We start from the raw sequence: 55,642 nt of genomic DNA, 5'->3' as shown, positions 1-55,642 counted from the left end.
CGACTCTATCAGATCTTTTTCCGATCCGATTTCCTCGGTGCTTTCCAGGTCTTCGCTTTCGCGCTTTCCTTTCCGGCGGTTCCGACTCTATCAGAAGCTTTCGGCCGGTCTTACCGGCTTCATTTTCCGATTTATCGGGAGGTGCTTCCCGGAAGTCGCATTCAGCGATGTCCCGAAGAAGCCAGATAAAGCTTAATGGTTAGCCTTGAACTTGTCCAGCTCCAGGCAACTGTTCGACTCTACCTCCCCGCTCCACCCGTGTCAACAGGTTTTGTGGGGCGATGAGGAGACTAGCAGCTCGGCGGGGTCCCACGCACATCAGGCGGCGGTGGGGACGGTGGAGCTGCGTTCGGCTTCCTGGAGATCGCCTGTCTCCCCCTGACGTACCGCCCGGCCGCCGAGGACGTAGACGTAGGTGAGGAAGGCCAGCTCGGCCAGGACGCCGATGGCGACGCGGGCCCAGGTGGGCAGGCCGGACGGGGTCACGAAGCCTTCGATGGCGCCGGAGACGAGCAGCACCAGGGCGAGGCCGATGGCCATGCCCACGGCGGCGCGGCCTTCTTCGGCGAGCGCGGTGCGGCGGGTGCGGGGCCCGGGGTCGATCACGGTCCACCCGAGGCGCATCCCCGTGCCGGCGGCCACGAAGACCGCGGTGAGTTCGAGCAGGCCGTGCGGGAGGACGAGGCCGAGGAAGGTGTCGAGGCGCCCTGCGGAGGCCATGAGCCCGAAGCCGACGCCCAGGTTCAGCATGTTCTGGAACAGAATCCAGAGGACCGGGAGGCCCAGGAAGACGCCCAGGACCAGGCAGAGGGCGGCCGCCTGGGCGTTGTTCGTCCACACCTGCGCCGCGAAGGACGCGGCGGGATGGCTGGAGTAGTAGGTCTCGTAGCCACCGCCTGGGCGGGTCAGCTCGCGGAGGTGGCCGGGGGCGGCGATGGACGCCTGTACCTCGGGGTGGGTGCCGATCCACCAGCCGAGGAGGATCGCCACGGCGGTGGAGACGAGGGCGGTCGGTACCCACCAGTGGCGGGCGCGGTAGACGGCGGCGGGGAAGCCGCGGCCCAGGAAGCGGGTCACGTCCCGCCAGGAGGCGCGGCGGGTTCCGGTGACGGCGCTGCGGGCGCGGGCCACGAGCTGGCTGAGCCGGCCGGTGAGCTGGGGGTCCGGGGCGCTGGAGCGGATGAGGGAGAGGTGCGTCGCGGTGCGCTGGTAGAGGGTGACGAGTTCGTCGGCCTCCGCGCCGGTGAGGCGGCGCCGGCGGCGGATCAGGGCGTCGAGGCGGTCCCACTCGGCCCGGTGTGCGGCGACGAAGACGTCCAGGTCCATCGGGTCTGCCTGCTCCTCGACTCGTCGTGGCCAGCCGCCACCGGTAACGGGACACTGTCAGCTTGTCCTACCGGGGTGCGATGCGCCCTCAGCTTGGCAGACTGGCGGCACAGGGGTGGGCGAGGGAAGGACGGCGGGCGTGAGTGAGCTGGTGACCGGTGAGGCGGTGGCGCTGGAGCTGCGTCCCGCGAAGCTGCCGAGCAGGGCGTTGGCCGTGCTGATCGATCTGATCGTGGCCGTGCTCGTCTACCTCGCCGTGGTGATCGGGCTCGTGGCGGCCACCTCTTCGCTGGACGATGCCGCGCGGGCCGCGTTGTCGGTGGCGGCCTTTCTGCTGGTGCTGGTCGGCGGGCCGATCGCGGTGGAGACGCTGAGCCATGGGCGTTCGCTGGGGAAGCTGGCGTTCGGGCTGCGGGTGGTGCGGGACGACGGCGGGCCGGTGCGGTTCCGGCACGCGCTGGTGCGCGGTGGCGTCGGGATGATCGAGATCCTGATGACGTTCGGGGTGGTGGCGTGCATCGCCTCGCTGGTCTCGGAGCGGGGGCGGCGGCTCGGGGACGTGTTCGCGGGGACGCTGGTGGTGCGGGAGCGCATTCCGGTGGGCAGGGCCGGTGTGGCGCCCCCACCACCGCAGGAGCTGGCGGGGCGGTTCGCGGAACTGGATCTCTCGGCGGTGCCCGACGGGCTCTGGCTGGCCGTGCGGCAGTACCTGACGCGGATGCACCAGCTTCAGCCGCAGATCTCCTGGTCCATGGCGTCGCGGCTGGCCGCCGATGTGGCCGCGCGGACGGGGGCCGCCGTCCCGCCGGATCTCCAGGCGCAGCCGGCCGCCTTTCTCGCGGCCGTGGTGCATGAGCGGCAGAGCCGGCAGGCGCGGCAGCAGCCTCGGTACGAGGGCGGTGGGGAGCAGGCGGTGGCTCCGGTGTCTCCCCCGGCCGTCGCGCCGGCGAGCGAGAAGGCGCCGGAGCACCCGCGGAGCCGGTCGACGGGGTTCGCACCGCCCGCGTAGCCGCCCGGCCCGGTCAGGGGAAGGTCGACGGTGGGGTCTGGAGGTCCTCCAGTTCGATGCCGGGGGCCGAGAGGACGACGTCGCCGGCGATGTGCACGGAGTGTCTCTCCCCCGTGTCCAGGGCTGTGACCTGGTATTCGTCCACGAGCAGGGGGCCGTTGTCAGTGGCGTGTGCTTCTCTGTCGATCAGTGCCCAGGACTGGTCCACGGTGCGGGGGGCGAGGACCGGGTCGGTGAGGGCGACGAGGCGTACGCGGGTCGCGGCAGAGGAGGGGGTGAGGCGCAGGAGACGTGCGGTGGCGACGAGGAACGCCGGGGAGGTGCCGGTGAAGGCGTGGGCGGGCACATTGCCCTCCGTCGCCTCCAGTCCGGCCGGGTCGGTGCGGACCCAGGTGACGCCGTCGAGGGCGGCGCCGCGCACCTGCCAGCCGCCGGCGTGGAGTTCGAGGCGGAGGGGGCGGCCGAGGTCGTCCAGGGTGAGGTCGACCGAGCCCTGGTGCGCGCCGTCGGGAGCGGTGAGCTGGGATACGTAGCGCCAGCCGGAGGGGCCGGGGGCGCACTGGAAGTGTTCTTCGGCGAGGGGGGTGTGATCGTGCGGATCGTGGAGCGAATATCGGCCGCGCGGCATGAGGGGTCCTGGGGTCTGGCGGGCTGACGGTCCGGGGCCGCTGGTCCGGCGCCAAAGGGGCAGGCCCCCGGCACGGGGGTGCGGGGGGCCTGCCTGGATGGTGCGGGGAGCGGCGGCTCAGTAGCGGTAGTGGTCCGACTTGAAGGGACCGTCGACCTCGACACCGATGTACGCGGCCTGCTCCGGGCGGAGCTGGGTGAGCTTGACGCCCAGCGAGTCCAGGTGGAGGCGGGCGACCTTCTCGTCCAGGTGCTTGGGGAGCACGTAGACGCCGGTCGGGTACTCGTCGGGCTTGGTGAACAGCTCGATCTGGGCCAGGGTCTGGTCCGCGAAGGAGTTGGACATCACGAACGAGGGGTGGCCGGTGGCGTTGCCCAGGTTCAGCAGGCGGCCCTCGGACAGGACGATGATCTTCTTGCCGTCGGGGAAGGTCCAGGTGTGGACCTGGGGCTTGACCTCGTCCTTGACGATGCCGGGGATCTTGGCGAGGCCGGCCATGTCGATCTCGTTGTCGAAGTGGCCGATGTTGCCGACGATGGCCTGGTGCTTCATCTTGGCCATGTCGTCGGCCATGATGATGTCCTTGTTGCCGGTCGTGGTGACGAAGATGTCGGCCTTGTCGACGACCTCGTCCAGCGTGGTGACCTGGTAGCCGTCCATGGCTGCCTGGAGCGCGCAGATCGGGTCGATCTCGGTGACGATCACGCGGGCGCCCTGGCCGCGGAGGGACTCGGCGCAGCCCTTGCCGACGTCGCCGTAGCCGCAGACGACGGCGGTCTTGCCGCCGATGAGGACGTCGGTGGCGCGGTTGATGCCGTCGACCAGGGAGTGGCGGCAGCCGTACTTGTTGTCGAACTTCGACTTGGTGACGGCGTCGTTCACGTTGATCGCCGGGAAGAGCAGGACGCCGTCGCGCTGCATCTCGTACAGGCGGTGGACGCCGGTGGTGGTCTCCTCGGTGACACCGCGGATCTCGGAGGCGAGCTGGGTCCACTTCTGGGAGCCGTCGGTGATGGTGCGGTTGAGCAGCTCGAGGATGACGCGGTGCTCGTCGGACTCGGCGGTGTCGGGCGAGGGGACCTTGCCGTCCTTCTCGTACTCGACGCCCTTGTGGACGAGGAGGGTGGCGTCGCCGCCGTCGTCCAGGATCATGTTCGGGCCGCCGGTGGGGCTGTTCGGCCAGGTCAGCGCCTGCTCGGTGCACCACCAGTACTCGTCCAGGGTCTCGCCCTTCCAGGCGAAGACGGGGACGCCCTGCGGGTTGTCCGGGGTGCCGTTCGGGCCGACGGCGATGGCGGCGGCCGCGTGGTCCTGGGTGGAGAAGATGTTGCAGGAGGCCCAGCGGACGTCGGCGCCGAGGGCGACGAGGGTCTCGATGAGGACGGCGGTCTGCACGGTCATGTGCAGGGAGCCGGTGATGCGGGCGCCGGCCAGGGGCTGCGCCTCGGCGTACTCCTTGCGGATCGACATCAGGCCGGGCATCTCGTGCTCGGCGAGGGTGATCTCCTTGCGGCCGAACTCGGCCAGGGAGAGGTCGGCGACCTTGAAGTCCTGTCGGTTGTCGACAGTGGTCATGGCGGGCTGCTCCTCGAAGTCGGGGCGAGGTGGGTACGGCTGGTCTGCACGGCGACGGACACAGGGGTGCCCCGAGAAGAGGACACAGGCATGCCCGCGTGCGCGCAGCGCAGTCCGTCGGAGGCCCTCTCTCCCTCGGCCGGTCCGATGGGGGACCGCCCGACCGCCATCAGCAGCGACGTCTGGCTCCGTCCCAAGCTACACCGGAGGGAGGGGCGCGCCCCAGTCCGCGTTCGGACACCGCGTGCCGTCCAGGTGACGGATGTGGCGCGAACGGGTGGGTGCGGGGGTCCGGTGTCCGGGTGTGCCGAGGCCCCCGGCGCGGCCGGCGTGGACCGGAGTGCGGCGGGGGCCTCGGTGCGGGGGCCTGGGGCTCAGTGGTCGGTGGCGCGGGGGTTGGGGCCGCCCGGCGTGGCGAGCGGGTCGGGGCCCTTGGCGGCCTCGGCGGCGCTGTAGATGTCCGGCTCCAGGTAGATGACGCGGGCGATCGGGACGGCCTCGCGGATACGGGACTCGGCGGCGTTGATCGCGTTGGCGACCTGGGCGGCCGTGTCGTCGTGCTGGACGGCGATCTTGGCGGCGACGAGGAGTTCCTCGGGGCCGAGGTGGAGGGTGCGCATGTGGATGACGCCGGTGACGGTGTCGCCGTCGACGATGGCGGCCTCGATCTTCTTGACCTCCTCCAGGCCGGCGGATTCGCCGAGCAGCAGGGACTTGGTCTCGGAGGCGAGGACGAGGGCGATCAGGACGAGCAGGACACCGATGCAGACGGTGCCGATGCCGTCCCAGACGCCGTTGCCGGTGAGCAGGGCGATGCCGACGCCGCCGAGGGCGAGGATGAGGCCGATGAGGGCGCCGAAGTCCTCCAGCAGGACGACGGGCAGCTCGGGCGCCTTGGCGCGGCGGACGAACTGGGTCCAGGAGAGCTTGCCGCGCAGCTCGTTGGACTCCTTGATGGCCGTACGGAAGGAGAAGCCCTCCGCGATGATGGCGAAGACGAGGACGCCGACCGGCCAGTACCAGTGCTCCACCGGGTGGGGGTGGCTGATCTTCTCGTAGCCCTCGTAGATGGCGAACATGCCGCCGAGGGAGAAGAGGACGATGGAGACGAGGAAGGCGTAGATGTACCGCTCGCGGCCGTAGCCGAAGGGGTGCTGCGGGGTCGCTTCGCGCTGGGCCTTCTTGCCGCCGATGAGCAGCAGGAACTGGTTGCCGGAGTCGGCGACCGAGTGGACGCCCTCGGCGAGCATCGACGAGGAGCCGCTGAACGCGAACGCCACGAACTTCGATGCCGCGATCGCCAGATTGGCGGCGAGTGCCGCCACGATCGCCTTGTTACCGCCTGACGCGCTCATGAGTTCGCGTTTTCCCTTCGCCCTTGTCGCCTTCTCGGCACTCCCGCACGGCTCTTGTGCCCCCACGGGTCGCTTCTTTGCACGTGCTTTGCCGGTGGGCCATTGTTGCAGTCCCTCCGGCATGCGGCGCGTCAGGTGTCCACAGTGGCGGTCATACGATCACAGTGGCGCGGAACAGCGTGCCCTCGCCGGACGCCTCGGTCTTCTCCCCCGCCGGGACGAAGACGGACCGGCCGGGCAGCAGGCCGTGCTCGCCGACGCGGACCGAACCGGCCGTGCACAGCAGGATCTGCGGGGTCGGGAGGGTCAGGTCGCGGGCGGTCTCGCCGGGCAGGACCCAGCGGGAGAGCCGGAATTCGTCGATGGGGGTCTCGTAGACCTCCTCGCCGTCCGGGGACGCCTCGGGGCGCAGGACGCCGGGGTCGCTCGCCTCGAAGCGGACCACGCGCAGGAGTTCGGGGACGTCGATGTGCTTGGGGGTCAGGCCGCAGCGCAGGACGTTGTCGGAGTTGGCCATGATCTCGACGCCGAGGCCGTCGAGGTAGGCGTGCGGGATGCCGGCGCCGAGGAACAGGGCCTCGCCGGGCTGGAGCCGGACGTGGTTGAGCAGCATGGCCGCGATCACGCCGGGGTCGCCGGGGTAGTCGCGGGCCATCTCAGCGTACGGGGTGTACGGGCCGCCGAGGCGGGCGCACGCGGCGGTGGCCTCGGTGACGGTGTCGGCCATCTCCTGGGGGTCCGCGGTGAGGATCGCGGTGAGGACCTCGCGCAGGGCGGCGTCCTCGGGCTGGGCGCGCAGCAGGTCGACGTACGGCTTGAGGGAGTCGACGCCCAGGCCGTCGAGCAGGGCGGCCGCCCCGGCGGGGGCGCGGAAGCCGCACAGGCCGTCGAACTCGGTGAGGGCGCAGATGAGTTCGGGCTTGTGGTTGGCGTCCTTGTAGTTGCGGTCGGGGGCGTCGACGGGGACGCCCCGGCGCTCCTCCTCGGCGTAGCCCTCCTGCGCCTGGGCGAGGTCCGGGTGGACCTGGAGGGAGAGCGGGGCGCCCGCGGCGAGGATCTTGAGCAGGAAGGGCAGGCGGGGGCCGAACTTCGCCACCGCCTCGGCGCCCAGTTCGCGCTCCGGGTCGGCGTCGATGACCTCCGCCAGCGTGCCGCGCGGGGTGCGCGAGGGGGCGCCGGGGTGGGCGCCCATCCACATCTCGGCCTGCGGCTCGCCGGTGGGCTCGGTGCCCAGCAGTCCCGGAATGGCGGTGGTCGAGCCCCAGGCGTAGGGGCGGACGGTGTTGTCGAGGCGGTCCATGTCTTCTCTGTCTCCGTACGTGCGCTGCGGGCGGGTGCCTGGGGTCAGCTCAGGCGCCGGCGGCGAGCGCCAGGTAAACGGCGGCGAAATCGGTGACGGCGATCAGGTCGGCGAGGGTCTCCAGTTCGCCGCCCTCCTCCGGTTCGAGTTCGCTGATCGGAGTGTCGTGGCCGAGGGCCAGGTCACGGGCGGCAGGGGCCGCGGTGAGTCCGCCCAGGGGATGGTCCCGGAGCAGCACCACGCGCGCGTGCAGCGCGGGGGCCTCCTCGACGCGGTCGCGGAAGAAGTCGTCCGGGTCGGCGCGGGCGGCCAGCGGGCCGGAGAGGAGGGCCTCGTGCGCGGCGAGCGCCTCGGGGAGTTCGGCCACCAGGGCGGGGCGGCCCGCGAGTTCGGCCAGGGCGGCGGCGAAGCGGCGGCCCGCCGGGCCCGCGGAGGTGCCCTCCGTCCAGACGACGGGGAGGGCGTCGGCGAGTTCCGCGGCGAGCGTCTTGGCCGCGTTGCCGTACGTGGCGATCGCCGGGCCGCAGCGCTCGGCGACGTGGTCGAGGCGGTCGGCCACCTTCTCCAGCGCGTCGGGGCCGGCGGTCAGCAGGCCGACGCGGTCCAGGAGGGCCAGCAACGGGGTGAGCAGGGCCCAGAAGACGCCGGAGGAGGACGCGGCGACCGGCTCGCCCTGGTCGTACGGGGCGGTCGCCATCGGGAGGAACATGCCGTGCGCGCCCGCGACCGCCTCCGCGAGGGGGGTGCCCGCGGGGGCCACGGCCACCACGGAGCAGCCCCTGCGGTACGCCTGTTCCGCGAGGAGGCCGAGGCTCGGTTCGGTGCCGTCGGGGGTGGCGATGAGCAGCAGGTCCACGGAGCCCGCCCAGCCGGGCAGTTCCCAGCGCAGGGCGCCGGGGGCGGGGGCGACGCCGGTGGCCTCCAGGCGGATCACCGGGCTGCCGGGGCCGGCCAGGGTGCCGAGGAGGTCGGCGGTGTGGGTGGCGGCGGCGCCGGGGCCCGCGATCAGTACGGCGCGGGGGCGGCCGTCGGGCTGCAGCGCGCCCACCCCGGCCTCGGCGGCCAGCCGGGCGGCGGTCCGGACCCGCGCGCCGGCCTCGGCCGCGCCGCGCAGCAGCCCTCGGCGGTCGGCCTCGGCGAGGCCCTCCGGGGTGTCCAGGAGCGATTCGTCGAGCATGGGCGGGGTGCCTCCGATCGCCGGGGTCCTACTGCGCGATGTGTTTCGGCGGTGCGTTACGCCGGGCGGCGGGCCTCGTCGACCAGGAGAACGGGGATGCCGTCGCGGACGGGGTACGCCAGGCCGCAGTCCTGACCGGTGCAGATCAGCTCCGCGTCCTGCTCCTTGAGGGGGGCGTGGCAGGCCGGGCAGGCCAGGATCTCCAGGAGACCGGCTTCGAGCGGCATGGGGGGTCCCTTCGGGCGGAAACGGGTGCTACGGATGTGCTGGTCAGGGTACCGCGAGTCGCTCCACGGGTTTCAGGGATCTTTCCTGCCCGGCCACCCGTCCCGGTTGGCTGGGAGAGTGCCGACCGCCTACGCGCGGATGATCGCCAGGACCTCGTCCCTGATCTTCGTCATCGTCACCTCGTCCTTCGCCTCCGCGTTCAGGCGGAGCAACGGCTCCGTGTTGGAGGGGCGGACGTTGAACCACCAGGTGGGGGTGGAGACGGTGAGCCCGTCGAGGTCGTCCAGGGTCGTGTCGGGGGCCGGGGTGTAGGCGGCGCGGAGGGCGGCCAGGCGGGACTGCTGGTCGGTGACGGTGGAGTTGATCTCGCCGGAGCCCGCGTACCGGTCGTACTGGGCGGTGAGGGTGGACAGCGGCGTCGGGTGGGCGCCCAGGGCGGCCAGGACGTGGAGGGCGGCCAGCATGCCGGTGTCCGCGTTCCAGAAGTCCTTGAAGTAGTAGTGGGCGGAGTGCTCGCCGCCGAAGATCGCGCCGGTACGGGCCATCTCCGCCTTGATGAAGGAGTGGCCGACGCGGGTGCGGACCGGCGTGCCGCCGTGCTCGCGGACCACCTCGGCGACCGTGCGGGAGGTGATCAGGTTGTGGATGACCGTGCCCGTACCGCCGTTGCGCGCGAGTTCGCGGGCGGCGACCAGGGCGGTGACGGCGGACGGGGAGACCGGGTCGCCGTTCTCGTCCACGACGAAGCAGCGGTCGGCGTCGCCGTCGAAGGCGAGGCCGATGTCCGCGCCCTCCTGCACGACCCGCTTGCGCAGGTCCACGATGTTGGCCGGGTCCAGCGGGTTGGCCTCGTGGTTGGGGAAGGTGCCGTCCAGCTCGAAGTACATCGGGACGACGGTCAGCGGCAGCCCCGCGAGGACCGTCGGAACGGTGTGGCCGCCCATGCCGTTGCCCGCGTCGACGACGACCTTCAGCGGGCGGATCGCGGTGAGGTCGACCAGCGAGCGCAGGTACGCGGCGTAGTCGTCGAGGGTGTCGCGCGCGGTGAGGGTGCCCGGTGCGGCGGCCGGGGCCGGGGCGCCCGTCTCCAGCCGGCGCTCGACCAGGGCGCGGATGTCGGCGAGCCCGGTGTCCTGGCCGACGGGGGCGGCGCCCGCGCGGCACATCTTGATGCCGTTGTACCGGGCCGGGTTGTGCGAGGCGGTGAACATCGCGCCGGGCAGGTCCAGCGCGCCCGAGGCGTAGTAGAGCTGGTCCGTGGAGCACAGGCCGATCTCGGTGACGTCCACGCCCCGGTTCAGCGCGCCGCGCGCGAAGGCGCGGGAGAGGCCGGGCGAGGAGGGACGCATGTCGTGGCCGACGACGATCGCGGTGGCGTCCGTGACCTCGGCGAAGGCGGCGCCGAAGAGTTCGGCCAGGGCCTCGTCCCACTGGTCCGGAACGACTCCGCGCACGTCGTACGCCTTCACGATCTGCGACAGATCTGCCACGGCCGGCCCTCCTGAAAGTCCATTGGGGGCCCAAAACTACCCGTTGGGGTGCGCGGGTGCGGGGAGGGTCGCCTCAGTTGTCGGGCGAGCGGAGGATGCGCAGGTGGCCGCGCCGGGCGACTTCCATCGGGTCGGCGGTGCGGGCGCCGCCGCCCGTTCCGGCCGCGCGCTCCTGCGGACGGGCCGCCTCACGGACCGCGTTGGCGAGCGCCTCCAGGTCGTCGCCGCTGGGGCGGGCCGGGGCGGAGCCGTCGAGCAGGCGGACGACTTCCCAGCCGCGCGGGGCGGTGAGGCGCTCGGAGTGCTCGGCGCACAGGTCGTAGCAGTGGGGCTCGGCGTAGGTGGCGAGGGGGCCGAGGACCGCGGTCGAGTCGGCGTAGACGTACGTCAGCGTCGCAACGGCGGGTCGGCCGCAGGCGGTGCGCGAACAGCGACGTACAAGGCTCACGATGTTGGACGGTACCGCACTCTTGAGCGGGCCGCGACGACTCTCCACCAGGTCACCCGCCCGTGTCGTGGTCCGCGGGGTTCCGTGAGCCGCTTCGGGCAAGCCCCGTGGGGCGCGCCGCGCTGGGGTGCATCCGGTGATGATCCGGGACAAAGTCCGGCGGTCGAGGTCGGTTCTCGGCCACCCGGCTCCTGCGGCCGTGGCCGGAATCGTCATGCGCGAGCCGGGAGACGACTGAGCGAACACCGGGAGAAAAGTGCGCGAAGAGTCCGGGGACGCACTGCGAAGGCGCGGTCGGGCGGGCAGGGAACGGCGGGGAACGGGCGGGGCTCGCGTGGAACCGGGCGTCGGGGACGGGCGAGGACTACGCTTCTGCGGTGATGGACAACCGTGTACCGCCCCGTGCCGCAGGTCCCCGACCCCGTCGCCGTGATCGTCACGGGCGGGGCATGCGGGGTCCCATCGCACCGCCGCAGGTGCCGCTGGCCGCCAGCCGCGCCGAGGTGTTCGCGGACCTCGTGCGCGACTCCGTGGAACGGCTGGAGCGGCGCTGGCAGCAGCTCGCCGAGGTGGAGTTCCTGGTGATGGAGGTGCCCCGGCTGGAGGGCACCGGCGACGGGCCGTGGAGCGACGAGGGCGTGCCGCTGGGCGGGATCGTCCCGGCGCGGGACGGCCGGCGGGCGCGGGTCGTGGTGTACCGGCGGCCGATCGAGATCCGCACCAAGGGGCGCGACGAGCGCGCCGAGCTGGTGCACGAGGTGGTCGTGGAGCAGGTCGCCGAGCTGCTGGGACTGACCCCGGAGACGGTGGACCCCCGGTACGGCGAGGAGTAGCGGGCGGCCGCCCCCCGGCGGGGGACGGCCGCCCCCTTTCTACTGCTGGAGGACCGAAAGGTCCTGCTCCGCGCGGGGCACCGCCACCAGACCCCGGTCGCTGGGGAGGGTCTGGATCGTGAAGCCGGAGACGCCGTCGGACGAGCCCGTGAGGGTGCGGGCGGCGTAGACGGGGCCGCCGGAGACGGATTCTACGGTCAGCGCGTACGTGCCCTTGCCGCCCGTGGGGGCGCTGATGTCCTGGCTGGTGCCGGACTTGACCGTGTACGTCTTCGTCGCGGGGCTCCCGCCGTCGCTGCCCGCCGAGGCGGTGACCTTGACGGTCGCCGTGGCCGTGGGCGCGGTCAGGGACAGGGTGCTGCCCTTGGCGCTGTTGTCGGCGGCGGTGGCGCGGCGGCCGACGGGGGCGGTCGCGGGGATGTACGCCGTCTCCTGCGAGCTTCCCTTGCCGCGCACCACGCGCAGCGCCGCGACCACCGGGACCGCCTTGTCGGTGGGCGTGAGGATCAGTGAGCCCGGCTCGCCGCGGGTGACCGGGCCGAGGTCGACGGCGCTGGTCATGCCCGCCTTGACATGCACGGTCTCGTTGCCGGCCGGGGTGATCGAGCCGTTCGGTGAGGCCAGCCGGACCTTGAGGTCGGCGTCGTCGTCGCCCGGCGTGAAGGCGACCAGGCGGACGTCGGTGGCGTCCTTGGGGATGCCGGGCAGGACCAGGCTGCCGGCCGGGTCGGCGGCCGCGGGCAGCCAGTCGCCGCCGCCCGCGTCGTCCTGGGCCTGCACCGTGGCGCCGACCCGGCCGCTGCGCACGCCGACGTGCACGGTCAGGTCGGTCTGCGGGTCGTCGGTGAGCGTGGAGAGCAGCACCGGCTCGCTGGAGTGCGGGGGGACGGTGATGCCGTCGGCCACCGTGGTCTTCACGGCGCCGTTCCTGCCGTACAGCTTGATGTCGACGACGGCCGCCCCGTCGTCGGGGTTGGTCAGGTGGACGTAGTCGGTGCGGCCCTCGGCGGTGCTGGCGCCGGGGAACCAGAAGTCGGTGTCGGCGGGGGTGCAGGTGACGCCCTGGAGGCCGCGTCCGGTGCCCGCGGCGATCCGGGTGGTCTGCTGGACGGTCCAGCCGGGCGCGTACTTGCCGTCGGCGGTGCCGATCAGGGCGGGCGTGTCGCTGCCGGAGGTGTCGCCCACGGCCGGGGTGCCCGGCGGCTTGGGGGTGAGCACCGCCGTGTCCTTCTTGCCGCCGCCCTTGCCGTCCTTGCCGCCCTTGCCGTCGGCGGACTGCTCGGCGGCCGCCTCCAGCGCGGCCTTGCCGCCGCTCGCGGTGCCCTGGGTGACGGGCGTGAACGAGGTGTAGGCGGTGTCGGCGATGTCGGAGAAGCTCGGCGCCGGGCACAGCAGGCCGGTGCGCTCCACGGGCCGCTCGGTGGCACCGCCGGCCGTGCTCGTACCGGAGGCGGCGGGCGGGTCGAAGGCGGCGAACCCGGTGACGGCGGCCAGGGCGACGGTGCAGGCGATCAGGGACAGGGTCGTGCGGTTCACTGCTGGCTCCCGTCGTGGCGCTCACTGCCGTGGCCGTAGGGCGGCTGCTGGGCGGGGTCGTAGCCCTGCGGGTGGGCCGCCGGGTCGTACGGCTGCTCCTGTTGCGCCCCGTACCCGTAGGGGTCGTAGGGCTGCTGGCCGTAGGGGTCGGGGTGGTAGGCGCCCTGGTCGTACCCGGTGTGCTGGTACGGGGCCTGGTAGGGGTCGGCGGGATAGGCCGCGTACTCGGGGTCGGCGTAGGTGTTGGTGCCGGTGTCCCAGTCGGCGTAGGGCTGCTGGTGCGGGATGACCGGCTGCTCCTGCTGTTCGTACGACGGGGCTTCCTCGGCGCCCTCCATCGCCTCTGCCGCCTCCGCGGCCTCTTCGGTTTCCTCGGCCTCGGCCTGGGCGCGCAGGCGGCGGGCGCGGCGGCCCTCGCCCTCCATGGCCTGGGCCGGGACCGGCTCCTCCTCGGGGAGGTCGTCGTCGACGTCGCGGCGGCGGCCGGGCAGCGCGAGGACGACCAGGAGGACGGCGAGCGCGCCCTGGACCCACAGCCAGACGGTGTGGGTGAAGGGGGCGTCGTAGGTGACGTCCAGCTTGCCGCCGCCCGCCGGGAGTTCGAAGCCCTGGGCCCAGCCGTCGACGGTCTTCGGGGTGAGGGGCTTGCCGTCCAGGGTGGCGGTCCAGCCGTCGGAGACGGCGTCGGCCAGGCGCAGCACGCGACCGCCGGAACCGGCCGGGACGGTGGTGTGGATCTCCACCGGGCCCGCGGCGACGGACTGCGGGGTGCCGGAGCCGCCCGCGCCGATCAGGGTGGCGCGGGAGACCTGCCGGTCGACGCGCCACAGGGCGTTGCCGTTCTGCTGGCTGAGCCGGTTCAGGCCGGGCGTGGCGTCCAGGACGCGGGTGATCTGGCGCGGGGTGCCCTGGTGGACGAGGACGTAGCGGACGGCGAAGCCGCCGAGCTGGCCGGTCTGGTCGGCGCCGGACCCGGCGACCAGGTTGGCGACGACCTTGTCGAGCCCGGTGTCGGAGCCGTCGGCCGCGGCGATCTCGCCGTCGCCCATGCGGGCACCGGCGCCCCGGACCAGGGTGTAGCGGACCCGCGCGGTGGAGTCGCTGTCGAGGACCAGGGTGCGGGCCTGGTCGCGGGTGCCGGCGTCCTCGGCGACGAACGCGGGCACCTGGGCGGGGTCACGGCGCTCCAGGGGGCCGTCGGCACCCCGGATCATCCAGCCGGCGGCGGCGACCAGCGGGCCGACGGCGCAGGCCAGCGCGATCAGCGCGGCGACCGGCTGGCGCCAGCCGAAGCTCTGCTCGGCCACCCGCGCGCGTGCCCCGTCCGCGCCGAGCGCGGCGGCGGCCAGCAGGGCGATGCCGTAGACCAGGGTGGCCGGGCCGGCCCAGGCGGAACGGTTGGCCAGCACGGCGAGCAGCAGCCCGGTCAGCGCGACGGTCCACGCGGCGCGGATGCCCAACTGGCGCTCGGAGCGCAGCAGGGCGGCCAGCGCGGCGAGCACGATGCCGATGAACAGCAGGCCGGTCAGGGTGCCGGGGCCGCCGGGGCTGGTGCCCAGCAGGTCGGAGGCGGAGGCCGCCGAGGCGCCGAAGTCCAGCCCGGCCTCGGTGAAGAAGCCGGTCGGCAGCAGGGTCAGCGACCAGGGCGCGAGGACCAGCAGCGGGGTGCCGAGCTGAGCCAGGAAGCGCAGGAGATGGGCGACCGGGTCGGAGCGGCGCAGCACCAGCACGCCGATCCCGAGGACCAGGGCCGCGGGCCAGACCACGGGGGTGAACGCGGTGGTGATCGTCAGCAGCAGCGCGTAGGCCCAGGTGGCGCGCCAACTGCCGCGGCCGCCGGACGGGTTCGCGAGGCCGCTGGCGGCGACGCCCGCGCGGGCGATCAGCGGGAGCAGTACGGCGAGTACGGCGGTGCCGATGCGGCCCTGCGCCAGCGCGCCGGTGGTGGCGGGCAGGAAGGCGTACGCGACGGCCGTCCAGGCGCGCAGCAGCCGGGAGCTGACCAGCGGCCGGGAGGCGAAGTAGGCGGTGAAGCCGGCCAGCGGCACCGAGCAGACCAGCAGGACGGTGACCGCGAGCCCGGTGGAGCCGAGGAAGAGCGAGGCGAGCGTCGCCACCACGGCGAGGTAGGGCGGCGCGGAGGCGGTGCTGCCGGCGCCGACCGGGTGCCAGGCGTCGGCGAAGCCGGCCCACAGGTCGCTCGCGCCGGGCGGGACGGGCAGCAGCGCGCCCCCCGCGAGGGCGCCGCCGCCCAGCAGGGCGCGGCAGGCGGCCAGGGAGATCAGCAGCAGGGCGAGGAAGAGCACCGGGCCGGGTCTGCGGGCGATGCGCTTGAGCCGGGCGAACTGCTCGATCTCCAGGAAGTCCGCGTCGTCGCCGCCGGGTCCGGACTCGACCGCGCTGCCGTGGCGGCCTGCGGAGGTGTCGATGTCGGAGTTGCTGGAGAAGTTGGCGGCGATCTGCTCGGCCGTGGCGCGGATGGTGGCGCCGGGCGGCGGGAACAGTTGCCGCAGCTCGTCCTTGTCGAGCTGGGAGGGGCCCCGGCTGCGGCGGGCGGCGAGGATGCGCTCCGGGCGCAGCAGGACGCCCAGCAGGCCCCGGATCTCGTCGAGGGCCTGGCCGGGCACCTTGCCGACCAGGTAGGCGAGGGTGCGCAGCAGGGTGCCGACGACCAGCCGGAGCAGCACCCAGGGCAGCGCGGCGGCGCGGGTGTTGGCGAGCAGGGTGTGGACGGCACCGGCCTTGTCGACCTTGTGCGGGGAGGCGGTGGTGCGGCCCGCGCAGTCGACGGTGCGGCGCTCGCGGGAGGCGGCCTCCGCGTGCCGGACGACGGCGTCGGGGGCGATGAGGACGCGGTAGCCCTCGGTGTGGGCGCGCCAGCACAGGTCGACGTCGTCGCGCATCAGGGGCAGCCGGCGGTCGAACCCGCCGAGCCGCTCGAAGACGTCACGGCGGATCAGCATGCCCGCGGTGGAGACGGAGAGCACGGTGCGGACGTGGTCGTGCTGGCCCTGGTCCTGCTCGCGGCGGTCCAGACCGGTCCAGCGACGGCCGGAGTTGGCGATGGAGACGCCGACCTCCAGCAGTTGCCTGCGGTCGTACCAGCCGCGGAGCTTGGGGCCGACCACGGCCACGTCGTCGCGGCCGAGTTCGAGTTCGTTGTCCACGACCCGGAGCATCTGGGCGAGCGCGTCGGGCTCGGGGGCGCAGTCGTCGTGCAGCAGCCAGAGCCACTGGATGGGCTCGCCGTACGGCAGTTCGGGCAGGTCGTAGGCGTCGTCGCGCCAGGTGCGGGTGGCCGGGTCCCAACTGTTCGGGCGCCTGAGGTAGGGCAGGTCGTCCGGGGTGAGGACGGGCGCGAGACGGATGGCCTCGTCCACGGCCTGACCGAAGCCGGTGCGCCGGGCCAGGTGGACGACGGCCTCGTCTCCCAGGGTCTCGGTGACCAGTCGGGCGGAGTCGTCCGCGCTGCCGGTGTCGGCCGCCACCGCGTACTGCGCGGGGCGCTCCTGACTCAGCAGCCCGGCGAGCGCGTCGGGCAGCCAGCGGGCGCCGTCATGGGTGACGAGGACCGCCGTCACCACATGGCGCGGGAACTCAGGGGTGGCAGCGTCGTGTTGGGCTGCCGTATGGCTGTGCACGGACATCGAGGTACGGGCCCCGGTTCGATGGACTGCGGTGGACGCCTGTGCCCGTCAAGGACAGCGGGGCGTCTCGGACGAGCGCCCACACTATCGGTCGGTCATGACGACGGCCCGCCGCCTGTGGACAACCCACGTGCGACGGGCCGTTCGCCCCGTATGTGCGTGTGCCCGGCGGCCGTTCGCGGGCCGGCGGCGCGAGCCCCGGTCAGACGGCGGCCTTCTTCAGCCGGCGGCGCTCCCGCTCGGACAGGCCGCCCCAGATGCCGAAGCGCTCGTCGTTGGCGAGGGCGTACTCGAGGCACTCGGAACGGACCTCGCAGGCGAGGCAGACCTTCTTCGCCTCTCTCGTGGAGCCGCCCTTCTCGGGGAAGAAGGACTCGGGATCGGTCTGGGCGCACAAAGCGCGCTCCTGCCAGCCGAGTTCCTCGTCCGCGTCGTCGACCAGCAGTTGCTCCACCAGCTCGGTCATGTGCGCCCCTCGTCTGTTCTTCACGTCCCCGTGCCTGGCCGGTCCCGGCCGAACGACACGAGTGAAATTACAAGTGTGCTGCTCCGAGCGAGTCAAGCCGAGATCTGCTATTGAGCCCGTTATTCACTCTGCGGAACCAAGGCCCTGCGTTAAGTGTTCATATCGGCCTAAACCTTGACACACGGCTGAGGGCACCGAGGGGCACCGCCCGGATGTGCGCCATGTGTCCCCAGTACCGGGTGCACAAACCTTTCACCTGAGAGATGCACCGGATGAGGTGAACGATGTCCCTCGAACCGGGTCCCGAGTTGACACCGCAGGTATGAACCGCTGTCCTAGGGGGCATGCTCGCCGACCTCGCAGCCACGACGACCCGCACCGCCGGGTCCCTCGGTGCTGTCGGCATGCGCTTTTGCTGTTGTTGCTGTCACTGCTGTTGAGCCGACCGCGCTCCAGCGGACCCCGGGCCCACTCCGGCCCCGCGTGTCCCGCCGTTCCCGTATCCCCCTGGGGACACCCGCCCGTACGCCCGTGATCCGGGCCGGGGCCCAGCGACACCCAGCCACCGCCCCTTCGCCGAGGAACCCCACACCCCCATGAACAGCGACAACGACCTCCAGATCGCCGGTGACCTCCTCGAAGTCCCCCACCTGCTCCAGCCGCCCCGCGAGCACCCGGTGACCGTCGCCGAGTTCGCCGGGCTGGCCCGCGCGGTCGCCGCCGACCGCGACCGGTGGGCCCACCTGGTCCGCTACGACGCCACCACCCGCTGGTACCACCGGCTGCGCACCGGCCCCGGCTACGAGGTGTGGCTGCTGTCCTGGGTGCCCGGCCAGGGCAGCGGGCCGCACGACCACGGCCGCTCCTCCGGCATCCTCACCGTGCTGGAGGGCACCCTGACCGAGCGCACCCACCGGGGCACCCGCACCCTCACCGCCGGCGCCCAGCGGGTCTTCGCGCCCGGCTATGTGCACGACGTGGTCAACGACGCGCTGGAGCCCGCCGTCAGCCTGCACGTCTACTACCCGGGTCTCACCGAGATGCCCATGCACACGGCACAGCACTGCGAGGCCCGTACGGAGCCGAGCGCGGCCGGAGTGTGATCACCCCCGCACCGGCTGTCGGCGGCTGCTGACACACTGATCCCATGCGCATTGTGGTTCTGGCAGGCGGCATCGGCGGTGCCCGGTTCCTGCGCGGTCTGAAGCAGGCCGCCCCGGACGCGGACATCACGGTCATCGGCAACACCGGCGACGACATCCATCTCTTCGGGCTGAAGGTCTGTCCCGACCTCGACACCGTGATGTACACGCTCGGCGGCGGCATCAACGAGGAGCAGGGCTGGGGGCGGCAGGACGAGACCTTCCACCTCAAGGAGGAGCTCGCGGCCTACGGCGCCGGGCCGGGCTGGTTCGGGCTGGGCGACCGGGACTTCGCCACCCACATCGTGCGGACCCAGATGCTGGGCGCCGGGTATCCGCTGAGCGCGGTCACCGAGGCGCTGTGCGACCGCTGGAAGCCGGGCGTGAAGCTGATCCCGATGACCGACGACCGGGTGGAGACCCACGTCGCCGTCGACCTGGACGGCGAGCGCAAGGCGGTCCACTTCCAGGAGTACTGGGTGCGGCTGCGGGCCTCGGTGCCCGCCGAGGCGGTCGTGCCGGTCGGGGCCGAGCAGGCCAAGCCCGCGCCCGGTGTGCTGGAGGCCATCGCGGAGGCCGACGTCATCCTCTTCCCGCCGTCCAACCCGGTGGTGTCCGTGGGCACGATCCTCGCGGTGCCCGGCATCCGGGAGGCCATCGCGGAGGCGGGCGTCCCGGTGGTCGGGCTCTCCCCCATCGTCGGTGACGCGCCGGTGCGCGGGATGGCCGACAAGGTGCTCGCCGCCGTCGGCGTGGAGTCCACCGCCGCCGCGGTCGCCGCGCACTACGGCTCGGGGCTGCTGGACGGCTGGCTCGTCGACACCGTGGACGCCGGTTCCGTCGAGACGGTGGAGGCGGCCGGCATCCGCTGCCGTGCCGTCCCGCTGATGATGAGCGACCTGGACGCGACCGCCGCGATGGCGCGCGAGGCGCTGGAGCTGGCCGGGGAGGTGCGGACCGCGTGAGTGGGTACCGGGTCTGGGCGCCCTCCGGCCTGCCCGAGGTGGCTCCGGGCGACGACCTGGCCAAGCTGATCGCCGCGGCCGAGCCGGGCCTTGCCGACGGGGACGTGGTGCTGGTCACCTCCAAGGTCGTGTCCAAGGCCGAGGGCCGGATCGTGCGGGCCGCCGACCGGGAGGCCGCGATCGACGCCGAGACGGTGCGCGTGGTGGCCCGGCGCGGGCCCCTGCGCATCGTGGAGAACCGGCAGGGCCTGGTCATGGCCGCCGCCGGGGTCGACGCGTCCAACACCGCCGAGGGCACCGTGCTGCTGCTGCCCGAGGACCCGGACGCGTCCGCGCGGGCCATCCGCGAGGGCCTGCGGGAGGCGCTCGGCGTCACCGTGGGCGTGATCGTCACCGACACCTTCGGCCGCCCCTGGCGCGCCGGGCTGACCGACGTGGCGATCGGCGCGGCCGGAGTGCGGGTCCTGGACGACCTGCGCGGCGGCACCGACGCGCACGGCAACCCGCTCTCCGCGACCGTCGTCGCCACCGCCGACGAACTCGCCTCGGCCGGCGACCTGATCAAGGGCAAGGCGTCGGGCCTGCCGGTGGCCGTCGTCCGCGGCCTGCCCCACGTGGTCACCGACGCGGCCGAGCAGGGCGAGGGCGCGCGGGCGATGGTGCGCTCCGCGCGGGACGACATGTTCCGGCTCGGCACCTCCGAGGCGGTACGGGAGGCGCTGAGCCTGCGCCGTACCGTGCGGGCCTTCACCGACGAGCCGGTCGACCCCGGCTCGGTGCGCCGGGCGGTGGCCGCCGCCGTGACCGCGCCCGCCCCGCACCACACCACGCCGTGGCGGTTCGTGCTGCTGGAGTCGGCGGAGTCGCGGCTGGCGCTGCTGGACGCGATGCGGGACGCCTGGGTCGCCGATCTGCGCCGGGACGGCAAGAGCGAGGAGTCCATCGCCAAGCGTGTCCGGCGCGGTGACGTGCTGCGTAACGCGCCGTACCTGGCCGTGCCCTGCCTCGTCATGGACGGCTCGCACACCTACGGCGACGCGCGGCGGGACGCGGCCGAGCGGGAGATGTTCGTGGTCGCCACGGGCGCGGGTGTGCAGAACTTCCTGGTCGCGCTAGCCGGGGAGCGGCTGGGCTCGGCCTGGGTGTCGTCCACGATGTTCTGCCGTGACGTGGTCCGCGAGGTGCTGGACCTGCCCGCCGAGTGGGACCCGATGGGCGCGGTGGCGATCGGTCACCCGGCCCAGGAGCCTGCGGCCCGCCCGGCACGGGAGGCGGGGGCCTTCATCGAGGTGCGGTGAGGCGCGGTCCGCCGACGACGCCCTAGTCTCATAGGGCACCCCCGACCCACCCGTACCCCTAGGACCTCTCCCCGTGGCAGGACGTTTCGCCCCCCGGCCCCCGTCGCACGCGACCGTGCGCGAGGCGGTTCCGGTGCCCAGGTCCGCGTCCGCGCCCCGGCAGGCGGCCGGGCCCCGGACGCGGACGTGGGTGCCCGAGGGGCCGTACGACCTGGGTCTGGTGCTGGGGCCGCTGCGGCGCGGGGGCGGCGACCCCACGTTTCGCGCGACGCGCGACGGCTCGGTGTGGCGGGCCACCCGTACCCCTGCGGGGCCCGGCACGCTGCGGGTGTACGCGTACGGGGGCGAGGTGCGCGGCGAGGCGTGGGGGCCCGGCGCCGACTGGCTGCTGGACCGGCTGCCCGAGTTGCTGGGCGCCGCCGACGAGCCCGACGTCTTCGAGCCCCGGCACCGGCTGGTCGCCCTGGCCCGGCACCGGCGCCCCGGACTGCGGCTGACCCGGACCGGGCTGGTGCTGGAGTCGCTGATCCCCTCGGTGCTGGAGCAGAAGGTCACCGCCGACGAGGCGTACCGGGCCTGGCGGCGGCTGGTGAGCTGGTTCGGGGAGCCCGCGCCGGGCCCCGCCGGTACGGGCGAGCGCCCGATGTGGGTGATGCCCGCGCCCCGGACCTGGGCGCTGATCCCGTCCTGGGAGTGGCACCGGGCGGGCGTGGACGACAAGCGGGCCTCCACCATCCTGCGGGCCGTCCGGCTGGCCGCGCGGCTGGAGCAGACGGCGGGGATGCCCCCGGCCGAGGCGCGGGCCCGCCTTGAGGTCGTGCCCGGCATCGGCCCGTGGACCTCGGCCGAGGTGGTGCAGCGCAGCCATGGCGCGCCGGACGCGGTGACCACGGGTGACCTGCACCTGCCCCGCATCGTCGGCTGGGCGCTGGCCGGGAACCGGGACGCGGACGACGCGGAGATGCTGCGCCTGCTGGAGCCGTACGCCCCCGAGGGGCAGCGTCACCGGGCCGCCCGCTATGTCCTGCTCAGCGGCAACACCCCGCCGCGCCGGCACCCGAAGATGCGGAAGACGGACATCGGCAAGTGGTGAGCGCCGGGCTCACTGGTCGGAGGAGAACCTGACCGCCCCGGCCGGGATGCGCGCGTCGCACCACACCCGGACCCCGTCCCGCAGCTCGTTGTCGGCGCCGACCACGGCGCCGTCCCCGACCACCGCGCCGGTGAGGACGGACCGTTCGCCCACGCGGGCCCGGCTGCCGATGAGGGAGTCGGTGACGACCGCGTCGGGCTCGATGACCGCCCCCGGCAGGATCGTGGAGCCGCACACCCGCGCCCCCTCGGCGACGAACGCGCCCTCGCCCACCACCGTGCCCCCGGTCAGCTTGGCGTCGGGCGCGACCCGGGCCGTCGGCAGGATCAGCCGGTCCCCGCGGCGGCCGGGCACGGCCGGTGAGGGCGCGCGGCCCATGACGAGGTCGGCGGAGCCGCGGACGAAGGCGGCCGGGGTGCCGAGGTCGAGCCAGTAGGTGGAGTCGACCATGCCCTGGAGGTGGGCCCCGGCGGCCAGCAGGCCGGGGAAGGTCTCGCGCTCCACGGAGACCGGGCGCCCGGCGGGGACGGTGTCGATGACGGAGCGGCGGAAGACGTAGGCGCCCGCGTTGATCTGGTCGGTGACGATCTCCTCGGGCGTCTGCGGCTTCTCCAGGAAGGCCAGTACGCGCCCGGTGTCGTCGGTGGGGACCAGACCGTAGGCGCGGGGGTCGGTGACCTTGGTCAGGTGCAGGGAGACGTCGGCGCCGGTGGACTCGTGGGTGTCGACCAGGGCGCGGATGTCGAGGCCGGTGAGGATGTCGCCGTTGAAGATCAGTACGGGCTCGTCCGGGCCGGAGTGGAGCCGTTCGGCCACGTTGCGGATGGCGCCGCCGGTGCCGAGCGGCTCCTTCTCGGTGACGTACTCCAGGTGGAGCCCGAGCGCGGAGCCGTCGCCGAAGTGGGGTTCGAAGACCTCGGCGAGATAGCTGGTGGCGAGGACGATGTGGTCCACGCCCGCGGCTCTGGCTCTGGCCAGTTGGTGCGTGAGGAACGGCACCCCGGCCGCCGGGACCATGGGCTTGGGCGTGTGCACCGTGAGCGGCCGCAGCCGCGTGCCCTTGCCGCCGACCAGGAGGATCGCTTCTGTCACCTGTCGTCTCCGCTTCCTGCCGGGACCGGCGGAACGTCTCGTTTTCGGCCGGCCAGTGTAGGCAGACGGTGCGGCGCCGGCCCGCGACGGCCGCGCGGTGTCGGGCGGATCGGCGGGCGCCGTCCCCCGGCCGTACGCGTCCGCACGGGCGAGTGGGCGCCGGACACCGGGCGCGGGCACCGGTCCTGAGCGGCCGTCGGACGCGGCCCCGCCCGCGTACCCTTGCGCGGATGAACGCCACCGATCGCACCCCAGCCGGCCTGCTGCGTTCCGCGCTCGCCGCGGACGCCGGACGCCCCCTGGTGACCTTCTACGACGACGCCACGGGCGAACGCGTCGAGCTGTCCGTCGCCACCTTCGCCAACTGGGTGGCCAAGACCGCCAATCTGCTCCAGGGCGAGCTGTCCGTGGCCCCCGGCGACCGGGTGGCGCTGCTGCTGCCCGCGCACTGGCAGACGGCCGTGTGGCTGCTGGCGTGCTCGTCGGTGGGCGCGGTCGCCGACGTCTCCGGGAACCCGGCCGCGGCCGACGTGGTGGTGAGCGGGCCGGACACCCTTGAGGAGGCGCGGGCCTGCCGGGGCGAGCGGGTCGCGCTGGCGCTGCGCCCGCTGGGTGGCCGGTTCCCGCAGGTGCCGGAGGGCTTCATGGACTACGCCGCCGAAGTGCCGGGCCAGGGTGACCAGTTCGCCCCCTTCGCGCCGGTGGACCCGGAGGAGCCCGCGCTGATCGTGGCCGGGGCCGAGTTCAGCGCGGCCGAGGTGGTGGAGCGGGCGCTCGCCGACGCGCCGGACCTCGACCTGACCGGGCCGGGCTCCCGCCTGCTGTCGGGGCTGCCGTACGACACCTGGGCCGGGCTGAGCGCGGGGCTGTACGCGCCGCTGGCGGCCGGGGGCTCGGTGGTGCTGTGCCGCAACCTCGACAAGCTGCCCGCCGACGCGCTGGCGCAGCGCATCGACACCGAGCGGGTGACCGCCTCCCGGCACTGAGACCGCCCGTTCGGCCCAGCAAAGGGCGGCCCGGAGCCGCCCGCGCCGCCATGGTCGTAGGAGCAGGGCGTACGTCCGACGACCGCGAGGGGTGGTGCCGCCGTGCCCGACTCCGCAATTCCCGGCGCCTCTGCCACCGGGGACGGGCTCGCGCGGCGGCGTCGGCGGCGGTGGCTGAAGGGCGGCGCGCTGGGGGCGGCCGTACTGCTCCTGGCGGCGGGCGGGGCAGGGTGGGCGCTGTACGCCCGGCTCAGCGACAACATCACCCCCGACGAGGCGGCCGCGCGCGAGCTGGCCCGCTACGACGAGGAGCGGCCCACCGCGCTGGTGTCGGGCGCCCAGAACATCCTGCTGATCGGCACCGACACCCGCGCCGGGGACGGCAACGGGCGGTACGGGCGGGACTCGGGCACGGAGCGCTCGGACACCACGATCCTGCTCCACCTGGCGGCCGACCGGCGCAGCGCCACCGCCGTCTCGCTCCCCCGCGACCTGATGGTGCGCGTCCCGGCCTGCCCGCGCACCGGCGGCGGGCAGACCGCGCCGTCGTTCGCCATGCTCAACACCGCCTTCCAGGTCGGCGGTTCGGCCTGCACGATCCGTACCGTCGAGAAGCTGACCGGTATCCGGGTCGACCACCACATGGTCGTGGACTTCAGCGGGTTCAAGCAGATGGTGGACGCCGTCGACGGGGTGCCGGTCTGCGTGCGGGAGCCCATCGACGACAAGGCGGCCAGGCTGAAGCTGCCCGCCGGCCGGGTCACGCTCGACGGCGAGCAGGCGCTCGGCTACGTACGCGCCCGCAAGACCCTGGGGGACGGCAGCGACACCGACCGGATGGACCGCCAGCAGCGGTTCCTCGGCGCGCTGGTGGAGAAGGTGCGCGGTGACGACGTCCTGCTGAACCCGGTGAAGCTGTACCCGGTGCTGGACGCGGCGACCTCGGCGCTCACCACCGACCCCGAACTGGCCAGTCTGCGCGGCTTGTACCGGTTGGTCCGGGGCGTGCGCGACATCCCCACCGAACATGTGCGGTTCCTTACCGCTCCGCGCGAGGCGTATGTGTATGACTCCGACCGTGACCAACTGGGGCAGCCCGACGCCGGGGAACTGTTCGCCCGGCTGCGCGCGGACCGGCCCGTCGAAGTGGCGGACACTTCACCGGAAAACGGCGGTAAATCCCCCGGCGACAACGCGGGGAACTCCCCTTCGGCCACCCCCACCTACCGGGGCAGCACGGCCGCCGCGCACACGTGTGAGTAATCCCCACACCAAATCGGCGAACTTTTGTTCAGAGGAATGAGCGGGATTGCCCAGTTCTAAGCACGTGGAATTCGTCACCGGCGTCGCTCGACGCTGAACAGGGCGGATAGTGTGAGCGACCCGGTGCACCCCGGCCCGTGAGGTCCGTCCTCCGACCGCGCACCGTTTCACCGAGACCCGAGCGCCTACGAGGGGGAAGGCGCCGCGTGGCCCCGACGGAGGATTCGGACAACCGTGGACGCGCAAAGCCGTGGGCGGGCGGAGAACATCGACCCCGCAGACCAGTGGGTACTCAATCCGAACACCGGCGAATACGAACTGCGACTGGGCAATTCCGCACCGCAGTCACCGGTCCCCGGACCACGGGCCTCCCGGCGCGGCCGTCCCGCCGATCCCGGGGCCGAGCGCGGCCGGGGTGGCGCGGCGGTACGTGAGGCTCCGGAGCGCGGCGCGGAGGTGCCGCAGCCGCGCCGCCGCAGGGGGGCCGAGCCGGAGCCGCCGCCGGGGCGGCGCAACCGGCGCCCGGTGAAGAAGAAGTCGAAGGCCAAGAAGGTCGTCGCCTGGACCGGTGGCGGCATGGCGCTCGTCCTGGTCGCCGTGGGCTCGGCGGGCTACCTCTACCTCAAGCACCTTGAGGGCAACGTCTCCGCGACCGACGTCGGCAGCGCGGCGAAGCAGGGCTTCAGCAAGGACGACGCCTTCAACATCCTGATCATCGGCACCGACAAGCGCACCGGCGCGGGCAACGAGGGGTACGGCGACAAGAACAGCGTCGGCCACGCGGACACCAACATCCTGCTGCACGTCGCCAAGGACCGGACCAACGCGACGGCGCTGAGCATCCCCCGCGACATGATCGTGGACGTGCCGGACTGCGAGACCCTCCAGCCCGACGGCAGCAAGAAGGTCATCCCCGGCTCCAGCCAGGTCCGCTTCAACACCAGCCTCGGCCAGGAGGGCCGGGACGCGGGCTGCACCATGCGCACGGTGAAGGCGGTCACCGGCATCACGCCGGACCACTTCATGATGGTCGACTTCAACGCGGTCAAGACGCTGACCTCGGCGGTCGGCGGCGTCAAGGTCTGCCTGAAGCACGCGGTGAACGACAAGGACTCCCACCTGAAGCTGCCCGCCGGCGAGTCCAAGATCGAGGGCGAGCAGGCGCTGGCGTTCGTCCGTACCCGGCACGCCTGGGGCAACCAGGGCGACCTGGACCGGATCAAGGTGCAGCAGCAGTTCATGGGTTCGCTGATGCGGGACATGTCCTCCAGTGACACCCTGACCAACCCCCGCAAGCTGCTGGACCTCGCCGAGGCGGCGACCAACGCGCTGACCGTCGACAAGGGCATCAAGACCGTGAGCACGCTCAAGGACATCGCGCTGGAGATGAAGAAGGTGCCGCCGAAGAACATCACCTTCCTCACGGTGCCGGTGATAGACAATCCGGCCGAGAAGGTGCACGCGACGGTCGTGGTCAACCAGACCACGGGCCCTGAGATCTTCGACGCCATCAACAACGATGTCTCCTTCACCGACGTCAAGAAGAAGGAGAAGGCCGCCAAGGACGCCCAGGCCGCCCGGCTCAAGGGCACCAGGTCGGCCCCCTCCGACGTGCGGGTGCGCATCATGAACGGCGGCGCGGCCGCCGGGAGCGCGCAGGACACGCTCACCTGGATGCAGACGGAGAAGAGCATCCTCAAGTCGGAGAACGCGGGCAACGCGCCGGCGGAGCTGAGCAGGACGACGCTGGAGTACGCGCCCGACCAGGCAGCGCAGGCGCGCGAACTGGCCGCCCTCATGGGCCTGCCGGGCTCGGCGCTGAAGCCGGGCAAGAGTGTAGAGAACGCGCAGGGCCTGCCCGCGATGAGCCTGACGCTGGGCAAGGACTTCAAGGGTGCGGGCGTCTCGCTCACGGCCCCGGCGAAGGCACCGGACGTCAGTAACAAGTCGACCGCCGACAAGGTGGAATGCGCCTCCTAGGTAACCCAACGGGCCCGTCGTGCGTCTAACTCGGCGCGGGACGGGCCCGTTTGCTGCGTGTGGGGTGGAAGGACGGGGAGTTGTCGCAAAGTCGGGTTCGGGGGAGGGGTTCGGTGGCGCAGGACACCAGAGAGCGCGCGCCGAGGGCCGGGGGCCCGCGCGACGGAGGTCCGGGGCGGGGTGGCCGCCGTCGGGGCGGACGGGCGGGCGGCGGGCGGCGCGCGCTGCGCTGGTCGGCGAGCGTGCTGGCGCTGCTGATACTCGGCACGGCCGGCGCCGGATCCCTGTACTACGAGCACCTCAACGGCAACATCCAGAAGGGGGCGCGCAGCGGCAGCGACGACTCCCGGGCCCAGCGCACCCGGCCCAACGCGAACGGCCAGACCCCGCTGAACATCCTGCTGATCGGCTCCGACAGCCGGGCCTCCGCGGAGAACGTCAAGCTCGGCGGCAGCAAGGACAACCGCGGCAACCCGCCCCTCGGTGACGTGCAGATGCTGATCCACGTCTCCGCGGACCGGAAGAGCGCCGCCATGGTGAGCATCCCCCGCGACACCCGCGTGGACATCCCCGAGTGCAAGGACGCCAGGACCGGCAAGGTCTACCCGGCGACCAACGACATCATCAACACCACGCTCGCCCGGGGCGGCGCCGGCTGCACGCTGTCGACCTGGGAGAACCTCACCGGCGTCTACATCGACCACTGGATGACGATCGACTTCTCCGGTGTGGTGCGGATGGCGGACGCGATCCGCGGGGTCGACGTGTGCGTCAACCAGAACGTCTGGGACCGCTCCACCGCCGCCCAGCGCGGCGGCTCCGGCCTGAAGATGACCGCGGGGACGCACAAGGTCAAGGGCGAGCAGGCCCTCCAGTGGCTGCGCACCCGGCACGCCTGGGGCAGCGACGTGATGCGCGCCCGCGCCCAGCACATGTACCTGAACTCGATGATCCGCACCCTCAAGGGCCAGAACGTCTTCACCGACAGCGGCCGGCTGATGGACCTCGCCGAGGCGGCCACCAAGTCCCTGAAGGTGTCCGACGAGATCAGCAGCGTCAAGAAGCTGTACGACCTCGGCATGGAGCTGAAGGCGGTGCCGACCAACCGGATCACCTCGGTGACGATGCCGAACATCGAGGACCCGCAGAACATCTCCCACGTGCTCCCCGCCCAGGGCAGCGCCGACAAGCTGTGGCAGATGCTCCGTGAGGACATCCCCCTCGACAAGAACGGCAAGCCGGCCAAGAAGGCGGTCGCGGACGCCGAGCCCGCCAAGGCGCCCTCCGCCGCTGTCGACCGGCTCGGGGTGCAGGTGCAGAACGGCACCCGGAGCGACACCCTCGCCCCGGTCGCCGGCCGCGCCCGCGCGGTGGCGAGCGCCCTGGGTGCCAAGGGGTACGGCCGGGCCCAGGCGGACACCTCGGCGGCGCCGTCCGCCGACGAGACGGTGGTGCGCTACCCGAGCGCCGACCTGGAGGGCGACGCCCAGGCGGTGGCCAAGGCGCTGGGCATCCCGGTGAAGCAGGTGGAACGTTCCACCGACGTCTCCGGCGTGACCGTCGTGGTCGGCGCGGACTGGCGCACCGGCGACGCCTACCCGAAGAAGGCCGCCCCGAAGGCCGGCGACCTGCCCACGGGTACGGACGCCATCAACGGCTCGGACGACAAGTCCTGCATGGACGTGTACAAGCCGTACCGCTGGTAGGCGGACAGGCGGGGCGCGATGACGCGCTCCGCCAGGTACTCGGGGCTCTGGCGTACCAGGGGCTCTCCCGTTACCGCGAACGGGGGACACCGTTGCGCGCCGCCGCGGCCGCGACGCGGGCTGGAGATCGTATCGACCTACGGTGATCACATTCCCACGTACGGCCGCATCCCGGAGGTGTCCCTTGCCCAGACCGCCTCGGCCCCCCTCCCCCTCCGTCCGGGGTGCGGGGGGCGCTCCCCGGCCGCCGCGCAGGCCGCGTCCCGCAGGCAGGGTGCGACGGGGTCCGCTCGCCCGCAGGCGGCGGCCGCGCTGGGCGGTGCGGGCGGTGACCGCGCTGTCGGTGGCGGTGCTCGCCTCGGCCGGGATCGGCCACGCGGTCGTCACCGGCCTGGACTCCGGCATCGCCCGCGTCGACGCCTTCAAGGACATGAAGAACCGGCCCCGCGCGGGCCACGGCATGAACGTGCTGCTGGTCGGCACCGACGGCCGGGACAAGATCACCGAGGCGGAGCGGCGCGCGTACCGGCTGGGCGGCGCGCCCTGCCACTGCACCGACACGGTGATGATCGTGCACATCTCGGCGGACCGGGAGCGGGCCAGTGTGGTGAGCCTGCCGCGCGACTCGTACACGGAGGTGCCCGAGCACGTCGACCAGACCACCGGGGAGCGGCACCACGCGCACCCGATGAAGCTGAACGCCGCGTACGCCGAGGGCGGGCCGCAGCTCACCGTGCGCACGGTGGAGGCGATGACGCATGTGAAGGTCGACCACTATCTGGAGGTCGACTTCGCCAGCTTCATGAAGACGGTGGACGTGCTCGGCGGGGTGAAGATCTGCACCCCGACCCCGCTGAAGGACTCGTACACCGGGCTGGACCTCGCGCCCGGCCCGCACACCCTGGGCGGCGGACAGGCGCTCCAGTACGTCCGCGCCCGGCATGTGGACGGGGCGAGCGATCTGGGGCGGATGCAGCGCCAGCAGCGGTTCATGGCGGCGCTGATCGAGCGGGCCACGTCCTCGGGGGTGCTGTTCAACCCGATGCGGTTCCGGGACGTGACGCGGGCGGTGCTCGGATCGGTGCGGGCGGACAACGGCTTCGGCACCGACGAGCTGCTCGACCTCGGGCGGGCCATGCGGAACTTCTCGCCCTCCTCCTCGGAGTTCACCACCGTGCCGATCGGGCAGATGGGGTTCGCCGTGAAGGGCATCGGGTCGACGCTGAAGTGGGACCCGGTCAAGTCCGAGCGGCTCTTCGCCAGCCTGCGCGAGGACAAGCCGCTCGGCGCGCAGCCGGCGCAGAAAGCCCCGGCGGCGACGACCGTCGAGATCGACCCCCACTCCGTGCGGGTCCGGGTGGAGAACGGCACCGGCACGGCGGGGCTCGGCCGCAAGGTGGACGCGGCCCTCGCCGCGACCGGCTTCGCCACCACCCGCCGGCCCGTGACCGCCGCGCACCCGGTCGAACGCACGGTGATCTCCTACGACCCCCGCTGGGACCGCTCCGCCCGCTCCCTGGCCACGGCCCTGCCGGGCAGCGAACTCCGCCCGACCCCCGGCCTCGGCCCCGTCCTCCGCGTGACAGCGGGCGCCGACTGGAAGTCCGTCCACCCGGTCAGGGCCCCCCGAATCGCCGCCCCGGACGCACCGGTGGTGAGGGGGGACGAAGTGGTGTGCTCGGGGGAGGCGTAGCGCTGCGCGGCTTGGACGGGGAAAGGCAGCGCGGCACTGCTGCCGGCCCGGTCCCGGCGCGGACGGGACGCGGGCCCTGGCAGGACGGCGGTCGGGGACGGCCGCGGCGCACGTGTCCGGCCGGGGGCGGCGGCCCGGTTCAGGTGCGGTCGCCGCGCCTCGTCGGAGCCGTTCCCTGCGGCGCGCACCCGCTGGGGCGTCTTCCGTCGACGCCCAGCGCGAGCGTTCAGTCGGTGATGCCCTCCGCCGCCCGGCGTTCGCGGAGTTCGCGGATGGCTCGGCGGCGGGCGAGGCGGTGGGTGCGGCGGATCTGGGCTTCCTGGTGGCGGCGGCGGTCGCGTTCGGTCTCGGGGAGGACCGGGGGGACCTGGCGGGGCTTGCCGTCGGCGTCGACGCCGGTGAAGACGAGGTAGGCGGAGCCGACCTGGGTGGGCGGCGCGGACTCGTTCCAGCGCTCGGCGAGGACCCGTACGCCGATCTCCATGGAGGTGCGGCCGGTCCAGTTGACCTGGGCCTTGACGTGCACGAGGTCGCCGACGCGGACCGGCTCCAGGAAGACCATCTCGTCCATGGACGCGGTGACGGCGGGACCGCCGGAGTGCCGGCCCGCCACGGCGCCCGCGGCGTCGTCGACGAGCTTCATGATCACACCACCGTGCACCGTCCCCAGCAGGTTGGTGTCGTTGTGGGTCATGATGTGGCTGAGGGTGGTGCGGGAAGCGGAAGTGGGCTTGCCCGGAATCTCCGGAGAAGCGGCGGGCGCCTGGTCTGTCATGTCCCCCACCTTATGCCGAAGCGGCTTTCGCGGAATTTATGTCGGGTTCGCAACAGAGGCGCTCCGATTTTCCGACAACCCTTGTAAGGCATCAGTCGGCACCCTGCACACTGGGGCGCATGAATGACTGGCCCGAGGGATGGTCCGACGACGAACGCGGCCCCCGCTACGGACGCGGCAGCGCCGGTGCGCAGCCGGAAGGCCCGCGCGTGATGCGGCAGGTACGACGCCCGGCCGCGCCGCCGCCCGGCGCGCCCGCCCCGCAGTACGGCGGCGGTGTGCCCAGGCAGCCGTCGTACGTCGACGGCCAGGGCCATGACGCCTACGACAGCGGTTACAACACCGGCCAGGTCTACGGCGGTGGCGGCCCGGGCGGCCCCGGCGCCCCGGCCGGCACCCGCGCACCCCGTCCGGCGCCCAACTGGGGCCGCCGGATCAAGGTGGGCGCGATCACGCTGGCCGCTGTGCTGGTCGTCACCTCGGTGGCCACCTACTTCTGGGCCGACTCCAAGCTCAACCGGGACGTCGACCTGTCCCAGGTGATCGACCGGCCTTCGGAGGGCGAGGGCACCAACTACCTGATCGTCGGCTCCGACAGCCGCAAGGGCATGTCGAGCGAGGACAAGAAGAGACTCCACACGGGGTCCGCCGAGGGCCAGCGCACGGACTCGGTGATGATCCTGCACGTCGGCTCCAGCGGCGACACCCTGATATCCCTGCCCCGCGACTCCGACGTGGTCGTCCCCTCCTACAAGGGCTCCACCTCCGGCAAGGTCTACCCCGCCACCGGCCGGCACGCGAAGCTGAACGCGACCTACGCCGAGGACGGCCCGACCCTGCTGACCCGGACCGTGGAGTACAACACCGGGCTGCGCATCGACCACTACGTGGAGATCGGCTTCGCCGGCTTCGCCAACATCGTGGACGCGGTCGGCGGCGTCGACATCAAGATCGACAAGGCGTTCAAGGACAAGTACTCCGGCGCCGACTTCCAGGCGGGCGAGCAGACCCTCAACGGCGAGCAGGCCCTCGCCTTCGTCCGCACCCGGCACGCCTTCGCCGCCTCCGACCTGGAGCGGACCAAGAACCAGCAGAAGTTCCTCGCGGCGCTGGCCCACCAGGTGGCGACCCCGTCGACCGTGCTGAACCCCTTCAAGTTCTATCCGACGATGGGCGCCGGCCTGGACTCCCTCAGCGTCGACAAGGACATGGGCCTCTTCGACCTGGCCTCCATGTTCTGGGCGATGAAGGGCGTCAACGGCGGCGACGGCACATCCCTGAACATGCCCGTCTCCGGCTCCGTCGGCGGCAACCTCGTCTGGGACAAGGCGAAGGTGAAGACGCTGGTGGACGAGCTGAAGAACGACGAGAAGGTCACCGTCACCGGCAACTGAGCCCGTACGTGCAGAAGGCGCCTCCCGGCACGAGCGGGGAGGCGCCTTCGGCGTACCGGCTGCTACTTCGGCAGGTTCCTGGCCATCACGATGCGCTGGACCTGGTTGGTGCCCTCGTAGATCTGGGTGATCTTGGCGTCGCGCATCATGCGCTCGACCGGGTAGTCGCGGGTGTAGCCGTAGCCGCCGAGGAGCTGGACGGCGTCGGTGGTGACCTCCATCGCCACGTCCGAGGCGAAGCACTTGGCGGCGGCGCCCTGGAAGGTGAGGTCGGCGTCGACGCGCTCGGAGGCGGCCGCGGCCTGGTAGGTCAGGGCGCGGGCGGCGGCGATCTTCATCGCCATGTCGGCCAGCATGAACTGGATGCCCTGGAAGTCCGCGATCGGCTTGCCGAACTGCTTGCGCTCCTGGACGTAGCCCTTGGCGTAGTCGAGGGCGCCCTGGGCGACACCGAGGGCCTGGGCGGCGATGGTGATACGGGTGTGGTCCAGCGTCTTCATCGCGGTGGCGAAGCCCGTGCCCTCCTCGCCGATCATGCGGTCGGCGGGGATGCGGACGTTGTCGAAGTAGACCTCGCGGGTCGGCGAGCCCTTGATGCCGAGCTTCTTCTCCGGGGCGCCGAAGGAGACACCCTCGTCCGACTTCTCCACCACGAAGGCGGAGATGCCCTTGGAGCGCTTGGTGGGGTCGGTCACGGCCATCACCGTGTAGTACTCGGAGACGCCCGCGTTGGTGATCCAGCGCTTGACGCCGTTGAGCACCCAGAAGTCACCGTCGCGCACGGCCTTGGTCTTCATGCCGGCCGCGTCCGAGCCCGCCTCCGGCTCGGAGAGGCAGTACGAGAACATGCCGTCGCCCTTGGCCAGCGGGCCCAGGTACTTCTTCTTCAGCTCGGTGGAGCCGGAGAGGATCACCGGGAGGGAGCCGAGCTTGTTCACGGCCGGGATCAGCGAGGACGACACGCAGGCGCGGGCCACCTCCTCGATCACGATGACGGTGGCGAGCGCGTCGGCGCCGGCGCCGCCGAACTCCTCGGGGACGTGGACCGCGTGCAGGTCGTTCGCGACCAGCGCGTCCAGCGCCTCCTGCGGGAAGCGGGCCTCCTCGTCCACCGCGGCGGCGAACGGCGCGATCTTCGCCTCGACCAGCGAGCGGACGGCGTCCCGGAGCATGTCGTGCTCCTCGGACGGGCGGTACAGGTCGAAGTCAGCCGATCCGGCCACGGTCTCTCACGCTCCAAAGACGCTGTGATACTGACGCTAATTACCGTTAAGTAACTGAAAGTTTAGAGCGCCGCCCCCGGCCCGCATAGGTGAGCTTGGCGACAGCGGCGGGATTTCCCCCGGACGAGACACCCCGTGGGGCACGACTATGCTCGGGGGCCGCATCATCGACGTACCCCGGCTGGAGCACCCATGAGCCTCAAGATCACCGTGATCGGCACCGGCTATCTCGGCGCCACGCACGCCGCGGCCATGGCCGAGCTCGGCTTCGAGGTGCTGGGGCTCGACGTGGTCCCCGAGAAGATCGCGATGCTGGAGCGGGGCGAGACCCCGATGTACGAGCCCGGTCTGGACGAGCTGCTGCGCGCGCATGTCGCGGGCATCGAGGGCTCGACCGGCCGGCTCCGCTTCACCACCGACTTCGCCGAGGTCGCGGAGTTCGGCGACGTCCACTTCGTCTGCGTGAACACCCCGCAGAAGCACGGCGAGTACGCGTGCGACATGAGCTACGTGGACTCCGCGATCGCCTCCCTCGCCCCGCATCTGCGCCGCCCGGCGCTGGTGGTGGGCAAGTCGACGGTGCCGGTGGGCTCGGCCGACCGGCTCGCCGCCTACCTCGCCGAGCACGCTCCCGCCGGGGCCGGCGCCGAGCTGGCCTGGAACCCCGAGTTCCTGCGCGAGGGCTTCGCCGTCCAGGACACCCTGCACCCGGACCGGATCGTGGTCGGCGTGCGCGGGGAGCGGGCGGAGAAGCTGCTGCGCGAGGTGTACGCGACCCCGCTGGGCGAGGGCACGCCGTTCGTGGTGACCGACTTCCCGACCGCCGAGCTGGTGAAGACGGCCGCGAACTCCTTCCTGGCCACCAAGATCTCCTTCATCAACGCGATGGCCGAGGTGTGCGAGGCCGCCGACGGCGACGTGGTGAAGCTGGCCGAGGCCATCGGGCACGACGACCGGATCGGGAAGAAGTTCCTGCGCGCCGGGATCGGCTTCGGCGGCGGCTGCCTGCCCAAGGACATCCGCGCCTTCATGGCCCGCGCCGGTGAGCTGGGTGCCGACCAGGCGCTCACCTTCCTCCGCGAGATCGACTCCATCAACATGCGCCGGCGCGGCGAGATGGTGGAGATGGCACGGGAGGCGCTCGGCGGGGGCTCGTTCCTCGGCAAGCGGGTCGCGGTGCTCGGGGCCACCTTCAAGCCCGACTCCGACGACGTCCGGGACTCCCCCGCGCTGAACGTGGCCGGCCAGATACACCTCCAGGGCGGCCAGGTCACCGTGTACGACCCGAAGGGCATGGACAACGCCCGCAGGCTGTTCCCGACGCTGGGCTACGCGGAGTCGGCGCGGGAGGCGGTACAGGGCGCGGACGTGGTGCTGCACCTGACCGAGTGGCGGGAGTTCCGCGAGCTGGACCCGGAGGAGCTGGGCGAGGTCGCGGCGTCGCGGGTCGTGCTGGACGGGCGGAACGCGCTGGACCCCGTGCCGTGGCGCAAGGCGGGCTGGACGTTCCGGGCGATGGGCCGCCCGACCGCGTAGACCCACCCTCTTCGTGTACGACGCCGGTTCGGCCGAGGCTCAGTCGGCCGAACCGGCGTCTGTGCGCATTGTGCACCACCGGGGCGGGCGGCGGCCGGACAACCCCCCGGCTCTTACCTGTCCTTGGCACGGTAGCGGCGCATCTTCGCGCGCGCCCCGCACACCTGCATCGAGCACCAGCGGCTCCGGCCCGCGGGGCTGCGGTCGTAGTACGCCCAGTGGCAGGTCGGCGCCTCGCACGCCTTGAGCCGCTGCCAGGTGCCCTCGACCAGTGCCCCGGCGACGGCGGCGGCGACGCGGGAGAGCAGCGGGCCGGTGTCGGCGGGGGCGAGGGCGGCGGAGCCGTCGGTGTCGTCCACCGTGACCAACAGCGGTGCGTGGGCGAGGAGTTCGCCGAGCGGGGTGACCGGTGCGTGCGGGGGGTGCCCGGCGTGCGCGAGGAGCGCGGCGCGCAGCGACTCCCGCAGTGCGCGGGCGGTGGCCAGCTCGCCGTCCCCGATCCCGAGCCCCGCGCGGCCCTCCTCGGTGTCGAGCGCGTCGCGGCCGCTCTCGAGGTCCAGGGTGTTCACCAGGGACTCCACCAGGACGAGGCTGCCCGGTGCGGCCGATCTCTCACTCATGCTTGCGACGTTACCCCTCATGCGGGACCATGGGGTAACCGTTACCGGTAACCGAGCTTTACGAGTAACGGCTCGACTCCGAGGAGGAAGTCATGGCTCTCGCCGAACTGGGCGCGGTCGTCCTGGACTGTCCCGACCCGCGGGCACTGGCCGGTTTCTACGCCGAGATCCTGGGCGGCACCGTGGAGGGGGACGCCGACTGGGTGGACCTGCGCACCCCCACCGGCCAGACCGTCGCCTTCCAGCGCGCCCCGGGCCACGTCCCCCCGGCCTGGCCCTCCCCCGACGCCTCCCAGCAGTTCCACCTCGACCTCACGGTCCCCGACCTGGACGAGGCGGAGAAACAGATCCTCACCCTGGGCGCCAAGCCCCTGGACACCGAAGCCCCCACCCGCACCTGGCGCGTCTACGCCGACCCGGCGGGCCACCCCTTCTGCCTCTGCGCCTGCTGAAGCCCCCGGAGGGTCACTCGCCCCCCGCCGCCTCGATGACCTCGTCCAGCGTGTCCCTGGCGCGGTGGAGGTCGGCGATGAGGCGGTCCATGCGGGCGCGTTCCTCGGTGAGGTCGGCCAGGAGGCGGGGCGTGGCCCGGGCCGAGGGGCCGCCGTCCTGGTCGCGCATACAGGGGAGGAGGTGGCGGATGCGGTCGCTGTGCAGGCCGGCCGCGTACAGCTCCTGGATGCGGACCACGCGGTCGACGGCGGCCTCCGGGAACTCCCGGTGCCCGCCGGCCGTGCGCTCGGCCGCCAGCAGGCCCCGGCTCTCGTAATAGCGCAGCGACCGCTCGCTCACGCCGGTGCGCCGGGCCAGTTCACCGATCCGCATCAACGCCTCCCCAGGGCTTGAACCTGACACCGGTGTCAGGTTCTACGGTACGGCCATGACGGACTTCCTGGCCCCGGCCCGGCTCGGCCGACTCGCCCTGCCCCACCACCTGTTGATGGCTCCGCTCACCCGCAACCGCGCGGAGCCGGACGGCACCCCGACCCCGCTCATGGCTGACTACTATGCCCAGCGCGCCTCCGCCGGGCTCATCATCGGCGAGGCCGCCACCCCGAACGCGGCCGGCCAGACGTACCCGGACATCGCCGCGCTGCACACCGACCGGCACACCGACGGCTGGCGCAAGGTCACCGAGGCGGTGCGGGCGGCCGGCGGACGCATGTTCCTCCAGCTCCAGCACGGCGGCCGGGTCAGTCACCCGGCGACGACGGGGCTGACCCCCGTGGCGCCCTCGGCCGTGGCTCTGCCGGAGACGATCTTCACGCGGCAGGGGCATCTGCCCGCCCCCGTGCCGCGCGCGATGACGGCCGACGACATCCGCGCCACCGTGGCCGACTTCGCCTCGGCCGCCCGGCGGGCGATCGACGCCGGATTCGAGGGTGTGGAGGTGCACTCGGCCAACGGGCACCTGCTGCACCAGTTCCTCGCCGAGAACACCAACCGCCGCACCGACGCCTACGGCGGCCCGGCCGAACACCGGGTGCGCTTCACCGTGGAGGTGACCGAGGCGGTGGCGGACGCGATCGGCGCCGAGCGGACGGGCGTACGGATCTCGCCGGGCGGCACGGTGAACGGCATCGAGGAGGACGACACCGCCGTCCTGTACCGGGCGCTCGCGCACCGCCTGCGCGGCCTGGGCCTCGCCTATCTGCACGTGGTGCGTGCCGACCCCGGCGACGAGCTGTACCGACGGCTGCGCGCCGACTGGCCCGGCGCCCTGATCGGCAACCCGGTGCTGACCGACCTCACCACCGAGGCGGTGGCCCGCGCGGCACGGGAGATGCTGGCAGCCGGCGCGGACCTGGTCGCCCTGGGCCGCCCCTACATCGCCAACCCGGATCTGGTGGCCCGGCTGCGGCAGGGCGCGCCTCTCAACCCGCTCCGCGAGCGGTACCTGATGTACGTGGGCGGGGCGGACGGCTACACCGACTACCCCGCCCTCGCCGACCGCTAGCCGTCCAGCGACTCGATGGTCGCGTGCGACGCCGGGCGGGTGGCGCGCTCCTCGCGGGCGACGTCCTCCGCCGCGCCCAGGACCCGGACCGCGTTCTGCCAGGTCAGCTTGGCGAGGTCCGGCTTGGACCAGCCGCGCTCCAGCAGCTCCGCGATCAGGTTCGGGTAGCCGGATACGTCGTTCAGGCCGTCCGGGGTGAACGCGGTGCCGTCGTAGTCGCCGCCGATGCCGAGGTGGTCGATCCCGGCGACCTCGCGCATGTGGTCGAGGTGGTCCGCGACCGTGGACACGGTGGCGACCGGGCGCGGGTGGCGCTCCTCGAACTCCCGGTGGACCTTCATGCCCTCCTCGGTGGTGTCGAGGTGGTGCAGCCCGTGCGCGCGCATGTTGTCGTCGGCGGCGGCCGTCCAGTCCACGGCGGCCTGGAGGACGAACTTCGGTACGAAGGTCACCATCGCCATGCCGCCGTTGGCGGGCAGCCGCTCCAGCACGTCGTCCGGGATGTTGCGCGGGTGGTCGCAGACGGCACGCGAGGAGGAGTGCGAGAAGATCACCGGCGCCGAGCTGGCGTCCAGCGCGTCCCGCATCGTCGTCGCCGCGACGTGGGAGAGGTCGACCAGCATGCCGAGCCGGTTCATCTCGCGGACGACCTCACGGCCGAACGCGGTCAGACCTCCGGCCTTCGGCTCGTCGGTCGCGGAGTCCGCCCAGTCCACGTTGTCGTTGTGGGTGAGCGTCATGTACCGCACGCCCAGCGCGTACAACCCGCGCAGCGTGCCGAGGGAGTTGGCGATGGAGTGCCCGCCCTCGGCCCCCATCAGCGAGGCGATCCGCCCGGAGGCACGGGCCGCCTCCATGTCGGCCGCCGTCAGCGCGGGCGCCAGCTCGGCCGGGTACCGCTCGATCAGCCGCGTCACACAGTCGATCTGCTCCAGGGTGGCCGGTACCGCGTCGGGCAGGTCGGAACGCACGTACACGGACCAGTACTGCGCCCCCACGCCGCCCTCGCGCAGCCGCGGCAGGTCGGTGTGCAGGTGCGCGCCTTGGTCCCCGGCGATGTCCCGCGCGCCCAGGTCGTAGGCGACCTGCTCGCGCAGCGCCCACGGCAGGTCGTTGTGCCCGTCGACGACGGGGAACTCCTTCAGCAGCGCGCGGGCCTCGTCCAGCGAAGTCACCCGCGTCACTTCCCGAATCCGAAGCCGGCCGCGCCCTCGACCTTGGCACGCAGGCGCTTGCCCTTCTCGGTGGCCTGGTCGTTGAGGTCCTGCTGGAACTCGCGCATCCGCTGGAGCAGGTCCTCGTCGTGCGCGGCGAGCATGCGGGCGGCCAGGAGGCCGGCGTTGCGGGCGCCGCCGACGGAGACGGTGGCCACGGGCACACCCGCCGGCATCTGGACGATGGAGAGCAGCGAGTCCATGCCGTCGAGGTACTTCAGCGGCACCGGCACGCCGATGACCGGCAGCGGCGTCACCGAGGCGAGCATGCCGGGCAGGTGGGCCGCCCCGCCCGCGCCCGCGATGATGGCCTTCAGCCCCCGGTCGGCGGCGTGCTCCCCGTACGCGACCATCTCACGCGGCATCCGGTGCGCGGAGACGACGTCGACCTCATAGGGGATCTCGAACTCGTCGAGGGCCTTGGCGGCGGCCTCCATGACGGGCCAGTCGGAGTCCGACCCCATGACGATGCCAACAACGGGGCTCATTCGGTGATCGTGCCTCTCAGGTAGCCGGCTGCGTGACGGGCGCGCTCCAGCACGTCGTCCAGGTCGTCGCCGTAGGTGTTGACGTGCCCCACCTTGCGGCCGGGTTTGACGTCCTTGCCATACATGTGGATCTTGAGCTGCGGGTCCCGGGCCATGCAGTGCAGGTACGCGGAGTACATGTTCGGGTAGTCCCCGCCGAGCACGTTGACCATGACCGTCCAGGGCGCGCGCGGGCGCGGGTCGCCGAGGGGGAGGTCGAGGACCGCGCGGACGTGGTTGGCGAACTGCGAGGTGATCGCGCCGTCCATCGACCAGTGGCCGGAATTGTGCGGCCGCATCGCCAGCTCGTTGACGAGGACCCGGCCGTCGCGGGTCTCGAACAGCTCGACCGCGAGGTGCCCGACGACACCCAGCTCCTTGGCGATGTTCAGCGCCATCTCCTCGGCCCGCAGCGCGAGGGACTCGTCCAGCTCCGGCGCGGGCGCGATCACGGTGTCGCAGACCCCGGCGACCTGCCGGGACTCCACCACCGGGTAGGCGACGGCCTGGCCGTGCGGGGAGCGGACGACGTTGGCCGCCAGCTCGCGGACGTAGTCGACCTTCTCCTCGGCCAGCACCGGCACGCCCGCCCGGAAGGGCTCGGCGGCCTCGGCCTCGGAGTCGACCACCCACACCCCCTTGCCGTCGTAGCCGCCGCGCACCGTCTTCAGGACGACGGGGAAACCCTCGCCCTCGGCGGCGAACGCGGCCACGTCGGCCGGATCGCGCACGATGCGGTGGCGCGGGCACGGCACGCCGATCTCCGTGAGCTTCGCGCGCATCACGCCCTTGTCCTGGGCGTGCACGAGCGCGTCGGGCCCCGGCCGGACGGGGATGCCGTCCGCCTCCAGGGCCTTGAGGTGCTCGGTCGGCACGTGCTCGTGATCGAAGGTGATCACGTCACAGCCGCGCGCGAACTCACGCAGCGTGTCGAGGTCGCGGTAGTCGCCGATGACGACTTCGCTCACGACCTGCGCCGCGGAATCCTGGGGAGTGTCACTGAGGAGCTTGAACCTGATGCCCAACGGGATGCCCGCCTCGTGCGTCATACGCGCGAGCTGCCCCCCGCCGACCATGCCGACTACCGGGAACGTCACCCCCCTAGCGTATCGGCCACGGCGGCCGGTACGGACGGCCGCCGTCCGGGAGGGCCGGCGCGCATCTCTTACCCGGCCCTTGCCCGCCTCTTGCCGACCCGTTTCCGCGCCGGGGCCCGGCGCGCGGGCATGGGAGGGATCGCGTGGATAGCATGGCGAGGCCGAGAAGAACCTATGGACGGGAGCTGCACAGCCATGGAACGTCGTTCCTCGGGGCTGCAACGGCTCGCCCGTGAGGTGGCCAAGTTCGGTGCGGTCGGAGGAGCCGGGGTCCTGGTCAACCTCGGTGTGTTCAACCTGGTCCGGCACGTGTCCGAGCTGCCCGTGGTCCGGGCCAGCATCATCGCCACCATCGTGGCCATCGTCTTCAACTACCTGGGCTTCCGGTACTGGACCTACCGGGACCGCGACCGGGGCGGCCGCCCGCGCGAGCTGATGCTGTTCCTGGTGTTCAGCGTGATCGGCCTGGTCATCGAGAACGGGGTGCTCTACCTCGCCACCTACGGGTTCGGCTGGGACACCCCGCTGCAGAGCAACATCTTCAAGTTCGTCGGCATCGGCGTCGCCACGCTGTTCCGCTTCTGGTCGTACCGCACCTGGGTGTTCCGCGCGCTGCCCGGCGAGGGCGGCAAGGAGCCGGTGGCCCGGCACGAGCCGGACAGCTCCGAGCGGGTCCGCTAGCGGACCGTGGGCTCCTCCCCCTTCTCCTTCTGCGTGGGAGCGGTGCGGGACAGGAACAGGCCGAAGACCGGCGGATGCGTCTGGAGCAGCTCCAGGCGCCCGCCGTCGGCCTCGGCGAGGTCGCGGGCGACGGCGAGGCCGATGCCGGTGGAGTTGCGGCCGCTGATGGTCCGCTCGAAGATCCGCGCGCCGAGGTCGGCGGGGACGCCGGGGCCTTCGTCGGTGACCTCGATCACGGCCTGGTTGCCGGTGACGCGGGTGCGCAGGGCGACCGTGCCGCCGCCGTGCATCAGCGAGTTCTCGATCAGCGCGGCCAGCACCTGGGCGACCGCGCCGGGCGTGCCGACCGCCGTCAGGTGCCGCTTGCCGGAGCTGACGATGGCCCGGCCCGCGCTGCGGTAGGCGGGACGCCACTCGGCGAGCTGCTGCTGGATGACCTCGTCGAGGTCGAAGGTGACGGCGGAGCCGGTACGGGGGTCGCGCGAGTTGGTCAGCAGCCGCTCCACCACGTCGGTCAGCCGCTCCACCTGCGCCAGCGCGATGGTGGCCTCGTCCTTCACCGTCTCCGGGTCGTCGGTGAGGGTGATCTCCTCCAGCCGCATGGACAGCGCGGTCAGCGGCGTACGGAGCTGGTGGGAGGCGTCGGCGGCGAGGCGCCGTTCGGCGGTCAGCATGCGGCCGATACGCTCGGCGGAGGAGTCCAGCACATCGGCGACCCGGTCCAGCTCGGGGACGCCGTACCGCTTGTGCCGGGGGCGGGGGTCGCCGGAGCCGAGGCGTTCGGCGGTCTCGGCGAGGTCGGTGAGCGGGGAGGCGAGCCGGTTGGCCTGGCGTACGGCGAGCAGGACGGCGGCGATCACGGCGAGCAGGGCGACCAGGCCGATGATCAGCAGGGTGCGGCCGACCTCGCGGGTCACGGCGGAGCGGGGCTCCTGCACGGTGACGGTCTCGCCCTCCTCGCCGTGCTGCGTGGAGTGGATGACATCGCCCTCGGGCTTGCTGCCGATCTCGATCGGGGCCCGGCCGGGCATCCTGATCACCGCGTACTGGGTCTTGCTGACCGGGTTGCGCAGCACGTCGGCGTTGACGTTCTCGGCGGCGAGGATGCGGCTGTCCACGATGCTGGCCAGCCGGACCGCCTCGGACTCCACCCGCTCCTGGGCACTGTTGCTGATCGTCCGGGTCTCCACGATCACCAGCGAGACCCCGAACACGGCGATCACCACGAGCACCACGGCCAGCGTGGACTGAATCAGACGACGACGCACGGGGTCCCTCCGGGAAGACTAAGGACCACCAGTCTCCCCCGGCCCGCATCAGCACCCCGAAGGGGCGCGGGGAACTGCGCGAAAGGCCACGACGCGGGGTCGGCCGCCGAAGCCCCGGCAGCCCCCGCCCGGCATGCGAATCTCAGCTCTTCTCGAACCGGAAACCCACACCGCGCACCGTGGCGATGTACCGGGGATTGGCCGCGTCATCGCCCAGCTTCTTCCGCAGCCACGAGATGTGCATGTCGAGGGTCTTGGTGGAGGACCACCACGTGGTGTCCCACACCTCCCGCATGAGCTGGTCCCTCGTGACCACGCGGCCGGCGTCCCGCACCAGCACCCGCAGCAGGTCGAACTCCTTGGCCGTGAGCTGGAGTTCCTCCTCGCCCATCCAGGCCCGGTGCGACTCGACGTCGATCCGCACCCCGTGGGTGGCCGGCGGCTGCTGGGGCTCGGCCGAGCCGCGCCGCAGCAGGGCCCGGACGCGGGCCAGCAGCTCGGCGAGGCGGAAGGGCTTGGTGACGTAGTCGTCGGCGCCCGCGTCGAGCCCGACGACGGTGTCCACCTCGTCGGCGCGCGCGGTCAGGATGAGGATCGGCACGGCGTGGCCGTCGGCACGCAGCCGGCGAGCGACCTCCAGGCCGTCCATGCCGGGCAGTCCCAGGTCCAGCACGACGAGATCGACCCCGCCCTGGAGTCCGGCGTCGAGCGCGCTGGGGCCGTCCTCGCGCACCTCGACCTCGTAACCTTCCCGGCGCAGGGCGCGGGCCAGCGGCTCCGAGATGGACGCGTCGTCCTCGGCGAGCAGTACACGGGTCATGAGCTGATGGTAGACCGCCCGCGCGTGAGGCCGGTGTGCGGTCGGCAGCACTGCTCTTACCTTTGTACCCTGCTGGTACAAACCAGTGACGGTGCGATGCGATCGTGGAAGACACCTTGGAAACAGGTCGCCCGGTTCCCCTGATTCCTGTGATCCGTGTCTCAAGTCCTTCCATATCCGGCAGTGTCCTGCCGTATGGTGACCTGAACGCCTGTAGCACACCGGGGGCCTTTTGGCGGGCACATGACGCCGAGGGTCTCCTTTTCTGTGCGGGCTGACTCCGCTCAGCCTTGAAAGGAATGACCTCTGGCCGGGCTCCGTACGCAGTGACGCGTCGGAGCGTGGATCCCGGTGGTCGCCGTCCTCCGCCTTCGATGTCTTCGATGCGGGAACCCCCAGGGCGTGGGGGTGGACGCCCGACCCTGCCGGTGCCGGCCGCACCCCCCACCGGGCGCGCAGCGCTCCATCGCGCGTCCCGACCAGCAAGGAACGACCATGGCGTCCAGCCTGACGAAGGACTCGGCCCGCCCGGAGACCCCGGGTACCGAGAAGACCTTCTTCGGCCACCCCCGCGGCTTGGCCACTCTCTTCATGACCGAGATGTGGGAGCGGTTCTCCTACTACGGCATGAAGGCCCTGCTCACCGTCTATCTGCTGTCCGGCGGCCCCGGTGCCGGCAAGGGCAGCATGGGCGGCGGCCTGGCGATGGACGTGGCCACCACCACGGTGATCGTCTCCGTCTACTCGGCGATGGTGTATCTGCTCGCCATGCCCGGCGGCTGGCTCGGCGACCGGGTCTGGGGCCCGCGCAAGACGGTGGCCATCGCGGCCATCACGATCATGTGCGGCCACCTCGTGCTGGCGCTCCCCGGCGGCCAGGCCCCGTTCTTCGCCGGTCTCGCGCTGGTCGCGGCCGGTTCGGGTCTGCTCAAGGCCAACATCTCCACGATGGTCGGCCACCTGTACGACGGCCCGGACGACCCGCGCCGTGACGGTGGCTTCACGATCTTCTACATGGGCATCAACATGGGCGCGTTCTTCGCTCCCCTGGTGATCGGCACCGTCGGCCAGGAGGTCAACTGGCACCTCGGCTTCGGCCTGGCCGCGGTCGGCATGGCCATCGGTCTCGCGTCGTTCCTGCTGGGCACCCGTCACCTGAACCCGGTCAGCAACGTCGTCCCGAAGCCGCTGAGCACCGAGGAGCGCACCACCTGGCTGCGCAAGGGCCTCGCCTGGCTGCTGGGCGCGGTGGTGTTCTACGCCATCGTCGGCGGCACCGGTCACTTCACCATGAACTGGGCGATGATCCCGCTGACGATCATCGGTCTGGTCATCCCCGCGGGCGTGCTGCTGCGCATCAAGCGCGACAAGGAGCTCTCGTCCCTCGAGCAGTCCAAGATGACCGGCTACATCTGGTTCTTCGTCGCGGCCGCCGTGTTCTGGATGATCTACGACCAGGGCGCCTCCACGGTGCAGGCGTTCGGCGAGGGCAAGGCCGCGAACGCGATGTTCGGCTTCGACTTCCCGTCCTCCTGGTACCAGTCCGTGAACGCGCTGTTCATCATGGCGCTGGCCCCGGTGTTCGCCTTCGTGTGGGTGTGGCTGAACCGCAGGGGCAAGGAGCCCAGCACCATCGTGAAGTTCTCGATGGGTCTGGTCCTGATCGGTGTCTCGTTCTTCTTCTTCCTGATCCCGCTCGGCATGGCGGCGAACGGCACCTCGGTGAGCCCGATGTGGCTGGTCGGCATCTACTTCATCCAGACCGTCGGCGAGCTGTGCCTGTCGCCGGTGGGCCTGTCGGTGACGACGAAGATGGCCCCCGCCAAGTACGCCAGCCAGATGATGGGCGTGTGGTTCCTCGCCGTCACGGCCGGCGACTCCATCACCAGCCTGCTGTCCAACCCGGCCATCGCCGGAGTGGACCTCGGTGGCACGGGCGCCGTCTTCGGCGAGGCCCTGCTCGCGGCCCTCGCCGGATTCGCGGTGTGGATGTACCGCCGCAAGGTCAAGTCGCTCATGGGCGACGTGCGCTGAGGCACGCAGGACACGACGGCGAAGGCCGCCGCACCCTCGGGGGTGCGGCGGCCTTCGTCATGCCGGAGTGATCTTGGCGCGGGCCGTAGGGCGCGCCGTCGCTCAGGCCGGGGCGGCCAGTTCGGCCCAGACTGTTTTGCCGGACTCGTCGGGGGTGCGTACGACGCCCCAGTCGAGGCTGAGGCGCTGGACGATGAACATGCCGTGGCCGCCGGGGCGGCCGGCCTGGTGCGGGGTGCGGGGGGCGGGCTGGCCGGCGCCGCGGTCGGTGACCTCGAGACGGATCACCTTGCGGTCGCAGGACAGGAGCAGCTCGTCCGGACCGTCGGCGTGCAGGCAGGCGTTGGTGACCAGCTCCGAGACGACGAGGAGCACGTCCTCGGCGGCGGCCCGCTGCTCGGCGCCCGAGGCGGGCAGCCAGCCCCACTCGTACAGCGCCTGGCGGGTGAAGTCACGGGCGAGCGGGACCACCCCGCTCTCTCCGTCCAGCCTGAGCCTGCGGACCTGCCGTCCCCTGGCCTCCGGCGCGACCTCCGAGGGCGCGACGGGCAGGGCGGCACTCAGGGCCGCCCCGGACGCCGCCGCGTCTCCTTCGGGCATGCCGGAAGCGCCGCTCGGCTCCGGGCCACCGTCGCCCGGCGAGTAGGGCCGGGTGGTGCTCATCAGCGCTTCACCTCACCGATTGACCAGTACACGATTCAAAAGTCCGACTCCGTTCGGTCCCGGACGGCCGGTTCACCGTCCGCCCGGTGTCCGCGTGCTGCCTCCGTCACCTTCGGCGTCCGCCCCTCGCCTCATACGTCGCGCCGGACCCCTTCCCCGGTTCCCGGAGCGGGTTCGGCGGCGGGGCTGCCGAAAGGTTTCAGATGTCTCCTGCCCGACTGATCCCCCGGAACACCCCCTCATTCACCGACGCTCGCGAGCGACGGCCCAAGGGGGCGTACGGGAGGAGTCAGCCGGTCTCGCCCGCGAGGGCGGCTTCCACGGAGTCGTGGACGGTGAAGACCGCCTCGGCTCCCGTGATCTCGAACACGCGCGCGACCACGGGCAGCATGCCCGCGAGGTGCACGCCACCACCGGCGGCGTCCGCCTTGAGGCGGGCCCCCAGCAGCACGTTCAGTCCTGTCGAGTCGCAGAACTCCAACCGCGAGCAGTCCACGACAAGTCGTGAGAAGCCCTTCTCCAGGAGGTCGTCGAGCGGCTCGCGCAGTAGATCGGCGGTGTGGTGATCGAGTTCACCCGCCGGCGTCACTACGGCGCTGGAACCCTCTTCCCGCACCTCCACCAGAAGCCGGCCCGACTGTGCGCTGCCGACCGTCCCGTGGTCCATGCCGTCTCTCTCCCGAGGTCTTGGCTGCTGATGCCCTCGAACATTACGCCTTCCAGCCACACTTCGACACCCGAACAACCCCCCAGAAACGGGCATATCGCCACAAATGACACTTGCGACCAGCTCGCCGAAGCAGGTAGGGCTAGTACGACACACATCCCTACACGCCGGCTTCGGAGGCGCCGCACACCGCAGTGCACGTATCGGCTTCGGCAGCCATATGCCGAGAACGATGGAGGACACCCATGTCAGCCCGGCTCGACGGATCGCCTACCCACAAAGCGACGTCGACACCCCCACCGGAAATGCTGGACCACACCATCGACCCTCTCGACCCCCTGGCGGGGCTCCCCGAGATCCCGCCTTTCGACGAGGTCGGACCGGTGGACGCGCGAGCCCTGTCCAAGACGCTCTTCGAGCGCCTGGAGTCGCTGGAGGAGGGCACGTACGAATACTCGTACGTCCGCAACACCCTCGTCGAACTGAACCTGGCGCTGGTCAAGTTCGCCGCCTCGCGGTTCCGTTCCCGCAGCGAGCCGATGGAGGACATCGTCCAGGTCGGCACGGTCGGCCTGATCAAGGCGATCGACCGCTTCGAGATGTCGCGCGGGGTCGAGTTCCCGACCTTCGCCATGCCGACCATCATCGGCGAGATCAAGCGCTTCTTCCGTGACACCTCGTGGTCCGTGCGCGTCCCGCGCCGCCTCCAGGAGCTGCGGCTCGACCTGGCCAAGGCCGGGGACGAGCTGGCCCAGCGGCTGGACCGCGCCCCCACTGTCGCGGAACTGGCCGAGCGCCTCGGGCTCTCCCACGAGGAGGTCGTCGAGGGCATGGCCGCCTCGAACGCCTACACCGCCTCCTCGCTGGACGCGCAGCCCGCCGACGACGACACCGAGGGCGCGCTCGCCGACCGCATCGGGTACGAGGACCACGGGCTCGAAGGCATCGAGTACGTCGAGTCGTTGAAGCCCCTCATCGCCGAACTGGCGCCCCGCGACCGGAAGATCCTCTCCCTGCGCTTCGTGGCGGGCCTGACCCAGTCCGAGATCGGCGAGGAGCTGGGCATCTCCCAGATGCACGTCTCCCGGCTGCTGTCCCGGACGTTGACGCGGCTGCGCAAGGGACTGACGCTGGACGAGTGACGGCGGGCGCCGCCGGAGGCGGCAACTTTCCCCGCGCGTGAGGCGGCCCGGCAGACAGTGCCGGGCCGCCTCTCCGTGTCACCGGCGCCCCAACCGTTATGGGTTACCTGGAGTAACCCCTTTCCCGGACCGCATCCCTCCAGCACCATGGGCCACCCGAACTGGCTGGTATGTCAGAACCCCCACGGGGACGGAGGGCGCGCATGGCTCAGGGCGACGAGGCCGGCCCGGACGACGACGTCCGGGAGGTGCCGGACGCGCGGCTCACCGAACTGCTGCGCGGGCGGACCCCGACGGCGTATCCGGCGCTGCAGGAGCTGCGCCGCCGCCACCAGCCGGCGGTCCTCGCTTATGCCCGCCTGTGCACCACCGGCGAGTCCACTGCCCGCCGGCTGGCGTCGGAGGCCCTCACCGCGGCTGCCCGTGACACCGCGCGCGGCATCGAGCCGATCGTGCCGCTGCGCCACCACCTGCTGCTCCTGACGGGTCGTACCGCGGCGTCCTGGGCCCGCGACGACCGGGCGGCCGGTCTGGACCCCGGCCTGCTGCTGGTGCTCAACTCCGCCGGCGTGCCCGACGGTCCGGTCCCGCCCCTGCTCCCGGCGTTCCAGTCGCTCCCGTCCCGCGACCAGGGCCTGGTCTGGTACGGCGTCCTGGAGGAGGAACCCCAGGAGCGGACCGCCGCCTACCTGGGTCTCGGCCCCGCCGATGTCGCCCACGGCGTCCCGCAAGCCGTGCAGGCGCTGGCCCAGGCATGCCTGCGCCACCGGCTGGCCGCGTCCGACGACCCGCGCTGCGCCGACTTCCGCCGGCTGATCGAGGAGGCGGTGCGGCCGGACGGCCCCCGCCGCAGCGTCGACCTGGACACGCACAAGGCCAGATGTGCCTGCTGCACGGCCGCGTTCGAGGACCTGAGCGCCCTGCGGGACACTCCGCGGCAGACCCTCGCGGAGGGGCTGCTCCCCTGGGGCGGCACGGCATACGCCCATCTGTGCGGTCCTGCCGCGGCCCCGGCGCCCGAGGGGTCCGCCCCGCGCCGGAACCGGCCGCGGCGGCGCCGCCGTCTCGCGGCCTCGGTGGCCGTGGGCATCGCCCTCGCCTCGCTCGTGGTGTTCCTGCTCGTACGTCAGGACGACTCCCCCGGACAGCCGGTGGCGGCCCCCGCACCCCCGCGGGTGACGGTCACGGCGACGTTCTCCCCCTCGCCCGCCGCCTCCCCCACTCCGACCCGCTCGGCCGGTTCACCGGCCCCGACCAGGACTTCGCACCGGCCGGCGCCCCGGCCGACCCACCATGAGCCCAGCGCCTCCCCCACGCCCCCGCCCCCGCCCGCGCCGCCGGGCGCCGCGCCCGCCCAGGTGGTGAATCTGGCCGCCGGCACGTGCCTGGACGTACGCGCGGGCGACTTCGACAAGGGGACCGACGTCGTCACCGCCCCCTGCACCTCCTCGCCCACCCAGCGCTGGAGCGTCGACAGCGGTCTGGGAGTCGTCCGCTCCGCCGCCGACTCCGACTTCTGCCTGGACAGCCGGGGTGACGTCGACCGGGGCGTGGGCATCTGGCTCTGCGACTCGGTCCACGGCGACAACGGCGACAACCTCCGCTTCACGGTCGACCCGGACGGCACCATCCGGCCCCAGATCGCCATCGAGACGGCCGTGGCACCCGACGGCGGTGGCGGGGTGGAACTGCGGCCGCTGAACGGCGGCCGCGACCAGCGATGGCGGGCGGGGGCCCGCTGACGCGGACGGGGTCCGTGCCAAGGGCACCGGCCGGTCAGACCACCCGGACGCCGCGCCGCCACACCCCTTCGACCAGGGGCACGCCGGGGCGGTAGGCGAGGTGGACATGGCTCGGGGCGTCCAGCAGCACCAGGTCGGCCCGGCTGCCGGAGGTGAGGCGGCCCACGTCGGTCCGGCGCAGCGCGGCCGCTCCGCCCGCCGTGGCGGCCCACACGGCCTCGTCCGGGGTCATCCCCATGTCCCGCACCGCCAGCGCCACGCAGAACGGCACGGACGAGGTGTACGACGAGCCGGGGTTGCAGTCCGTGGACAGCGCCACCGTGGCCCCCGCGTCCAGCAGACGGCGTGCGTCCGGCCACTCCGCCCGGGTGGAGAACTCGGCGCCGGGCAGCAGCGTGGCGACCGTGCCGCTGTTGGCCAGCGCGTCCACGTCGGCGTCCGTGAGGTGGGTGCAGTGGTCGGCGCTGGCCGCGTCCAGCTCCACGGCCAACTGGACGCCGGGTCCGTAGGAGAGCTGGTTGGCGTGAACGCGCGGATGCAGGCCCTTGGCGCGGCCGGCGGTGAGGACGGCGCGCGCCTGGTCGCCGTCGAAGGCGCCCTTCTCGCAGAACACGTCGATCCAACGGGCGTGCGGCGCGCAGGCGTCCAGCATCTCCCCGGTCACCAGGGCGACGTACGCGGCCGGGTCCTCGGCGAGTTCGGGGGCGACGATGTGGGCGCCGAGGTAGGTCACCTCGTCGGTGTGGGCGGCCGCGATGCGCAGGGCGCGGGACTCGTCCTCGACGGTGAGACCGTAGCCGGACTTGGTCTCCATCGTGGTGGTGCCCTGGCGGAGCGCCTCGGCCAGGTGGCGGACGAGCCCCGCCTCCAGCTCCGCGTCGGAGGCGGCGCGGGTGGCGGCGACCGTGGTGCGGATGCCGCCGGCGCTGTAGGCACGGCCGGACATGCGGGCGTTGAACTCGGCGGTGCGGTCCCCGGCGAAGACCAGGTGCGAGTGGGAGTCCACGAAGCCCGGCAGAACCGCCTTCCCACCGGCGTCGAGGCGATTGTCAGTGGCGGGTGCTTTGCTTGACTCACCGGCCCACACGACGCGTTCGCCGTCGATGACCAGGGCCGCGTCCTGGATGAGTCCGAGAGGGGAATTGTCACCGAGGGAGGGGTCGTTGGTGACCAGCGTGGCGATGTTGGTGATGGCGGTGCTGCTGCTCATGGTGTGCTCGGTGTCCTCGGGGGTGCCGGTAGGGGGTCCGGTGGGGGTCAGTCGCGCAGGGCGCCGATCGCGTCCGCGAGGGCGGACGGCACGTCGGGCACAAGCGTGTGCGCCCCGTCCCGTACGACCTGGCGGCCGCCCACGACCGTGTGCCGGACGTCCGCCGCGCTCGCCGCGAATACGGCCGTCTCGGCGCCGAGCCGGGGCGGCGGCCCGGCCGTCCTGACGGAGTCGAGGGCGATGGTCGTGAAGTCGGCCAGGCGTCCCGGCTCGATGGCGCCCGCCTCCTGCCAGCCGAGCGCGGCGTGGCCGTCCTCGGTGGCCGCGCGGAGCAGTGCGGCCGCGGTCCAGTGACCCCGCGTACGGGTGCGCAGCCGTTCGTCCAGCTCCATCGCGCGCGCCTCTTCGAGCAGGTCGATGACGGCGTGGCTGTCGGAGCCGAGGGAGAGCGGGGAGCCCGCGCTCTGGAGGGCGACGGCGGGTCCGATGCCGTCGGCCAGGTCGCGCTCGGTGGTGGGGCACATGCAGGTGCCGGTGCCCGAGCCGCCGAGCAGGGCGATGTCCTCGCCGGTCAGGTGGGTGCTGTGCACGCCGGTGGTGCGCGGTCCGAGCACGCCGTGGTCGGCGAGCAGCCGGGCCGGGGTGACACCGTGCGCGGCGAGGCAGGCGTCGTTCTCGGCGGTCTGCTCGGAGAGGTGGACGTGCAACGGGGCCCGCCGCTCCCCGGCCCAGCCCGCGACGGTCGCCAACTGGGCGGCGGGGACGGCCCGTACGGAGTGGACGGCCGCGCCGATCCGCGCGTGATCCTGTTCCTTGAGAACTGAACAGCGTTCGGCCCAGGCGTCGGCGGTGCCGTCGGAGAAGCGGAGCTGATGGTGGTTGGGGGGCTCGCCGAAGCCCGCCGAGAGGTAGGCGGTGTCCAGCAGGGTGATGCGGATGCCGGCCTCGGCGGCGGCCGCGATCAGGGCTTCGCCCATGGCGTTGGGGTCGGCGTAGGGCGTGCCGCCGGGGGCGTGGTGGAGGTAGTGGAACTCCCCGACGCAGGTGATCCCGGCCAGGGCCATCTCGGCGTACACCGCGCGGGCGAGGGCGTGGTAGGTCTCCGGGGTCAGCCGGTGGGCGACGGAGTACATCGTCTCGCGCCAGGTCCAGAAGGTCCCGGAGCCGACCTGGACCGTGCCGCGCAGGGCCCGGTGGAAGGCGTGGCTGTGCGCGTTGGCGAGGCCGGGCAGGGTGAGACCGCGCAGGATCTCGGCGCCGGGCGGCGGGGCGGGCGGGCCGGTGCGGACGGCGGTGACGCGGCCGTCCGCGACCTCGACGAGCACCCCCGGCTCGACGTTCGTGCCGAGCCAGGCGTGCTCCAACCAGTAGGTTCCCTGGGTCACCTGCGGGTCAGTCCTTCCAGTACGTCGGCGAGGGCGCGCACCCCGGCCACGCAGTCGTCCTCGGTCGCGGACTCGGCCGGGGAGTGCGAGACACCGGTGGGGTTGCGCACGAACAGCATGGCGGTCGGGACGGTCCCGGAGAGAATCCCGGCGTCGTGCCCGGCACCGGTGCCCAGCACGGGCACCGTCAACCCGGCCTCCCGGCCCAGCAGGCGGCCGAGTTCGTCGCGCAGGGCGTGGTCGAACTCCACCACCGGGGTGTAGGACTCCCGGACCACGTCGAGATCGATGCCGTGGGCGTCCGCGTACTCCCGCGCGGCCCGGGTGATGCCGTCGAGGACCGTGTCCAGCGCCTCCTGGCCGGGGGCGCGGGAGTCGAGCCAGCCCCGCACCAGGGAGGGGATGGCGTTGACCCCGTTGGGTGCCACGGAGATCTTGCCGAACGTGGCCACAGCACCGGCGAGTTCGGCCTCCCGGCGGGCGGCGAGCACGGTCTCCGCGTACGCCGGCATCGGGTCGCGCCGGTCCGCGAGCCGGGTGGTGCCCGCGTGGTTGGCCTCGCCCCGGAAGTCGAACCGCCAGCGCCCGTGCGGCCAGATGGAGCTGGCGATGCCGACCTGGTCGCCGGACAGGTCCAGCGCCCGGCCCTGTTCGACATGCAGCTCGACGAACGCGCCGATCCGGGCGAGGCGTTCGGGGTCGGCGCCGATGGCGTCGGGGTCGTAGCCGGCGGCGGCCATCGCCTTGGGCAGGGTGATCCCGTCCCCGTCGGTCAGCAGATGCGCCTGCTCGACGGTGAGCTGCCCGGCGGCCAGCCGCGACCCCACACAGGCCAGCCCGAACCGGGCGCCCTCTTCGTCCCCGAAGTTGACGATGCCGAGGGGCCGGTCGAACTCGACTCCCCGGCTGCGGAGTTCATCGAGTGCCGCGAAGGCGGAGACGACTCCCAGGGGCCCGTCGAAGGCCCCACCATCGGGTACGGAGTCCAGGTGCGACCCGGTGACGACGGCATCCCCTTCGGCGGGGTCTCCCAGCCAGGCCCACTGATTGCCGTTCCGGTCGACCTCATGGCTGAGCCCGCGAGCCTCGGCCTGCTCCTTGAACCAGGCCCGGCATTCGGCATCGGCAGGAGTCCAGGCGTAACGCCGGTAGCCCCCGGAGTCCGAGTGCCGCCCGACGGGCAGCAACTCGGCCCACATCTCCTGGAAAGAGGAGGTCACTCCCCCTCACCCTCACGCATGGGCACCCGGACATCCCGCTCCTCGGCAACCGACTCCGCGATGTCGTACCCGGCGTCCACATGCCGGATGACGCCCATACCGGGGTCATTGGTCAGCACCCGACGGATCTTCTCCCCCGCCAGCGCGGTCCCGTCCGCCACACTGACCTGCCCCGCGTGGATGGACCGGCCCATCCCCACACCGCCGCCATGGTGAATGGAGACCCAGGAGGCCCCGGAAGCCACATTGACCATGGCGTTCAGCAGCGGCCAGTCGGCGATCGCGTCGGACCCGTCCAGCATCGCCTCGGTCTCCCGGTAGGGAGAGGCGACGGACCCACAGTCGAGGTGGTCCCGCCCGATGGCCAGCGGAGCGGCGAGCTCGCCGCTCGCCACCATGTCGTTGAACCGCTCGCCCGCCTTGTCCCGCTCCCCGTATCCGAGCCAGCAGATCCGGGCCGGAAGCCCCTGGAAGTGCACCCGCTCGCCGGCCATCTTGATCCAGCGGGCGAGGGACTCGTTCTCCGGGAACAGCTCCAGCAGGGCACGGTCGGTCTTGGCGATGTCGGCCGGGTCGCCGGAGAGCGCGGCCCAGCGGAAGGGGCCCTTGCCCTCGCAGAAGAGGGGCCGGATGTAGGCGGGGACGAAGCCGGGGAAGGCGAACGCGCGGTCGTAGCCCGCGAGCTGGGCCTCGCCGCGGATGGAGTTGCCGTAGTCGAAGACCTCGGCACCCGCGTCCATGAAGCCGACCATCGCCTCCACGTGCCGGGCCATGGACTCGCGGGCGCGGGTGGTGAACCCGGCCGGGTCCTTCGCGGCGGCGTCGGCCATGTCCTCGAAGTCGACGCCGACCGGGAGGTAGGCCAGCGGGTCGTGCGCGGAGGTCTGGTCGGTGACGATGTCGATGGGGGCGCCCATGGCGAGGAGCTGCGGGACCAGTTCGGCCGCGTTGCCGAGGACGCCGATGGAGAGCGGGCGGCGGGCGTCGCGGGCCTCGGTGGCGAGCTGGAGGGCGTGCTCCAGGCTGTCGGCCTTCACATCGAGGTACCTGTGCTCGATGCGGCGTTCGATGGCGCGCGGGTCGACGTCGATGCAGATGGCCACGCCGTCGTTCATGGTGACGGCGAGCGGCTGGGCGCCGCCCATGCCGCCGAGTCCGGCGGTCAGGGTGATGGTGCCGGCCAGGGTGCCGCCGAACTTCTTCGCGGCGACGGCGGCGAAGGTCTCGTAGGTGCCCTGGAGGATGCCCTGGGTGCCGATGTAGATCCAGGAACCGGCGGTCATCTGGCCGTACATGGTGAGGCCGAGGGCCTCCAGGCGGCGGAACTCCTCCCAGTTGGCCCAGTCGCCGACCAGGTTGGAGTTGGCGATGAGGACGCGCGGCGCCCACTCGTGGGTCTGCATGACGCCGACCGGGCGGCCGGACTGGACGAGCATCGTCTCGTCCTGCTTGAGCGTCTTCAGCGTGCGGACCATGGCGTCGAAGGAGCGCCAGTCGCGGGCGGCCTTGCCGGTGCCGCCGTAGACGACGAGCTTGTCGGGGTGCTCGGCGACCTCGGGGTCGAGGTTGTTCTGGAGCATCCGGAGGGCGGCTTCCTGCTGCCAGCCCAGGGTGCTCAGTTCCGTGCCGCGCGGTGCTCGTACGGGGCGGGGTCCCGACATCGTGTGCTCCTCCTGTTGCTGTCTCTATTCACATAGTCCAGTCGTGAATAGAGCTAGTCAATAGGTACCGGGTGCCATCGCCCGCGCGCCGGGAATGTTTGGCTGGAACCAGCGAACGGGGGCGAGCGAGAGGAACGAGGGCACACCGTGGCACAGGAGACCGTGGAGCACGACGGCACCGAGGCGCGGGAGCGGGAGGCCGCCGCGCGTGTCGCCCGGCGGGACGCCGCCGTGCGGGGCGCGGTGACCGGCGCCCTGCTCGGCCCGGACGCGCCGCTGGTCGCCCTGCTGGACGTCGCCGGAATCCAGGAGTCGGCTGCCGCCCTGCGCGCGGCCTTCGACGCGGTCGTGGCGCCGGGCACCCCGGTGCTGCACGCCTTCGCGGTGAAGGCGGCCCCCCTGGTACCCGTGCTGAACCTGCTGCACGCGGCCGGTCTGGGCGCCGAGGCGGCGAGCCCCGGCGAGTTGGCCCTGGCCCGCGCGGCCGGGGTCCCGGCCTCCCGGACCGTGCTCGACTCCCCCGCCAAGACACCGGGCGAGCTGCGCGAGGCGCTGGCGCTGGGGGTCGCC

The 55,642-nt window shown here is 72.5% G+C and carries 48 protein-coding genes (1 of these 48 only partly in view); 20 read left to right on the top strand and 28 right to left on the bottom strand.

Annotated features, from left to right (window positions below):
• Nucleotides 1-318 precede the first annotated feature (318 nt).
• Entirely contained in the window at nt 319-1,326 is a 1,008-nt protein-coding gene (locus tag ACZ3HQ_RS18115; protein WP_467511990.1) for a stage II sporulation protein M, read from the bottom strand.
• A 139-nt stretch (nt 1,327-1,465) separates the two neighbouring features.
• Between ACZ3HQ_RS18115 and ACZ3HQ_RS18110 the strand changes: the two genes are divergently transcribed.
• Nucleotides 1,466-2,335: an RDD family protein gene (locus ACZ3HQ_RS18110; RefSeq protein WP_467511988.1), complete on the top strand. Its 870-nt coding sequence runs from the start codon at nt 1,466-1,468 to the stop codon at nt 2,333-2,335.
• A gap of 13 nt (nt 2,336-2,348) precedes the next feature.
• On the opposite strand, the gene ACZ3HQ_RS18105 is transcribed toward ACZ3HQ_RS18110, so the two are convergent.
• The 8 genes from ACZ3HQ_RS18105 to ACZ3HQ_RS18070 all read right to left on the bottom strand — a co-directional run bounded on the left by ACZ3HQ_RS18105 (nt 2,349) and on the right by ACZ3HQ_RS18070 (nt 10,584).
• Nucleotides 2,349-2,963: a hypothetical protein gene (locus ACZ3HQ_RS18105; RefSeq protein WP_467511986.1), complete on the bottom strand. Its 615-nt coding sequence runs from the start codon at nt 2,961-2,963 to the stop codon at nt 2,349-2,351.
• A 117-nt stretch (nt 2,964-3,080) separates the two neighbouring features.
• A complete protein-coding gene (gene ahcY, locus ACZ3HQ_RS18100; RefSeq protein ID WP_467511984.1) occupies nt 3,081-4,538 on the bottom strand; it encodes an adenosylhomocysteinase in 1,458 nt (485 codons plus the stop codon).
• A gap of 374 nt (nt 4,539-4,912) precedes the next feature.
• Nucleotides 4,913-5,893 carry a cation diffusion facilitator family transporter gene (locus tag ACZ3HQ_RS18095; protein ID WP_467511982.1) on the bottom strand — a complete coding sequence of 327 codons (981 nt, stop codon included), beginning with the start codon at nt 5,891-5,893 and terminating at the stop codon, nt 4,913-4,915.
• Between the two features lie 151 nt (nt 5,894-6,044).
• Nucleotides 6,045-7,193, bottom strand: coding sequence for a mannose-6-phosphate isomerase, class I (gene manA / locus ACZ3HQ_RS18090; protein WP_467511980.1), 1,149 nt, complete (start codon nt 7,191-7,193; stop codon nt 6,045-6,047).
• 49 nt (nt 7,194-7,242) lie between these two features.
• The gene (locus tag ACZ3HQ_RS18085; protein WP_467511978.1) at nt 7,243-8,370 is read right to left on the bottom strand and encodes an SIS domain-containing protein; all 1,128 of its coding nucleotides are present in this window, start codon (nt 8,368-8,370) and stop codon (nt 7,243-7,245) included.
• Between the two features lie 56 nt (nt 8,371-8,426).
• The gene (locus ACZ3HQ_RS18080; RefSeq protein WP_020940431.1) at nt 8,427-8,597 is read right to left on the bottom strand and encodes a Trm112 family protein; all 171 of its coding nucleotides are present in this window, start codon (nt 8,595-8,597) and stop codon (nt 8,427-8,429) included.
• Between the two features lie 129 nt (nt 8,598-8,726).
• The gene (locus ACZ3HQ_RS18075; RefSeq protein WP_467511976.1) at nt 8,727-10,088 is read right to left on the bottom strand and encodes a phosphomannomutase/phosphoglucomutase; all 1,362 of its coding nucleotides are present in this window, start codon (nt 10,086-10,088) and stop codon (nt 8,727-8,729) included.
• 73 nt (nt 10,089-10,161) lie between these two features.
• A complete protein-coding gene (locus tag ACZ3HQ_RS18070) occupies nt 10,162-10,584 on the bottom strand; it encodes a DUF3499 domain-containing protein (protein ID WP_467511974.1) in 423 nt (140 codons plus the stop codon).
• 332 nt (nt 10,585-10,916) lie between these two features.
• On the opposite strand from ACZ3HQ_RS18070, the gene ACZ3HQ_RS18065 reads away from it, so the two are divergent.
• Entirely contained in the window at nt 10,917-11,369 is a 453-nt protein-coding gene (locus tag ACZ3HQ_RS18065; protein ID WP_467512039.1) for a metallopeptidase family protein, read from the top strand.
• Nucleotides 11,370-11,408: 39 nt separating this feature from the next.
• Here ACZ3HQ_RS18065 and ACZ3HQ_RS18060 read toward each other — a convergent pair whose 3' ends face one another.
• From ACZ3HQ_RS18060 to ACZ3HQ_RS18050, 3 genes are all read right to left on the bottom strand, one after another.
• Nucleotides 11,409-12,905 (bottom strand): DUF5719 family protein, encoded by a 1,497-nt coding sequence (locus ACZ3HQ_RS18060; protein ID WP_467511972.1) that lies wholly within the window; start codon nt 12,903-12,905, stop codon nt 11,409-11,411.
• Complete coding sequence (locus ACZ3HQ_RS18055; protein WP_467511970.1) at nt 12,902-16,552, bottom strand: glycosyltransferase family 2 protein; 3,651 nt, start codon at nt 16,550-16,552, stop codon at nt 12,902-12,904. Before ACZ3HQ_RS18055 ends, ACZ3HQ_RS18060 begins: the two co-directional genes overlap by 4 nt.
• Before the next feature lie 202 nt (nt 16,553-16,754).
• Nucleotides 16,755-17,018, bottom strand: a complete 264-nt coding sequence (locus ACZ3HQ_RS18050; protein WP_030377564.1) for a WhiB family transcriptional regulator — start codon at nt 17,016-17,018, stop codon at nt 16,755-16,757.
• A 596-nt stretch (nt 17,019-17,614) separates the two neighbouring features.
• Between ACZ3HQ_RS18050 and ACZ3HQ_RS18045 the strand changes: the two genes are divergently transcribed.
• The 4 genes from ACZ3HQ_RS18045 to ACZ3HQ_RS18030 all read left to right on the top strand — a co-directional run bounded on the left by ACZ3HQ_RS18045 (nt 17,615) and on the right by ACZ3HQ_RS18030 (nt 21,516).
• Nucleotides 17,615-18,121 carry a cysteine dioxygenase gene (locus ACZ3HQ_RS18045; protein WP_467511968.1) on the top strand — a complete coding sequence of 169 codons (507 nt, stop codon included), beginning with the start codon at nt 17,615-17,617 and terminating at the stop codon, nt 18,119-18,121.
• Between the two features lie 44 nt (nt 18,122-18,165).
• Nucleotides 18,166-19,125, top strand: coding sequence for a 2-phospho-L-lactate transferase (gene cofD / locus ACZ3HQ_RS18040; protein WP_467511966.1), 960 nt, complete (start codon nt 18,166-18,168; stop codon nt 19,123-19,125).
• Nucleotides 19,122-20,423: a coenzyme F420-0:L-glutamate ligase gene (locus ACZ3HQ_RS18035; RefSeq protein ID WP_467511964.1), complete on the top strand. Its 1,302-nt coding sequence runs from the start codon at nt 19,122-19,124 to the stop codon at nt 20,421-20,423. The genes cofD and ACZ3HQ_RS18035 overlap by 4 nt, the downstream gene beginning before the upstream one ends.
• A gap of 73 nt (nt 20,424-20,496) precedes the next feature.
• On the top strand, nt 20,497-21,516 hold the full coding sequence (locus ACZ3HQ_RS18030) for a DNA-3-methyladenine glycosylase family protein (protein ID WP_467511962.1): 1,020 nt from the start codon (nt 20,497-20,499) through the stop codon (nt 21,514-21,516).
• A 9-nt stretch (nt 21,517-21,525) separates the two neighbouring features.
• Here the strand turns inward: ACZ3HQ_RS18030 and manB are convergent, their stop codons facing one another.
• Nucleotides 21,526-22,608: a mannose-1-phosphate guanylyltransferase gene (gene manB / locus ACZ3HQ_RS18025; protein ID WP_467511960.1), complete on the bottom strand. Its 1,083-nt coding sequence runs from the start codon at nt 22,606-22,608 to the stop codon at nt 21,526-21,528.
• A gap of 230 nt (nt 22,609-22,838) precedes the next feature.
• On the opposite strand from manB, the gene ACZ3HQ_RS18020 reads away from it, so the two are divergent.
• The 5 genes from ACZ3HQ_RS18020 to ACZ3HQ_RS18000 all read left to right on the top strand — a co-directional run bounded on the left by ACZ3HQ_RS18020 (nt 22,839) and on the right by ACZ3HQ_RS18000 (nt 30,236).
• Entirely contained in the window at nt 22,839-23,594 is a 756-nt protein-coding gene (locus tag ACZ3HQ_RS18020) for a TIGR03089 family protein (protein ID WP_467511958.1), read from the top strand.
• 102 nt (nt 23,595-23,696) lie between these two features.
• The gene (locus ACZ3HQ_RS18015) at nt 23,697-24,857 is read left to right on the top strand and encodes an LCP family protein (protein WP_467511956.1); all 1,161 of its coding nucleotides are present in this window, start codon (nt 23,697-23,699) and stop codon (nt 24,855-24,857) included.
• 234 nt (nt 24,858-25,091) lie between these two features.
• The gene (locus ACZ3HQ_RS18010; RefSeq protein WP_467511954.1) at nt 25,092-26,837 is read left to right on the top strand and encodes an LCP family protein; all 1,746 of its coding nucleotides are present in this window, start codon (nt 25,092-25,094) and stop codon (nt 26,835-26,837) included.
• A gap of 80 nt (nt 26,838-26,917) precedes the next feature.
• A complete protein-coding gene (locus ACZ3HQ_RS18005) occupies nt 26,918-28,543 on the top strand; it encodes an LCP family protein (protein ID WP_467511952.1) in 1,626 nt (541 codons plus the stop codon).
• Between the two features lie 184 nt (nt 28,544-28,727).
• Nucleotides 28,728-30,236: an LCP family protein gene (locus ACZ3HQ_RS18000; RefSeq protein ID WP_467511950.1), complete on the top strand. Its 1,509-nt coding sequence runs from the start codon at nt 28,728-28,730 to the stop codon at nt 30,234-30,236.
• Nucleotides 30,237-30,462: 226 nt separating this feature from the next.
• Here ACZ3HQ_RS18000 and ACZ3HQ_RS17995 read toward each other — a convergent pair whose 3' ends face one another.
• Nucleotides 30,463-31,011 (bottom strand): acyl-CoA thioesterase, encoded by a 549-nt coding sequence (locus tag ACZ3HQ_RS17995; protein WP_030814401.1) that lies wholly within the window; start codon nt 31,009-31,011, stop codon nt 30,463-30,465.
• 119 nt (nt 31,012-31,130) lie between these two features.
• Here ACZ3HQ_RS17995 and ACZ3HQ_RS17990 point away from each other — a divergent pair, with 119 nt between their 5' ends.
• Nucleotides 31,131-32,405: an LCP family protein gene (locus ACZ3HQ_RS17990; protein ID WP_467511947.1), complete on the top strand. Its 1,275-nt coding sequence runs from the start codon at nt 31,131-31,133 to the stop codon at nt 32,403-32,405.
• A gap of 62 nt (nt 32,406-32,467) precedes the next feature.
• Here ACZ3HQ_RS17990 and ACZ3HQ_RS17985 read toward each other — a convergent pair whose 3' ends face one another.
• Nucleotides 32,468-33,628 (bottom strand): acyl-CoA dehydrogenase family protein, encoded by a 1,161-nt coding sequence (locus tag ACZ3HQ_RS17985; protein ID WP_030814394.1) that lies wholly within the window; start codon nt 33,626-33,628, stop codon nt 32,468-32,470.
• Between the two features lie 192 nt (nt 33,629-33,820).
• Between ACZ3HQ_RS17985 and ACZ3HQ_RS17980 the strand changes: the two genes are divergently transcribed.
• The gene (locus ACZ3HQ_RS17980; RefSeq protein WP_467511945.1) at nt 33,821-35,164 is read left to right on the top strand and encodes a UDP-glucose dehydrogenase family protein; all 1,344 of its coding nucleotides are present in this window, start codon (nt 33,821-33,823) and stop codon (nt 35,162-35,164) included.
• 113 nt (nt 35,165-35,277) lie between these two features.
• Here ACZ3HQ_RS17980 and ACZ3HQ_RS17975 read toward each other — a convergent pair whose 3' ends face one another.
• On the bottom strand, nt 35,278-35,784 hold the full coding sequence (locus tag ACZ3HQ_RS17975) for a CGNR zinc finger domain-containing protein (protein ID WP_467511943.1): 507 nt from the start codon (nt 35,782-35,784) through the stop codon (nt 35,278-35,280).
• A 92-nt stretch (nt 35,785-35,876) separates the two neighbouring features.
• Between ACZ3HQ_RS17975 and ACZ3HQ_RS17970 the strand changes: the two genes are divergently transcribed.
• Complete coding sequence (locus tag ACZ3HQ_RS17970; RefSeq protein ID WP_467511941.1) at nt 35,877-36,236, top strand: VOC family protein; 360 nt, start codon at nt 35,877-35,879, stop codon at nt 36,234-36,236.
• Between the two features lie 13 nt (nt 36,237-36,249).
• Here the strand turns inward: ACZ3HQ_RS17970 and ACZ3HQ_RS17965 are convergent, their stop codons facing one another.
• Nucleotides 36,250-36,609: a MerR family transcriptional regulator gene (locus ACZ3HQ_RS17965; RefSeq protein ID WP_467511939.1), complete on the bottom strand. Its 360-nt coding sequence runs from the start codon at nt 36,607-36,609 to the stop codon at nt 36,250-36,252.
• 55 nt (nt 36,610-36,664) lie between these two features.
• On the opposite strand from ACZ3HQ_RS17965, the gene ACZ3HQ_RS17960 reads away from it, so the two are divergent.
• On the top strand, nt 36,665-37,741 hold the full coding sequence (locus ACZ3HQ_RS17960; protein ID WP_467511937.1) for an alkene reductase: 1,077 nt from the start codon (nt 36,665-36,667) through the stop codon (nt 37,739-37,741).
• Here ACZ3HQ_RS17960 and ACZ3HQ_RS17955 read toward each other — a convergent pair.
• The 3 genes from ACZ3HQ_RS17955 to ACZ3HQ_RS17945 are packed head-to-tail and all read right to left on the bottom strand — an operon-like array spanning nt 37,738 to nt 40,579.
• The gene (locus ACZ3HQ_RS17955; RefSeq protein ID WP_467512037.1) at nt 37,738-38,916 is read right to left on the bottom strand and encodes a dipeptidase; all 1,179 of its coding nucleotides are present in this window, start codon (nt 38,914-38,916) and stop codon (nt 37,738-37,740) included. The genes ACZ3HQ_RS17960 and ACZ3HQ_RS17955 overlap by 4 nt on opposite strands.
• Nucleotides 38,917-38,921: 5 nt before the next feature.
• Complete coding sequence (gene purE, locus ACZ3HQ_RS17950; RefSeq protein ID WP_467511935.1) at nt 38,922-39,443, bottom strand: 5-(carboxyamino)imidazole ribonucleotide mutase; 522 nt, start codon at nt 39,441-39,443, stop codon at nt 38,922-38,924.
• Nucleotides 39,440-40,579: a 5-(carboxyamino)imidazole ribonucleotide synthase gene (locus tag ACZ3HQ_RS17945; RefSeq protein WP_467511933.1), complete on the bottom strand. Its 1,140-nt coding sequence runs from the start codon at nt 40,577-40,579 to the stop codon at nt 39,440-39,442. The genes purE and ACZ3HQ_RS17945 overlap by 4 nt, the downstream gene beginning before the upstream one ends.
• Nucleotides 40,580-40,774: 195 nt before the next feature.
• On the opposite strand from ACZ3HQ_RS17945, the gene ACZ3HQ_RS17940 reads away from it, so the two are divergent.
• Nucleotides 40,775-41,260 carry a GtrA family protein gene (locus ACZ3HQ_RS17940; RefSeq protein WP_350903954.1) on the top strand — a complete coding sequence of 162 codons (486 nt, stop codon included), beginning with the start codon at nt 40,775-40,777 and terminating at the stop codon, nt 41,258-41,260.
• On the opposite strand, the gene ACZ3HQ_RS17935 is transcribed toward ACZ3HQ_RS17940, so the two are convergent.
• Nucleotides 41,257-42,528 (bottom strand): ATP-binding protein, encoded by a 1,272-nt coding sequence (locus ACZ3HQ_RS17935; RefSeq protein WP_467511930.1) that lies wholly within the window; start codon nt 42,526-42,528, stop codon nt 41,257-41,259. The two genes, ACZ3HQ_RS17940 and ACZ3HQ_RS17935, sit on opposite strands and share 4 nt — an antisense overlap.
• Before the next feature lie 142 nt (nt 42,529-42,670).
• Nucleotides 42,671-43,348, bottom strand: a complete 678-nt coding sequence (locus tag ACZ3HQ_RS17930; RefSeq protein WP_135787585.1) for a response regulator transcription factor — start codon at nt 43,346-43,348, stop codon at nt 42,671-42,673.
• 495 nt (nt 43,349-43,843) lie between these two features.
• On the opposite strand from ACZ3HQ_RS17930, the gene ACZ3HQ_RS17925 reads away from it, so the two are divergent.
• On the top strand, nt 43,844-45,382 hold the full coding sequence (locus ACZ3HQ_RS17925) for a peptide MFS transporter (protein ID WP_467511928.1): 1,539 nt from the start codon (nt 43,844-43,846) through the stop codon (nt 45,380-45,382).
• Nucleotides 45,383-45,484: 102 nt separating this feature from the next.
• Here ACZ3HQ_RS17925 and ACZ3HQ_RS17920 read toward each other — a convergent pair whose 3' ends face one another.
• Both ACZ3HQ_RS17920 and ACZ3HQ_RS17915 read right to left on the bottom strand, forming a co-directional pair.
• The gene (locus ACZ3HQ_RS17920) at nt 45,485-46,045 is read right to left on the bottom strand and encodes an ATP-binding protein (RefSeq protein WP_467511926.1); all 561 of its coding nucleotides are present in this window, start codon (nt 46,043-46,045) and stop codon (nt 45,485-45,487) included.
• A gap of 289 nt (nt 46,046-46,334) precedes the next feature.
• Nucleotides 46,335-46,712 carry an STAS domain-containing protein gene (locus ACZ3HQ_RS17915; RefSeq protein ID WP_031184324.1) on the bottom strand — a complete coding sequence of 126 codons (378 nt, stop codon included), beginning with the start codon at nt 46,710-46,712 and terminating at the stop codon, nt 46,335-46,337.
• Nucleotides 46,713-46,957: 245 nt separating this feature from the next.
• On the opposite strand from ACZ3HQ_RS17915, the gene ACZ3HQ_RS17910 reads away from it, so the two are divergent.
• A complete protein-coding gene (locus ACZ3HQ_RS17910; protein ID WP_467511924.1) occupies nt 46,958-47,854 on the top strand; it encodes an RNA polymerase sigma factor SigF in 897 nt (298 codons plus the stop codon).
• 203 nt (nt 47,855-48,057) lie between these two features.
• Entirely contained in the window at nt 48,058-49,596 is a 1,539-nt protein-coding gene (locus ACZ3HQ_RS17905; RefSeq protein ID WP_467511922.1) for a ricin-type beta-trefoil lectin domain protein, read from the top strand.
• Between the two features lie 34 nt (nt 49,597-49,630).
• Here ACZ3HQ_RS17905 and hutI read toward each other — a convergent pair whose 3' ends face one another.
• From hutI to hutU, 4 genes are read right to left on the bottom strand one after another with little or no spacing between them, the layout of a single operon-like run.
• The gene (gene hutI / locus ACZ3HQ_RS17900) at nt 49,631-50,806 is read right to left on the bottom strand and encodes an imidazolonepropionase (protein WP_467511920.1); all 1,176 of its coding nucleotides are present in this window, start codon (nt 50,804-50,806) and stop codon (nt 49,631-49,633) included.
• A 47-nt stretch (nt 50,807-50,853) separates the two neighbouring features.
• Nucleotides 50,854-52,191 carry a formimidoylglutamate deiminase gene (locus tag ACZ3HQ_RS17895; RefSeq protein ID WP_467511918.1) on the bottom strand — a complete coding sequence of 446 codons (1,338 nt, stop codon included), beginning with the start codon at nt 52,189-52,191 and terminating at the stop codon, nt 50,854-50,856.
• A complete protein-coding gene (locus ACZ3HQ_RS17890) occupies nt 52,188-53,390 on the bottom strand; it encodes an allantoate amidohydrolase (protein WP_467512035.1) in 1,203 nt (400 codons plus the stop codon). Before ACZ3HQ_RS17890 ends, ACZ3HQ_RS17895 begins: the two co-directional genes overlap by 4 nt.
• Nucleotides 53,391-53,407: 17 nt before the next feature.
• On the bottom strand, nt 53,408-55,072 hold the full coding sequence (gene hutU, locus ACZ3HQ_RS17885) for a urocanate hydratase (RefSeq protein ID WP_467511916.1): 1,665 nt from the start codon (nt 55,070-55,072) through the stop codon (nt 53,408-53,410).
• Between the two features lie 147 nt (nt 55,073-55,219).
• On the opposite strand from hutU, the gene ACZ3HQ_RS17880 reads away from it, so the two are divergent.
• Nucleotides 55,220-55,642 carry the 5' end (the start) of a type III PLP-dependent enzyme domain-containing protein gene (locus ACZ3HQ_RS17880; protein ID WP_467511914.1) on the top strand. The gene runs 978 nt beyond the window's last position, so only the first 423 of its 1,401 coding nucleotides appear in the window; the start codon lies at nt 55,220-55,222; its stop codon lies beyond the right edge, outside the window.

The organism is Streptomyces sp. NPDC018263 (assembly GCF_055562575.1).
The sequence above is the reverse complement of the archived record's forward strand: the minus strand, read 5'-3'. Positions and strand labels throughout refer to the sequence as shown.

Excerpts from the sequence above, each read along its gene's own strand:
- ACZ3HQ_RS17980 (WP_467511945.1), top strand. The coding sequence starts at position 33,821 with ATGAGCCTCAAGATCACCGTGATCGGCACCGGCTATCTCGGCGCCACG.
- ACZ3HQ_RS17970 (WP_467511941.1), top strand. The coding sequence starts at position 35,877 with ATGGCTCTCGCCGAACTGGGCGCGGTCGTCCTGGACTGTCCCGACCCG.
- ACZ3HQ_RS18055 (WP_467511970.1), bottom strand. The coding sequence starts at position 16,552 with ATGTCCGTGCACAGCCATACGGCAGCCCAACACGACGCTGCCACCCCT.
- ACZ3HQ_RS17975 (WP_467511943.1), bottom strand. The coding sequence starts at position 35,784 with ATGAGTGAGAGATCGGCCGCACCGGGCAGCCTCGTCCTGGTGGAGTCC.
- ahcY (WP_467511984.1), bottom strand. The coding sequence starts at position 4,538 with ATGACCACTGTCGACAACCGACAGGACTTCAAGGTCGCCGACCTCTCC.
- ACZ3HQ_RS17995 (WP_030814401.1), bottom strand. The coding sequence starts at position 31,011 with ATGACAGACCAGGCGCCCGCCGCTTCTCCGGAGATTCCGGGCAAGCCC.
- ACZ3HQ_RS17905 (WP_467511922.1), top strand. The coding sequence starts at position 48,058 with ATGGCTCAGGGCGACGAGGCCGGCCCGGACGACGACGTCCGGGAGGTG.
- hutU (WP_467511916.1), bottom strand. The coding sequence starts at position 55,072 with ATGTCGGGACCCCGCCCCGTACGAGCACCGCGCGGCACGGAACTGAGC.
- ACZ3HQ_RS18020 (WP_467511958.1), top strand. The coding sequence starts at position 22,839 with ATGAACGCCACCGATCGCACCCCAGCCGGCCTGCTGCGTTCCGCGCTC.
- ACZ3HQ_RS17940 (WP_350903954.1), top strand. The coding sequence starts at position 40,775 with ATGGAACGTCGTTCCTCGGGGCTGCAACGGCTCGCCCGTGAGGTGGCC.
- ACZ3HQ_RS18065 (WP_467512039.1), top strand. The coding sequence starts at position 10,917 with ATGGACAACCGTGTACCGCCCCGTGCCGCAGGTCCCCGACCCCGTCGC.
- ACZ3HQ_RS17920 (WP_467511926.1), bottom strand. The coding sequence starts at position 46,045 with ATGAGCACCACCCGGCCCTACTCGCCGGGCGACGGTGGCCCGGAGCCG.
- manA (WP_467511980.1), bottom strand. The coding sequence starts at position 7,193 with ATGGACCGCCTCGACAACACCGTCCGCCCCTACGCCTGGGGCTCGACC.
- ACZ3HQ_RS18080 (WP_020940431.1), bottom strand. The coding sequence starts at position 8,597 with ATGCCGCTCGAAGCCGGTCTCCTGGAGATCCTGGCCTGCCCGGCCTGC.
- ACZ3HQ_RS17960 (WP_467511937.1), top strand. The coding sequence starts at position 36,665 with ATGACGGACTTCCTGGCCCCGGCCCGGCTCGGCCGACTCGCCCTGCCC.
- ACZ3HQ_RS17990 (WP_467511947.1), top strand. The coding sequence starts at position 31,131 with ATGAATGACTGGCCCGAGGGATGGTCCGACGACGAACGCGGCCCCCGC.
- ACZ3HQ_RS18095 (WP_467511982.1), bottom strand. The coding sequence starts at position 5,893 with ATGAGCGCGTCAGGCGGTAACAAGGCGATCGTGGCGGCACTCGCCGCC.
- ACZ3HQ_RS17930 (WP_135787585.1), bottom strand. The coding sequence starts at position 43,348 with ATGACCCGTGTACTGCTCGCCGAGGACGACGCGTCCATCTCGGAGCCG.
- ACZ3HQ_RS17890 (WP_467512035.1), bottom strand. The coding sequence starts at position 53,390 with ATGTGGGCCGAGTTGCTGCCCGTCGGGCGGCACTCGGACTCCGGGGGC.
- ACZ3HQ_RS17965 (WP_467511939.1), bottom strand. The coding sequence starts at position 36,609 with ATGCGGATCGGTGAACTGGCCCGGCGCACCGGCGTGAGCGAGCGGTCG.
- ACZ3HQ_RS17925 (WP_467511928.1), top strand. The coding sequence starts at position 43,844 with ATGGCGTCCAGCCTGACGAAGGACTCGGCCCGCCCGGAGACCCCGGGT.
- ACZ3HQ_RS18085 (WP_467511978.1), bottom strand. The coding sequence starts at position 8,370 with ATGCTCGACGAATCGCTCCTGGACACCCCGGAGGGCCTCGCCGAGGCC.
- ACZ3HQ_RS18115 (WP_467511990.1), bottom strand. The coding sequence starts at position 1,326 with ATGGACCTGGACGTCTTCGTCGCCGCACACCGGGCCGAGTGGGACCGC.
- purE (WP_467511935.1), bottom strand. The coding sequence starts at position 39,443 with ATGAGCCCCGTTGTTGGCATCGTCATGGGGTCGGACTCCGACTGGCCC.
- hutI (WP_467511920.1), bottom strand. The coding sequence starts at position 50,806 with ATGAGCAGCAGCACCGCCATCACCAACATCGCCACGCTGGTCACCAAC.
- ACZ3HQ_RS17915 (WP_031184324.1), bottom strand. The coding sequence starts at position 46,712 with ATGGACCACGGGACGGTCGGCAGCGCACAGTCGGGCCGGCTTCTGGTG.
- ACZ3HQ_RS18050 (WP_030377564.1), bottom strand. The coding sequence starts at position 17,018 with ATGACCGAGCTGGTGGAGCAACTGCTGGTCGACGACGCGGACGAGGAA.
- ACZ3HQ_RS17910 (WP_467511924.1), top strand. The coding sequence starts at position 46,958 with ATGTCAGCCCGGCTCGACGGATCGCCTACCCACAAAGCGACGTCGACA.
- ACZ3HQ_RS18045 (WP_467511968.1), top strand. The coding sequence starts at position 17,615 with ATGAACAGCGACAACGACCTCCAGATCGCCGGTGACCTCCTCGAAGTC.
- ACZ3HQ_RS18105 (WP_467511986.1), bottom strand. The coding sequence starts at position 2,963 with ATGCCGCGCGGCCGATATTCGCTCCACGATCCGCACGATCACACCCCC.
- cofD (WP_467511966.1), top strand. The coding sequence starts at position 18,166 with ATGCGCATTGTGGTTCTGGCAGGCGGCATCGGCGGTGCCCGGTTCCTG.